Here is a 57671-nt window from a genome sequence, read left to right as displayed (position 1 = left end):
CTGACCGTCATATTTGCTTAATTCCACGTTCAGCACATGGTACGAACCCTGCGACTGCTCAAATGATGGGAATGCAAGTGGTGGTAGTTGCCACCGATGAATTTGGTAATGTGGATATTGCTGATTTGACTGCGAAAGCCGAACAGCATAGCGAAAACTTGGGTGCGTTGATGATTACTTATCCATCAACGCATGGCGTATTTGAAGAAGGCATTCGTGATATTTGCGATTTAATTCACAAACATGGCGGTCAGGTGTATATGGACGGTGCGAACATGAACGCTCAAGTTGCGATGATGCAACCTGCGGACGTGGGTGCGGACGTATTACACATGAATTTGCACAAGACCTTCTGTATTCCACACGGTGGCGGTGGTCCGGGCATGGGTCCTATCGGCATGAAGTCGCATCTAGCACCGTTTATCGCCAATCACGTGGTTGCCCCTGTGCCAAACGCTCAAGATGGCATGACAGCCGTATCGGCAGCTCCGTTTGGTTCGGCGAGTATTTTACCAATTTCTTGGATGTATATCACCATGATGGGTAAAGACGGCTTAAAACAAGCGACCGAAAGTGCCTTGTTAAACGCCAACTACATGGCAAGTCAGCTAAAAGATGATTATCCTGTACTTTATACAGGCAAAAATGGTCGTGTCGCCCACGAGTGTATCATTGATATTCGCCCATTAAAAGAAGAAACAGGCATTACCGAAGTGGATATTGCCAAACGCTTGATGGACTATGGCTTCCACGCCCCAACGATGTCTTTCCCTGTGGCAGGTACGTTGATGATTGAGCCGACGGAAAGCGAAAGCAAAGAAGAACTTGACCGCTTTATTTCGGCATTAAAACAAATCAAACGCGAGGCGATGAAAGTGAAAAATGGCGAATGGTCAGCCGATGATAATCCACTGGTAAATGCACCGCACACCGCTCAGGTGGTGCTTGGCGAGTGGAAACGTGGCTATAGCCGTGAAGTAGCCGCTTATCCGCTAGACTATCTCCGTGACAATAAATTTTGGCCAAGCGTCAGCCGTGTGGACGATGTGTACGGTGATAAGCACTTGATTTGTTCTTGCCCAAGCATTGATAATTATGAATAATTGTTAAATAATTTATTTAAAATAATGAAAGCCGTCTAAATATTAGGCGGTTTTTCATCATTTTTTCACATTTTAAGCCACGATAATTTTTTATAATTTATTCAACCTATTGATAAAATTAAAAAATTATGCCGTTTACTCTTGCCCACCCTGCGGTTGTGTTACCGTTACGTCATCGCCTATTGCATCAAGAAGCCCTAATTATCGGCTCAATGTCACCTGATTTTTTGTACTTTTTATATGGTCAAGCCAGCCAAAGTTTTGGGCATCGGTTTGACGGATTTTTTTTGGTAAATTTGCCGTTAAGTTTTGGGATATTTTGGCTATATCAAACTCAGATTGCCCCCTATTTTTGGCAATATTTACCAAAATTTTTGCGGTTAGATTATCAAAAAATTAAAACACAAACCGATGATAGTTTTTTGAAATTTATCATACGTTTTAGTATTTCTGCGATAGTTGGCATGATAACCCATGTTTTTTTAGATAGCTTTACACACAATACAGGTTGGTTGGTTGAGCGTTTTGATATTTTTCATCACGTTATTTTAACAAAACCCTTATTTAAATGGTTACAATATAGCGGTGGTGTGTTGGGGTTGGTCGTGATTTTTGGCTATTGGTTGGTTTTAACAAAAAAACTTCCTTTAAAAACAGAGTTTCATCGCAAAAATGCCATACAATATTGGATAAAGTTTTTTAGTAGTTTGTTTGGCGGTTTAATGCTTTGGCAAATGTTACAACCGATTGGCATTTTTAGTGTGGCAACGTGGGTTATTCGGATAATTGATATTGCTTTTTTATCGTTGGTAATGATTGGTTTAATGAATAATAAAAAACGGTATGATATTGCTAAATCAACTAAAATTTAGTAATTTGCCTAGTGTAACCGCTAGAATTTTGTTATAGTAGCAATATTTTAGCCAAATTTTGAGAAATTCACCAGACCAATTAATTCAATGAAACAATCGACCGCACTTAATATTTTAAAAACAGGCAAAAACGTCTTTTTAACAGGTTCAGCAGGAGCAGGCAAAACCTACACCATTAACCAATATTTGCATTATCTGCGTGCCAGAGATGTCGCCGTTGCCGTAACCGCCAGCACAGGCATCGCATCCACGCACATGAATGGCATGACCATTCATAGTTGGGCGGGGATTGGGATTTTGGACGAATTAACTTCCAAAGATTTGACCCGTATCAAACGCCGCACCCAGTTGGTTGACCGAATGCAACGCACGCAAGTGTTGGTGATTGATGAGATTTCTATGCTTCATTTAAAACAATTTGACATGATTAACCAAGTGTTGCAATTTGTCAAAGAAAACGAAAAACCATTCGGTGGCGTGCAGTTGTTGGTGGCAGGGGATTTTTTTCAGTTGCCACCTATCGGTAATCCGAACGAAACCAACCGAGATAAATTTGCCTTTATGTCCCAATCGTGGCTAGATGCAGATTTTCAAGTGTGCTATCTGACTGAGCAACACCGCCAAATCATTAGCGATAATCAAGCAACCCATATGGATAATAACCGTTATTTTGGCTTGGATTTGACCGATATTTTGAACCAAATTCGCCGTCAACAATTTACCGAAGCTACCATTCCTGCCTTGCAAGCCACCGAACAGCATACCTTGAGTCAAAGTCGCACACGGCTTTATACCCATAATATCAATGTGCAAAATATTAACGAACAAGAGTTGGCAAATTTAACCACACCGCCACAGCTGTATGTTGGTTGGGGTGAAGGTGATGAAAAATTATTGGAAAGTCTGAAAAAATCGGTACGTAACACACCTGAATTGACCCTAAAAGTCGGTGCAAAGGTGATGTTCATCAAAAATAATACCGATTTAAACGTGTCAAATGGCACAATGGGTACGATTGTGGATTTTCAACCGTTGATTTTGGAAAAAGATGACGAAGAAGAGATTAATCACGCTAATAAATCAACAGAAAATAACAACCAAAACAAACAGTTATTTCCAGTAGTACAACTTAATGACGGTCGGCGAGTGGTGGTAGATTATGACGTGTGGAAAGTCGAAGACGAAGATGGTGAAATTTTGTCGGCTTATTATCATATTCCGCTCACATTGGCATGGGCGATTACCATTCACAAAAGCCAAGGCATGACCTTAGACAGTGCCGAAGTGAACCTGAGCAAAACCTTTGAAAAAGGGCAGGGCTATGTGGCATTATCTCGGTTAAAACAGTTGTCAGGCTTGCAGTTGTTAGGAATAAATGAGCTTAGTTTGCAACTTGACCCATTGGCAAGAGGGGCGGACAAGCGATTTATTGAGCTGTCTGATGAATTGGAGCAAACTTTTTTGCTAATAGATGGTAAAAAATTGCAAGAATTACAACAAGCCTTTATCTTAAAAAGTCGTGGCACGCTCAATCCGCAAAAAATCCAAGCCTACGAAAAACGCATTGAAAAACAAGAACAAGCCCTAAAACGCAAAGCCCTATTAGCCAGTGAGAAAAATGCCAAAAACGATGACAGCTTAGGCGATACCTATTTACAAACCAAAGCGTTGTTAGAAGAAAGTCTAACCATTGCCGAAATTGCCGAGATGCGTAACTTGGCACAGTCAACCATCGTCAATCATATTGCCAAATTACAAACACAATTTAACAATTTACCGATTGACTATCTGCGTCCTGATGAACAGATGATTGAAAACGTGCAAAAAGCCTATGATACGGTAAAAATAAACGCCACGCCTGACGATAAAGACGAAGATGGTATGCTAAAAATCCGCCCTATTCATGAATTTTTGTCCGCAAAATATGGTTATAATGAAATTCGCTTGGCATTATTATTTGTGCAAAAATAAACTGTGTTTTGTGGGATAAACTGTTATAATACCGCAAAATTTGTAGTTTTAGATGAAAAATCTTATGGGTTGGGTTAGCCGTCTGTTTGGTGTAACCCAACAAAAATCAAGTGATACGTTAAATTTATTGACTGAATGACTGATTTTAAAATCAGAAAGCAATTAAAGAGAGTAATCATGGCAAAACCCAAAAAGACCCCTGAACAAGACAGCAAAAACACCCAAAGCATGGCTGGAGACGGGCTAAAAAAACCTGATTTGTCCGAGTCGGATATCCAAGCGAACACCGTCAGTATCAGCGAAGATGATAAAACTAACCACTTTGATGACGGCTCAAAACATTTTGACTTAATCAGCCCATTGGATAGCACTCGCATTAATGTGAAACGTTATAAACATACTGATTTGGCAGGGCATAGCTATGACTATGATGCGGTCGTGATAGGAGCAGGGCCTGCAGGCGAAGCTGCCGCCATGAAAATCGCTAAATCTGGACAAAAAGTCGCCGTTATTGACCCACGCAAACAAGTCGGCGGTAACTGTACTCACGTTGGTACTATCCCAAGTAAGGCATTGCGTCAATCGGTGTTTAACATTTTGAGTAATCGCCGTGACCCTGTGTTAAACAAAGGCGTGGATTATCATTTAATTCCGCTAAATAAAATCTTAACTAAAGCTCGTGATGTCGTGCGAGCTCAAGTGGATACCCATACCCGTTTTTATGAGCGTAACCGCATTGATTTGATTAACGGTTGGGCAAGTTTTAAAGATCGTCACACCATTGTGGTAGATATGCCTGACGGTGCACAGCAGGAAATCAGCTTTAATAAAGCCATTATCACGGTGGGTAGCCGTCCGTATCGCCCTGATTTCCTAGACTTTGAACACCCACGTGTGTTTGATTCTGACCAAATTTTGCAAATGGATTATGTCATTTCTCGCATTATTATTTATGGGGCGGGTGTGATTGGTTGCGAATACGCATCTATTTTTACAGGATTGGGCTATAAAGTAGATTTGATTAACACCCAAGGGCAATTATTAAGCTACCTTGATGATGAAATCTCGGATGCGTTGTCGCATGACTTCCGTCAATTTGGCGTGCTTATCCGTAATAATGAAGAAATTGAACGTTTGGAAACTTTTGACGATTGTGTCATTTTACATTTAAAATCAGGCAAGAAAATCAAATCCGATGCCTTGCTCTGGTGTAATGGTCGTTCGGGCAATACCGACAGCTTAAACCTTGCCAGTATTGGGCTAGAAGCCAACAAACGGGGGCAATTAAGCATCAATGAGTTTTACCAAACTAACATTGACAACATCTATGCCGCAGGCGATGTGATTGGCTGGCCGTCATTGGCATCGGCTGCTTATGACCAAGGGCGTTATGCTGCAGCCCACATGGTCGGCGATGAAAACGCCATGCCTGTGCGAAGTGTGCCGACAGGCATTTATACCATTCCTGAAATTTCTAGTATTGGTAAAAATGAAAAAGAACTCACCGAAGAAAAAATTCCATATGAAGTGGGGCAGGCATTTTTTAAACATTTGGCACGAGCCCAAATTGTCGGTGAGCGTAGTGGCGTGTTAAAAATCTTATTTCACCGTGAAACCCTACAAATTTTGGGTATTCATTGCTATGGTAACCAAGCATCAGAAATTATTCATATTGGTCAAGCGGTAATGTTACTTGGCGGTACGCTAGAATACTTTGTGAATACCACCTTTAACTACCCAACTATGGCAGAAGCCTACCGTGTGGCGGCGTTAAACGGTCTAAATCGGGTGTTCTAATTATGCTAACGGTTGATAATAATTACCAAAAATTATTACCAAAACTACAAAATGGTCTGGCACAATTAAACCTTAATCTGTCACAGCACCAACAAACGCAGTTACTTTACTATTTACAGCAACTGTTGTTTTGGAACAAAGCCTATAATCTGACAGCGATTAAACAGCCTGAGCCTGCCTTCATCAAGCATATCTTGGATAGTTTGAGCATTGTGCCACATTTGCCAACAGGTCGCCTGTTGGACATTGGTACAGGGGCAGGTTTGCCATCGGTGATTGTGGCGATTTGCCAGCCTGAACGCTCGGTAACGGCGTTGGACAGCAATGCTAAAAAAGTACGTTTTATTAAACAAATCATCAGTGAATTGGGCCTGAAAAATGTCAATCCTGTTGCCAGTCGCATTGAAGCACATAGCGACAGTTACGATGTAATTACCTCCAGAGCCTTTGCATCGCTGTGTGATTTTGTGGCATTGGGGGTAGAAAAATTAGCGACGAATGGCGAGTTTTTGGCGATGAAAGGCGTATTGCCAACTGATGAAATTGCCCAATTACAAAGCAATTGGCAAATCCAAGCCACCGAATTAAACGTACCATTTTTGGACGAAGAACGGCATTTAATCCGTTTGGTGAAGCTGTAAAATTTATAAAATATTTTTAAAAATAACCTTAAAAAAATATCAACGAGAAACAACATGGATATTTTAGCAATCGCAAATCAAAAAGGTGGTGTCGGCAAAACCACCACGGCGGTGAACCTTGCCAGTGCCTTAGCCAACAAACGCAAAAAAGTTTTGTTAATTGACCTTGATGCCCAAGGCAACGCCACAACCGCATCAGGACTGCATAAACGTGAGCTTGAGTACAGCATTGCGGACGTGTTACTTGACGATGTGCCGTTATTAGAGGCAGTTGTCAAATCTTCAGCAGGCTATGATGTGGTGGGGGCAAACGGTGATTTGTCAGGCATTGATTTGTCGTTGAGCCAAATTGACAATAATTTTGCGTTATTGGCAAATGCGATGCAACATTTGCAACAATTACCGCCAAAAAACGGCCGTCCACAAAAAAGCTATGATTTTGTGGTAATTGACTGTGCCCCAAGTCTAAGTTTACTAACGATTAATGCCATGTGTGCGACAAACGGTGTGATTATTCCGATGCAGTGCGAATATTTTGCCCTAGAGGGCTTGGCGGATTTATCGCAAACCATTGAACGCTTGACCGAGTTAAACCCAGAATTGCATATTCGTGGTGTGTTACGCACCATGTTTGACTCACGTAACACTCTTGCCAATGACGTCTCGCACGAGTTAAGCCGACATTTTGGCGATATTTTGTTTCATACCGTCATTCCCCGCAACGTGCGATTAGCAGAAGCCCCTGCCCACGGGATGTCGGTTATTGACTATGAAGCTGGCTCTACAGGGGCTTACGCTTATACCAAACTTGCTAATGAAGTTATCAAACAAAGCCAACAAAGGCAAAAACAACCCAAATAATATATTTATTGTTTGCCAATAATCTGTTAAAATAGTACGTTTAGAATTCGTTTTGCTTTTTATACAGGTACAATCAAATGGTAAAAAAACGTGGGCTAGCAACCAATCGTGGGCTTGATGCCTTGCTTGGTTCAATCAAAAAAGAAAAATTGATTGCAAATACGCTTGCCGATACTGCTGTGCCTGTTGAAAAAACAGCAGTTTTGCCAACAAAAACAGAAAGTGTGGTAACAACTGCTCCGACTGCAAAAAATACGCAACAAAAGTCTTTAAAAAAATCTGAAAATTCTGAAAGTCAAGCTAATTTAGCTTCTGCCAAAACGGCTAGTAGTACTAATACTCAAGCGGTAACGGCTAAAGCCAATGACAAAATCAATGAAAAAGTTCATGCAGATTTAGACGGTTTAAATCTGTTACACATTGATGTGGAACGCTTGCAACGTGGTAAATATCAACCCCGTATTGACCTAGGCGAAGAAGCCTTACAAGAGTTGGCAACGTCTATCAAACAACACGGCGTGATGCAACCGATTGTCATTCGTCCTTTAGCCCAATCCAACCAACAAATTACCCATGAAATTATTGCAGGAGAACGCCGTTGGCGTGCGGCCCAAATTGCAGGATTAAGTCAAATTCCTGCAATTTTGCGTCCGATGTCTGATGATTTGGCGATTGCGTTGGCGTTGATTGAAAATATTCAGCGTGAAGATTTGACTGTTATGGAACAGGCGGTCGCTTTGCAACGCTTTCACGATGAATTTGGTATGAGCCATGGTCAGATTGCCGATGTGGTGGGCAAAGCCAGAGCGACTGTGTCCAACTTGTTGCGGTTAAACCAACTGCATGATGATGTAAAACAAGCGTTAAACCAAGGCAATATTGACATGGGACACGCCAGAGCGTTGCTTTCACTGTCTGCACCACAACAGCCGTTGATTGCGAAACGTATTGTACAAGAACAATTAACGGTGCGTCAAACCGAAACCTTGGTAAAAGATATCCTTGACCCAAAACAGTTGGAAAAACCGAGCAAGGAAATTGATTACGACCGTTTGCGATTGAACCAACAACTATCCGAACAACTTGGTGCAGTAGTGAAAGTCAAAGGTTCATCGGCAGGTAAGGGTAGTATTGAAATTTTCTTTCACAGTGAAGATGAATTAAGAACCTTAGTTGAACAATTGCAAGGGCAACTAAACGAATAAATAGTATTTTGTAAATCTCGGTTTTCCGTTCGTACTGAGCTTGTCAAAGTATCGCAAAGCCATTTCGCTATGCTACGTCTTGCGAAATCGTGTTTCTCAAGTTCAACAGGCTCACTGCAAACGGTTTTTAAGTTTTGCAAATCTAATCAATAGTATTCGTTTTTTAAAAAATGTAAGTGAGAAAAAGCTATGTGGGAACTGGTGAAAGCAGGCGGTTGGCTGATGATGCCAATCGTGATGTGTTCAATTTTTATGCTAATTATTATGATTGAGCGTGGGATTAAACTGCGTTTTTCCGAAGTTGCCCCTAGTCAGTTGCGTGACCAATTAACTGCTCGGCTGTTAGAGCAAGGTACGATTAATCGTGAACAATTATTGAATGTCAAAGAAAACTCACCGCTTGGTGACATTTTAGCGACAGGTCTGCTATACCGTCACTATGGGCTTGAGTCCATGAGTATGCACATGGAAAACCGTGCCAGCGTACAAATTCACAAGCTAGAAAAAAATATCAATATGCTTGGTACGATTGGGGCGATTGCACCGCTATTGGGTTTGCTCGGTACAGTACTTGGGATTATTACGTCATTTTTGGCAATCACTGAAGGCTCAATGCAAGACCCTGCGATGCTTGCGGCGGGCGTTTCGCAAGCCTTGATTACCACTGCTGGTGGGATGTTTGTGGCAATTCCTGCGGTGATTGCCTATCGTTTTTACCAACGCCGTATTGTGGATATTAATGCCCATTTTGAGCGAGAAGCAGGGCTAATGGTACAAGATTTATTGGATAAACAATTAATTAGCCATGCTAATCAGACTATTAATCCAATGCTACAAAATCACCCGCATTTAACCGAAACCATTTAACTAAGATGCTTTAAACAGAATGATTTAAAACAAAAAAGGGCTTGCCATGCGTTTTCGTAAACCGACTGTTGAATCTGTTGATATTAACTTAACACCGATGATTGATTGTTTATTATTTCTTATCGTGTTTTTGTTGTTATCCACCACGTTTAACCATTTTAGCAAGCTCAATATCGTGTTGCCGCAAGCTGAAGGCGTGCCTATTACCAAAAAAGACCAGCGTATTGAAGTCGCCGTGCAAAAAGATGGCAGTTATTTGATTAACGGCATTGCGTTGGCAGGGACAGGTGAAGCTGAAATTACGTCCATGATACGTCAAGAAGCAGGTGATAATCGTAAACTTTTGTTTGTCATTTCTGCTGATGCGAATACCACACATCAATCGGTGGTAAAAATCATGGACATTGCAGGGAAAATGGGCTTTTTAAATCTGAATATCCGTACGGTTGTTCCTGCAGGGCAAGCCCCAGCTAATGCTATTCCGAAAAAATAATTTTTTTATCAATGTTTATGGATGATTTTATGAACAATATTTCATATCAATTTGTTTTGAAATATTGAGGTTTTTTTTAAAATCAATCTTTATCAAACTTGCCTAATCCATGTCAAATATACAAAAATCCGCTAAGCAATCGCAAAATTGGCAAACTTATAAGCGTTTGCTGAGCTATATCACGCCCTACTGGGGGGCAATTTTGCTGATGATATTGGGTTTTGTTATCAATGCAGGCACGGAAATGGCGACTGCCAAACTCATGGGGATTATCACCGATGCGTTGGCAGACAATAACCAAATTTACAAAAATTTATTGCCGTTTTTGGTGGTTGTGTTATTTGTGTTTCGTGGGTTGGGGTCGTTTTTGGGCAATTATTTTAGTGCGATTATTTCTCGCAATATGGTGTTTCAATTACGTTTAGAGACCTTTAATAAACTGTTAAATTTACCAAGCGAATATTATCTCAATCATTCGGCAGGTGAGGTGTCTGCCAAGCTGATTTTTGATGTGGAACAAGTCACATCGGCAGGCACGGATACCATTAAAACCTTGCTCCGAGAAGGGTTAACGGTGGTTGGTTTGTTTGGCTATTTGTTATATTTAAATTGGAAATTGACAGCGATTGTGTTTTTGATTTTACCGCCGATTGCGTGGTTAATCCGTACAGCGAGCAAGCGATTTCGCCAATTATCCAAAGATATCCAAGATAGTATGGGGGAGGTCAGCCATATTGCCAATGAAGTGATTGGCGGTTATCAAGTGGTAAAAAACTACGGCGGACAAGCAAGCGAGTTGGCACGTTTTGAGCAAGCATCCAAAAATAATTTGGTAAAAGGCTTAAAAATCGTGGTGGTGAACAGCATTAACACGCCGATGATACAGCTTCTCATGGCAATGGCGTTGGCGTTGGTGATTTGGATTGCGTTTCGCCCCAATGTCATGGACGGCGTGTCGGCAGGGGATTTTATTGCGTATTTGGTGGCAGCAGGTTTGTTAAACCGCCCTGTGAAAGCGTTAACTGATGTCAATCAAGGTTTGCAACGTGGCTTGGCGGCAGCTGATTCTATTTTTACGTTGTTGGATACTGATAATGAAAAAGACAACGGTAATATTGAACAAAAGTTGACAGGTAATATCCATTTTGATGATGTTTCGCTGATTTATCCTGACGGTAAAAAGGCGATTGACAAGGTGAATTTGCATATTCAAGCAGGCGAAACAGTGGCGTTGGTTGGGCGTTCAGGGGCAGGTAAAACCACGTTAGTGAATGCCTTGATGCGAGCGATAGAGCCGAGTAAAGGCAAGATTTACTTGGACGGTGTACCGATTGACACCTTGACATTGGCAAATTTACGCTCGCAAATTGCCAGTGTCAATCAGCAAGTGGTGCTTTTTAAAGCCACAATTGCCCAAAATATCGCCTATGGTGAGTTACAACACAAATCACGAGAACAGATTATCCACGTATCAAAATCCGCCTATGCCCATGAATTTATTGAAAAGTTAGCCAACGGCTACGACACACATATCGGTTCAGACGGCTTGCAGTTGTCAGGCGGTCAACGCCAACGCCTATCTATCGCACGAGCGTTGTTAAAAGATGCGCCGATTTTGATTTTGGACGAAGCCACCAGTGCGTTGGATAATGAGTCGGAATTTTTTATCCAAAAAGCCCTTGAAGCTGTAATGCAAGGGCGTACCACCATTGTCATTGCCCACCGTTTAACCACCATTCAAAATGCTGATAAAATCGTGGTAATGGACAACGGGGCAATCGTGGAAGTCGGTAACCACCCCACCTTGATGGCAAAGAATGGGCATTATGCCAGATTGTATGAACGTCAATTTAATGATTAATTTGTCAAAATTTTGATAAATTTTGTCAAACGTGTTATTCTAAAACTGCATATCAATACGCAAACAAATAATGTGTTTTTGCATAAGTAACTGATTATAATAATGCCAATGTTAACAAACAATATTTAAAAAATAACGTTAAAAATTTTGGAGTTCAACAAAATGGCAGTTACAACAAAAATTGCAAAAAATTCTGCTAAAATCACCGTCGTTGCCTTGTTCGCAAGTTTGAGTGTGGTCGGCTGTTCACGAGCCCCAACCCAACAAAACCAAGCCAATAACGATAATAATGTCAAAGCTAGTAGCTCGGCAAATGCCAGCCAAACCGCCAAGGCAAGCACCATCAATATCGCTCCGTCCAACCCGAATAACATCAAGCTGTTAAACGTCTCCTATGACGTGGCACGGGATTTTTATAAAGATTTTAATCCGCTATTTGTCAAAGAATATACCGCCAAAAATCAAGGCAAAACGATAGAAATTCAGCAATCGCACGGCGGTTCTAGCAAGCAAGCCCTAGCCGTTGCCAACGGCTTACAAGCCGATGTCGTTACTATGAACCAAGGCTCGGATGTAGAATTACTCGTTAAAAAAGGACTGGTGGCAAATGATTGGCGTTCCCAATTTCCCAATGATGCCGTACCATACACCAGTACAATCGTATTTTTGGTGCGAAAAGACAATCCAAAAGATATCAAAGATTGGCATGATTTGAGCAGAGACGGCGTGCAAATCGTACTTGCCAATCCAAAAACCACGGGCAACGGACGTTATGCGTTTTTAGGAGCGTATGGGTATGGCTTGCACACCTTTCACAAAGATGAAAACAAAACCAAAAACTTTGTTAAATCTGTGTTAAAAAACGTGCCTGTTTATGAAAATGGTGGACGATCAGCAACCACGACATTTTTACAACGTCAGATTGGCGATGTTTTGGTAACTTTTGAGAATGAAGCAAATTTGGCGGTAAAAAACTTCGGGCAAGGACAAGTGCAAATTGTGTATCCCAGCTATACTATCGCTGCAGGCAATCCAGTTGCCGTGGTAAATGCGGTAACCGATAAAAAAGGTACAACGGCTGCCGCCAAAGAATATTTGAATTATTTGTGGAGTGATACAGCTCAGCAATTATCTGCTGATTTGTATTTGCGTCCAAGTAATGAGGCGATTTTGGCGAAAAATGCTGATAAATTACCAAAACTTGACACTTTTCGTCCACGAGATGTATTTGGCGATTGGGATACGATTATGAACACCTACTTTAAAGATGGTGGGGTGTTTGATGAATTGGCGACACCTGCGAAGTAATTGACAATATTGATATTAAAAATAATACCCAACAATACGCTTTTTAAATTGTTGGGTGTTTTTATATGTTACGATTTATTTTATGGCTAATTTATTTCTCACCATACGTTTGTACCGATATTAGTTTGCCATTCTCAAAATATAAAGATTGAAAATCATCATAAATCCATTCTTCAGTTTTACCATTTGCTGTAACAACAGGTCATAACATTGTGCACTATCCCAAAAATCCCCCAAATTTTCTGATTTTCTGTTAAAATACGCCACGAATAACATTGATAACATTTTGAGAAAATTTATGGCACTCATTCATTTACGCAATTTACAATTAGCCTTTGGACTAGCACCGATTTTGGACGGTGTGGATTTTAACCTTGAACAAGGCGAAAGGGTCTGCCTTATCGGTAGAAATGGCGAAGGCAAATCTACCCTGTTAAAAGTCATTAACAGTCAAATCAAAGCCGATAGTGGCGATTTTAGCATGACAAACGGCTTAAAAATCGCTATGTTAGAACAAGATATCCCAGAAACCAACGGAAAGGTGAGCGATATCGTCATCGCAGGGGCAGGCGATTTGGCAAAATGGCTCAATGACTATCATCTAACAAGCGATAAATGTGCCAATGGCGATATGAACGCCTGTTCGCAAATGGCGGATTTACAGCATAAAATTGATGATGTCAATGGTTGGGAATTACAACGAGAAGTGCAAACTTTGTTGTCAATCATGGGCTTGGACGGTGGAGCAGATATCAGCGAGTTATCAGGCGGTCGCAAACGCCGTGTGCTTTTAGCAAGGGCATTGATTACCAAGCCTGATATATTGCTATTGGACGAGCCAACCAATCATTTGGACGTGGATAGCATTGAGTGGTTGGAGCATTTTTTGTTAAATTGGCAAGGCTTGACATTGCTATTTATTTCGCATGACCGCAGTTTTATTGACAAAATCGCCACTCGCATTGTGGAGCTTGACCGTGGGATTTTACGCAGTTATGACGTTACCCAAGGTGTGAAAGGTTACGCACGTTATCAAGAATTAAAAGAATTGCAACTACAATCCGAAGAAAAAGCCAATGCCAATTTTGACAAAAAACTTGCTGAAGAAGAAGTCTGGATACGACAAGGCATCAAGGCTCGTCGAACTCGTAACGAAGGGCGTGTACGAGCATTAAAAGCCTTGCGAGAAGAACGCAAAGCCCGCCGAGAGCAAGTCGGACAAGTCAATATCAGCATGAATGATAGCGAAACCAGTGGAAAATTGGTGTGTAATGTTAAAAACTTAAATTTGGGTTATGACGATAAAATTTTGGTAAAAAACTTTAATGCAACCATTCTGCGTGGCGACCGCATTGGCATTATTGGCAAAAATGGCGTAGGAAAATCCACTTTAATTCATGCAATTTTGGGCATTGAACAAGCCGATATCCAAAAAACAGGGTCGGTAAAACTCGGCACAAATCTAGAAATCGCCTTTTTAGACCAATTACGAGACCAGTTAGATTTGGAAGCGACCGTTGCCCAGAACGTTGCCGAAGGCTCGGATTATGTGGAAATTGGCGGACGTAAAAAACACGTTATTGGCTATTTGCAAGATTTTTTATTTGCCCCAGAACGTGCTAGAACGCCTGTCAAAGCCCTATCAGGTGGCGAGCGTAACCGAGTGTTATTAGCCAAACAATTATTAAAACCTGCCAATGTATTGGTATTGGACGAACCGACCAATGATTTGGATATGGCGACTTTGGAGCTGTTGGAAGAAGCGGTTGATAGTTTTAACGGTACGATTTTATTGATTAGCCACGATAGGCAATTTATGGACAATGTGGTTACATCAACGTGGGTGTTTGACACGGATAAAGACGGCAACGGCATTGTCAAAGAATATGTGGGTGGTTATCAAGATTATCTTGAACAAAAATCAAGAGAAATTGAACAAAATCCTGTTAAAACCAAAGTTGAAAAAGCCAAAGAGTCCAAAACTGAAACGCTAAAATCTGAAAATACATCTAATAGTTTTGTTAAGAAGAAATTAAGTTATAAAGAACAACGAGAGTTGGAAAGTTTGCCAAACGAGATTGCCGAATTGGAGCAAGAACAAGCCGAATTACAAGCAAAATTAGCGGACGGTTCTTGGTTTGTCAGCGACTTGACAGGGGCGACCCAAGCGACCGAACGGCTGAATGAGATTGACGAGATTTTAATGGAAAAACTAGAGCGGTGGGCAGAGTTGGAAAGTTAACATGACTGTGAAGAAGTTTTGTTTAAGCTTACTGAAGTTTTTAGCAGTGATTTTGTTGTTTTGGGCATTATGTTATTCTTGGAAAGGTTATATGTTAGGCATGGATGATAAAACCATTGTCAAGCGTTTACAGCCAATCACCTTGCACTTAGAAAAACAGCAAATTACTGTATATCGCAATCAAGATTGGTGCAGTTATTTTAAATATAAAAAGGGGCTATTTTCCAAAAATCCTGAAGATGAGCGTTGCAATGTTGCATTTTCACGAGAGCTTATCAAACCATTTCCAGCGACTGCACAGCAAGATTTTAATGATTTAAAACAAAAATTGTTATTAGCTGGCGTAAATATTCGGATGATTGAAGCTGAGTTTGATAATACTGGCTATCAGCCAAGATTAACCAAGGCAACTTTTCATGTGTCGCAGTTTTTTCATCGCTTATATTACATCTATGAGCCGAACCACCAAATTTCTGAAGGTGGTATAGAAGGCGAGATATGGGATACGCCAATTAACAAAAATTGGTATAGAGAAGATGAAGATTGGAATTAATTAACTTGGCTAACTGATAATGGTGATAATTTGGTAACAAACACCTGACAAAAAACTTGCCGAAAAACGTCAAATATGGTATAAATACAATGCTTTACTTTTTTTGTAAAAAAATAAAATTTTGATAAATTTTAGTTATACTATTTGTCAAAGAATATTTATTATCAAGGGCTCGTTTGGTAAATTAATTAAGGGTAAATTATGGCATTAATCGTACAAAAATACGGCGGAACGTCCATGGGGACAACCGACCGTATCAAAAACGTGGCACAGCGTGTCAAACGTTGGCATGAAAATGGGCACCAAGTCGTTGTGGTCGTATCGGCAATGAGTGGCGAAACCAACCGCTTAATCGGTTTAGCAAAGGACATCAGCCCCAACCCAGACCCACGAGAATACGATCAAATGGTGTCAACGGGTGAACAAGTGTCTATTGCTTTATTAGCCATGGCACTCAAAGAAATCGGCGTGAATGCTAAATCCATGACAGGCGGACAAGTCGCTATTCGTACGGATGACAGCCACACTAAAGCCCGCATTCAGCACATTGATGACAGTCAACTTCGCCAAGCCTTAGATGTAGGTATGGTGGTGATTGTCGCAGGATTTCAGGGCGTGGACGACAAAGGCGATATTAATACCTTGGGGCGTGGCGGTTCAGATACCACAGGCGTGGCGTTGGCGGCAGCATTAAATGCCGATGAATGCCAAATTTATACCGATGTGGACGGCGTTTATACCACCGACCCACGCGTTACGCCAAAAGCCAAAAAACTTGATAAAATCACTTTTGAAGAAATGCTTGAGATGGCAAGTCTTGGCTCAAAAGTTTTGCAAATTCGTTCCGTAGAATTTGCAGGTAAATATCAAGTACCATTGCGTGTACTGTCTAGTTTTGATGAAAATGTGGACGGTAAATTTGATGATAATTTTAAACAAAATGTCGGTACATTGATTACTACCGACAATGGAGATAGCATGGAACAACCTATTATTTCAGGCATTGCCTTTACACGTGATGAAGCCAAAATTACCATTCGTGATGTGCCAGACCGTCCGGGAATTGCATCAGCGATTTTAACACCGATTAGCGATGCTAACATCGAAGTAGATATGATTATCCAAAACTTATCTACCGAAGGTTTAACCGATTTTACCTTTACTGTAAACCGTGGCGATTATCAAAAAGCTTTAGACATTTTAAATCAACACGTGAATGAAATTGGCGGTAGCAAAGTTATTGGACAAGACAAAGTCGTGAAAGTCTCGCTCGTTGGCGTGGGGATGCGTTCACACGCAGGTGTTGCCAGCAAAATGTTCCAAGTTTTGGCAGAAAACCACATCAACATTGAAATGGTATCAACCAGCGAAATCAAAGTATCAGTTATCGTGCAAGAGCAACATCTTGAAAAAGCGGTAAAAGCACTACATACCGCTTTTGGGCTTGACCGTAAAGACGGCGAAAGTAAAGTCGCAGGATTATAATTGATAATTTTTAACAATTTGGTTAACAAATTTTGTCAAACAATCTTGTAAAAAAAGTAGTGAAATTTGGTTAATGCTGTTATAATATGGCATTAACCTTTTTTATATTGAACCCAACTTTTTTCAACAAAACTTTAACAAGATTATGGGGCAACAAGCCATAAGATTTTTTTACCTTCTGTCAAAAAGTAGTTGGTAAAATGGATAAAAGGACTTATAATAAAACCGTCATTTGGGCAAATGACGACTTTTCTTTTTATTAAAACCCCTTCAATCCAGCGAACAAAAACCCATTTTTGCTAACATACTTTTTTGGGCAATTAGTTTGCAAATTTTATGACCATTGTAACATAAGGAGTGTGAACATGTTAATTCTAACGCGTCGTGTCGGCGAAACCTTGATGATTGGTGATGAAGTCAGCGTAACTGTACTGGGTGTCAAAGGCAACCAAGTGCGATTGGGCGTCAATGCTCCCAAAGATATTGCGGTGCATCGTGAAGAGATTTACCAACGTATCTTGCATGAGCGTGGGCAAGAGTATACGCCAACGTTCGGTATGCCAAGCTACAGCCCAGAACACCGTGCTTTTGAGCAACAAAACTACCAAAATCATCAAAATCATGGCTATCGCAACAATCAAGGCTACCAAAATCATCATAATCATGGCTATCGTGGTTACAACCGTGAGCGTTTTGACCGCAACCAAGTCAACTATGACCGTAGTATGAACGAACATTTGCGTAGCAATGCCCAAATGAACCACTTGGAAAATCGTAATTTTCCACAGCCGAATATGGGGCAACCGAATTTAGGCGAAAATGTGGGTGAAAACAAAAATTTTAATCCGTCATTTGACCCATTTGAAGATGATTATTATAATCGTTAAGACAGGCGTTAAACATTAAAACCAAAGGAGATTTTAACGTGATTGATAAACTTGCTTTATCGGCATTGTTAACAAAAATTGATAATAAAACCATTGATTTTCAAGGCGTTTTACAGACTATTGCTCAATATTACGATTATCAGCCTGTTGCGTTTACCAATGGCTTAGCTCATAGTGATGCAGGTGAAAACGAAGGTAGTGCTAAAGTTTTTGCCTTTGCCAAAGCCAATCAGCTAAGCCAAGTGGATACGTTAAAACTATTTGCCGAACATTATGATGCGGTAAAAGCTACGCCACACGGTGATGACCACGCCAATATCCGTAATTTTATGTTTTATGGTTGGCAAGGTTTTTTAATGGCAAAAAATGCCTTAACTTTAAAAAAATAATTGGTTGATGATAAAAAAGCAGAAATTTAGATTTTCTGCTTTTTTTATGGCTATTTTACTTTGAGTTTGTGGGCTTTTTGGGATTGGCGTTTTTGCCGAAAAAAATCTTGCAATAATTTACGACTATTGTCGGCTAATAAGCCATGTTCTACTTGTAAGTCATGGTTATAAAAGGTCTTTTGGGCAAAATTTTGTTGACTAATCAGCATTCCTGCACGGGGTTCGGCAGTGGCGAATACCAAGCGAGATACTCTTGCATGAATAATCGCTCCCAAACACATGGTACACGGCTCAAGGGTCACGAACAACTCACAGCCGTGAGGTAGGCGATAATTGTTAAAGCGTTGGCAGGCGTGCCAAATGGCGACCATTTCGGCATGAGCGGTGGCGTTTTTGGTTAAAATCGGCTGATTGTAACCTGTTGCGATGATGTTGCCTTGATACACCAATACTGCACCGACAGGCACTTCGCCAAGCGTTGCACCGTATTTGGCACAGGCTAGGGCGATTTGCATAAAGCTTTTGTCCAATTCTGATTTGCACAAATCTAATTTTTCTGTTTTTTCAATCACAAAATTTTTGGTAATCATTGTGGCAACTGCCAATCAATTGGACTTTTGCCATACGACATCAAATAATCATTGGTTTTGGAAAATGGTTGTGTACCAAAAAAACCACCCCGATTTGCCCCCAAGGGTGAAGGGTGGGTTGCGGTCAAAATCAGATGTTTTTGCGGATTGATAAACCGCCCTTTTTTCTGAGCGTATGCCCCCCACAAAATAAATACGCAATGTTTGCAGTTTTCATTCACCGCATCAATCACCGCATCGGTAAACTGTTCCCAGCCGATACCTTGATGACTGCCTGCTTGTCCTGCTTCTACACTTAACATACTGTTAAGTAATAATACACCTTGCTTTGCCCAATGACTCAAATCACCGTGAGCAGACGGAGCAATGTTCAAATCAGTTGATAATTCTTTTAAGATATTTTGCAAACTTGGCGGTTTTGGTATCGTTTTTGGCACGCTAAAAGACAGTCCCATGGCTTGACCTGCCCCATGATAGGGGTCTTGCCCCAAAATTACCACTTTGACTTGTGATAATGGGGTTAAATCAAAGGCATTAAACATTAATTTGGCAGGTGGATAAATTTCTTTGTTTTGAGCATATTGATTTTTTAAAAATTGACGGATGTTTGCCATATTTTCAGACGTTAAGGTATCGGCTAGGGCGTTTTTCCAGTCATCAGGCATTCGCACATTTGCTAAGATGGCTTGTTGTTCTGCGGTAAGATTATTCATAATTTTCCAAAAGTTTGTCAACACAGGTTCTTAATTATTTTAGCAAATTTTTATGGGTTTGACCATTTACTAAATATCTGTTATTAAAGCCCGTTACCAAATCCCTGTATCTCGGCGTAGCCATGTGGCAATGGAAAAGCGTGTTTTGTGGGTAATGGCAACTTTGTGTAACAAATTGCTGTCAAACACGACCAACCGATTGGCTCTTGGTGTTAAAATTTGGGTCTTTTCGGTTTTATCCACCACATGAATGTGTCCGCCGTCCGCATCTGTCCAATTATCATTAAGATAAAACACTGCCGAAATTACTCGCTCATCTCGCCCTTTGGGATTGTCGGTATGCCAATCATAGCCAAAACCTGCGGTATAACAGGCATAATGGGCTTCGGCTCGCTGAATCCCTGCAAAAAACGTGTGGTTAAAAAATTCACCGAGTTTTTCAATACTGGTTAAATAATGTGTACCGATTGTACAGTTTTCATCAATCCAACGAATACTATCGCCACGAATATTGCTAAGGCGTTCGCCATTGGTTAGGTGGGCTTGTTGATAGTCAATCAGCCCGCTTTCGCTTTGTAATGCCAATAAATCTGCGGTGGCAAAACAATCATCAAGCACAAACACGCCTGTTTTTTCAAAATTTGACAAATAATGTTCATGAATTTTGATGTGCCAATCGGTATTAAACATGGCTTTTCTCCAATATTTTTAAAGCGTCTATGTATTTTATGATTATAACTTGACCAAAATTTACACAAAATTGTGCAAATTTTTCCAAAAAACGGCTGTAATATGCTAACATATTTGGTTAACCATTTACTAGCGATTTTGAGAAACTCATGAACTATCAACACGCCTACCACGCAGGTAATTTTGCCGATGTGGTCAAACACGTTTTATTGTTACAGTTATTAGCACAATTAAGCCAAAAACCCAAGCCTTTTTATACGCTAGATGCGTATGGTGGACGTGGTTTGTACTCGTTGGCAAGTGTAGAAACCAAAAAAACAGGCGAAGCCTTGGGTGGTGTAAACAAACTTTTGTCGGTAGATAATCAAAACGCCCCAGAAGCGGTGCAAACTTATCTCAATGATTTGGCATATGCTCGTAAGTTTTATGATAAATATGTGTACACAGGTTCGCCTTGGTTTATTGCTCGTCATATCCAAAAACAGCAAGAAGCGACAGGTATCAAAAACCGTGCCGACGCTTTTGAATTTAAAGCCGATGAGTACGATGCCTTAAATTATCAACTGCACCAATTGCCGATTGGTATTGCTCATCGCAATGCCTACGAAGGGATTTTGGCGGTTATTCCCCCTGCGGAAAAACGTGGGCTTATCTTGATTGACCCACCATTTGAACAGGAGTATAAAGACTTTTCGGCGTTGGTAGATTTGTTGCAAAAGGCTCATAAAAAATGGGCAACAGGGATTTTTGCCTTGTGGTATCCGATAAAAAATAGGGAAGCGGTGGCACTTTTTTACAAAAAAATGAAACGCACAGGTATCAAAAAACAGTTAATCTGTGAACTAAATATTTACCCAACCGATTTGCCAATGGGTTTAAATGGTACAGGAATGCTAATTATTAATCCGCCGTATCAGTTTGACAAACACGTTGATGAAATTTTGCAATATTTACAACCAATTTTGCAACACCCTGATAGCCCAGCGATGGCGGTTGACCAAAAAGTTAAAGTAGAATGGTTAGTCGGTGAATAATTTTTTAAAAAATAATTTAAAAAAATGGAATGAATATGATAAAACATGAAACAAAAAGTGAAAAACCGCTAGACGATAAACCAATAGACTATGACGCTGACACTGACGGCTTAACCATTGAAGTGATTGAAAGCGAACAAGTTGCCGATAAAAAAGTGCTAAAAAAAGGCGTGTATCTTATCCCAAACTCCTTTACATTGTTATCGTTGTTGGCGGGTTTTTATGCGATTATCAGCAGTTCGCAAGGGCATTTTATGACTGCTTGCGTGGCGATTTTTGTGTCGGCATTTTTGGACGGCATGGACGGTCGTGCTGCTCGGATGTTAAAAGCCCAAAGTGCGTTTGGTGAGCAGTTGGACAGTTTGGCGGATTGTATTGCGTTTGGTTTGACCCCTGCGGTATTGATTTATCATTATGCGTTACAACCGCTTGGGCGGATTGGAATTGCGTGTGCATTTGTGTATTCGGCGTGTGCAGCATTGCGGTTGGCACGGTTTAATGTGCAAATCGGTGTGGTGGATAAAAAATATTTTATTGGCGTGGCAAGTCCGTTGGCGGCGATTTTGATTGCCACTTTTGTCATGGTCAATATGGATTGGCAATCGGTGCTACCACGCACAGGCATGAGCTTTGGCTTGATGTCAGCGGTGTGGTCAGTGGTGGTGGGGCTGTTAATGGTGAGTAATGTCAAATATTATAGTTTTAAGGAATTTGACAAAAAACGGGTGCCATTTGTTGCTTTGATTGTGATAATTTTTGTGCTTGGCATTGTGCTTTACAACATTCCCGCAGGACTGCTCGCCATTGGTGTGATTTATGCCTTAAGCGGTATCGTGTCGGCAGTTTTGGAGAAAGTCAAGCCTAAGCCAACCATTCGTTAAAAAATAACCACTTTGGCAAATTTTTTTGCTAAAAATTGTGTTAAAATAACAAAGACTTAACCAATTAGTTTATTTATTCTAAATCTTTTTAACAAACCATAAAAAAGGACTAAACGATGACATTAACCAGTAAACCCACGTTAGAAACCGTGTTAAACCACCGCTCTATCCGAAAATTTACCAACCAACCGATTAGCGATGACCTGCTAAACACGTTGTACCGTGCAGGAATGGCGGGTTCAACATCAGGTTATTTGCAATCGGCGAGTATCATTCGGATAACGGATAAAGCCCTGCGTTATCAAATCCGCCGTGTCTGTGCCGAAGCCCAAGATGCCAAAGAAGGCGAAAAATATGGACATCCATATGTGGAATATAGTCCTGAATTTTTGGTGTTTTGCATGGACAGCAAGCGTCATCAAACCCTATTGCCCGATGCCCAAATTGACTGGACGGAAGTTGTTCTCGTCGGTGCGGTTGATGCGACCATTATTGCCCAAAACTTGCTGATTACCGCAGAAAGTTTAGGCTTAGGCGGGGTATATATCGGTAGTTTACGTAATGATATTGACAAAATTAGTGAATTGTTAAAATTACCGCAAGGCGTTGTGCCGTTGTTTGGCATGTGTTTGGGCTATCCTGACCAAGAACCTGCGATGCGTCCACGCTTGCCAAACTCCGTGATTGTGTCGGAAAATCAGTATCAATCTGCGAGCATTGAGCAGTTAGAAGCCTTTAATGAGACGGTAAAAGATTATTACCAAACCTTGCGAAATGGCAGTGATATGGACTGGATTTCGCAAATCAAAAATTATTTGGCAAAACCATCTCGCCCAGAAATTTTGCCATATTTAAACAAACAGGGCTTTGCCAAACGTTAATTTTAAACTTAACACGAATAAAAACAAAAAATCCGTTTAACAAAATTAACCTTAAACGGATTTTTTTACGAATACAAATTAATCAAAAATTTCATAGATTGCTTGAAATGGCAAAGTTACCACATCAAACGCTACCGCAAACGGCAATAATACCAAAGTTTTGCCCGCATCTTTACCAACGTCAGGATTGTTCACGGTCTGTGTGGTTTCGGTGTAAATGCTAGCAGGGTAATATTTGCTCAAGCGTTTCATGCTCGCTTGGTTGCTCACCGCAGGATAGACCATGCCTGCAAGGTTCATATCAAAGCAAAAACTTTGTACACCCATTTTTTCTTCGTTATAATTGGTACATTCATCTGCATCATGTTTTAAGAAAAGATTGCGGTCGTCTTTGGTGATATCTTCTTTTAAACGGCTGTATTTGATACTGATTGTGCCGACAAAGCGTCCGTCATTGTTTTTGGAAAAAAAGTCCAACGGTTTTGTGAGTTTGATAAACTCAGGATTTAAACGTCCGCTTAACAGGCTGACAAATTCGTCCGAACCGTCAGTTAACACGTAACTTTGTTTTAAGCCGACAATGACCACGCTATCGCTAGGCACACCATTGATAGCAGTCGCAGGTTTGCCAAAGGCAAGCACTTGGTCGTTGACGAGAGTTTGTTTAATAGTTTTGGTGTAGGTGGCGGGTTGGCGGTTATTTTCCAATAATTCATGAGTAGCACAGCCTGTTAACATAGTGGCGAGTAGGGCGGTGCAAAGAACGGCTTTAATGTCCATACAAATATCCTGCGATTTAAGTTAACCTTTGTTATTTTATTAAAAACTGGTGGCAATGTAAAATCATTTTTCATCGATTTTAACAAAGCTTAATGTTCACTACGGTGCCATTCATACAGCCCAATGATTGCGTTGACTTGATAAATCACGGTCTGTAGGGCAAAAATATAGTTTTGCGTCATCAAGTTGACAATCAGCCACACCGAATTGACCACAATCCACAGCCACCAGTTAAACGAATAACGCAAAATCATCGCGGTTTGGGCGGTGATTGACAGCACAAAAGCCACCACGTTAATCCAAAAAAAGTCAATTTTACCCAAAAACTTGCTACCGTCATCGGTAATCACGGCAAAACCCTGCGATGCTAACCAAGCATTTAGGGTAGGGAATAATGCCAAGCCAATCGCAATCACGATAAAGGTAAAAATCCACACCGCTTTGTTGGCGGATTTTGGTATCATATTACCGTCGCCATCGGTATTTTTTGTCCAATAAAACAAACCGTATAAGTGGGTAAAAAAGTTAAACATGGGTGCTAACATCAGTCCAACCGCTCCTGATGTGCCTTGAACCACGCTTTCGCCTGCGGTGGCTAACATTCCTAGTCCATTCCCTGCGATATTTCGGCGAAAACTAAGTGAAATCACGCATAACAGCCCCACCAAAGACACGCAAAGATAAAACCAATCTAGTGGTTTATGTTCGGTAGTTAACCAAAATACGCTAGTTAAGGCACATAGCCCAACACAGAACCAAATAATTGACCATTCCTTTGCCCAGTCGCCTGTGATTTTATCCAAGAGTTTAATTCTCATTTGCTAATCCTTTTGGTAACATGATGTGTTGCTGATAAATATTTTATAAAAAATAGTGAAATATAACAATCACTTAGCGGTATGGCAAGTAAAAAATGGTAAATAATTGGCTTGATAAATCGTAATCATAAAAAACCCACCTAAATTAATTAAGTGGGTTTCTAGCACGGCGAAATAAGCGTATATTAGTTCCATTCAAAGATATTAGTCGTATTTTTACCGTTTGGTGCATTTACAATTACTTTTACTTTGTCTGCTGATGCACAGCCAGAAACTTTCAATGAGTATTTAACAGCGTCCGTATTTTGGAAATAATTACCTTTGTCATTCACAATTGAAAGGTTAACCAATGCAGGAACAGTTAAATCACCACTTCTAAATTCGGCTTCACAGGTTAATTTGTTATCAGGAGTTTTATCTTCAGCTTCTACAGCAATGGTCGTGCCAGATGGCATGGAAACGGTTTGTAGATTATTGCCATACATATAAAAAGTGTTTAAGCCATTTGAAGTAGGGTTTAAGCCAACAAAAGTAGGCGTATCATCTGCAAAACCAAAAATAGATTGATGGCTTAATGTTGCACTTAATTCTTTATTACAAGTACCTGCAATCGTAGGCTCAGTGAAAAAGCTCACAAACTCTGCAAAATTAGCAGGTAAGGCAGCCATGAGTGAATCTGCTTTACAGGCTGTACCATCACTGGTGTTACGTTTATAGATAAACTCACCATTGGCTTTATCATATATGTTATTTTCATTATCATCACGGAATAAATCACCAATATTTTTTTCCAATTCATCTGTGCCTGCGGTGTACATATTGTCACCATTTTTATCTTTATACTTTTTATCCCCTTCAAGGTAAGCTAAAATAGTAACACGACCATTGGCAGGACGTGGGTTTTGTGAGGTAAAGGTTACGCTACATGAACCATTGGCATCAGTTTCACAGCTTGGGCTAATCATGCCACCTTCGGCAACAAAGTTTACTACGGTTTTTGCAGGAATAGTCGTACCGTTATGATTGGTAAAACGCATCGTGATGTTAGCAGTATCTGTCGTATTATTTAATAATACATTTTTATCAGCCGTCATAGTAATACCGCCTTGTTCAGCTCGGCTTTGCACAACAGAAATACCTTTTGCAGTCGTGCTGATATTTTTATTACTTGCCAAAGTAGCCTGTAATTCAACAGGTCCAGGCAATGCACCTGGATATAAATTAACAATTACCTTGCCTTGGTCATTACTAGCCAAAGTAATTTCTTCATTATTATCTGGTGTGCCAAAATGAAAATCAGCGGGGGTTTTAATACGATTGACTTTTACAGATTGGTTTTTAATTGGTTTACCATCAGCGTATACTGTAAATTCAACTCGCCCTGTGGTAGAAATACCTGTGGTTTTAGATGCCAAATTGATACTCTCAGTGGTTGTGTACATTAACGCATTAGGCTCTGCTTGTGCGACAGTCACTTTGATGCTCTTGGTATCGCTACCTGAAGCAATTTTGGCGGTAATAGTTTGTTCGCCTTCACACAAGTTACCATTTTTATCAACAGCATTATATGTGGTAGTTACATTACCTTGATTGGTTGACGTTGCTGGATTTGTCCCAAATGAGCCACAGGTTGCGTTAAAATCTACGCCGATATTATTTTGTACACTGGTACCATCAGTGGTTACTAAGGTAATATTGGTTGAGCCACCAGAAGCCAGATTGTTGTTAGCAACATTGAGGTTACTAATGATAATATTAGCAGATTGTAACGTATAATTTACGTTACTAGAAGTTGCAGTTAAACCATCTTTTTCTGCAGTAGCAGAAATGGTATAGGCACCTGTATCCGTAACATCAGTAGGCTTCAATGAGATTTTTGCAATCCCTTCGGCATTTGATAATACTGCACCATTTGATGTACCAAGTGTAACTCCACCTGCAGTAAATGTAACTAACGCACCTGAAACTGGGTTACCTGAAGCATCAGTTACCTTAATGGACGCAGTTACATTATTTGATGAAGTGACAGTAGATGTAATATTTCCATTTACATCTGTTAATGTAATGGCATTAACATTAACACTTGATGTCGTTTTACTAGTGCCATTTCCCGAATTTGAATCCGAATTACTATTGCTACTATTGTTACCATTGCTCTTAGCTGGCAACGTATCATTACCGCCACTACCACAACCTACCAACGCCAATGCACTGGCTAAGGCAGTTACTTGAAAAGATTTTACTAAAATTGTTGACATCGCCATGGGCATATTCCTTAAATATAAAAAAATGACCGATATATGGTTGTTGATTTTGTTGCACGATTGCAACCAACTTCCAAAAACCTGTATATTTTGTAAAGCTAACTTTAACCATTTTACAAGAATTTTTCAAGATTTTATACAGTTAATTTTTAAAAAGGGCAAAAAAAATGCTTAAACGGTCAAAAAAAGCCATTTTTATCGTATTTTTTCCCAAAAAACTCATTTTCAGTATAAAATATAGCCTAAAATTTTAAGATAAACTGTTGTACAAAATGCAAAAAAGCCAACAAAATCCGACACTTTTATTAAATTACCTTAACTTTGCCGATTTTTTTGAACAAGGATTACGGCCGACCATGCCTTTATTAGCCGATATTTGTTCGCTTTCTATCGGTCAAGTACGCTATGCGTTACCTTTTTTGTGCGATGCGGTGGCGTGTCAGTTACTTGCCCAAACCAAGCCCAATCAGCAAACAAGCGAGCAAACATTTCGCCTGCTTTTTAGCTATTTACAGCATGATATAGTAGTGGCGTGCGAAATTACGGACGGCTTAAACTTAAAAAAACTACAACAAAATCAAGCAAGTAGCCAAAAATTTTTATACCAACTATTTGATAATCAACAAAAGTTTAACTTAATCATGGGCGTACTGTTGCAAACAACCCAATTAGCGTTGTTAAAATTAGAAAAATTATTAGGTTTTATGGCGTTATTATCGGTAAAATTATTAAGTAATTTTTATCAATACTTATCAAAAAATAAAACAATACTTAGCCAAAATTTTATACTAGAAAAAGTTTTTTCCGAGTGGCTAGATTATCAAAATTTTGCGTTAAATACCGCTGAAAATCAGGTTTTTTGGCAAATTCTCAATTATTCACCCAAACTTGGCATCGCCCAAAGTCAAAAACGCGCTGAAAATTTGGCGAAGAGTGATATTTTACGACATTTGACGACTCAGATTGACTTATTGATTGCTCAACAACCGTTGGCAATTCTATCAAATCAAGCCAAATCAAGTACAAATTCAGTTAGTAACAGCCAACCAGTTTTGCAAACATCAGAAAATTCTAAGCCCCATAAGCCAACCAGCGATATTTTTGCCAAAATGCCTGCGAAAAAATCAACATGGATTGACTTGTTACAAAAATATTGGATTGCAACCAGTATTAGCTTGACTACAGTGATGATAGGTGGGATAGGGCAGTTGATGCCTGACAGTGACAAATCAAAAACCGAGCCCTCAGCTCAGCCAGTGGAAAAAGTTAAACCACGCTATCAAGACGTAGCGATTATCAAAATTGCCTCCACGCCACCAGCGACTGTACCTGCTAGTACGACCCAAACGACAAAAACTGACAGGGTGGTAAAAAATGATGCGGTTGATAAAAAAATTATTGATAAAAAACCAACTGACAAATCAACACCAAAACTGACTCAAAACACCGATAAATCTGACAAAAAATCGGAAAAAACGCTTAAAACCAACTCTGAGCCAAAATCTCAGCAAAAAACCCAACAAAAATCTGATAATACTAAAAAATCAGAAACTAACAAAAAGGTAGAAAAATCTAGCAAATCGGATAAAAAAGTAGTGAAAAAAGACGAGAAAAAATCATCATCAACCACCAAAAAATCTACTGAAACTGAAAAGACCAAAGAAGCCAAAAGCAAAACAACTGCCAAAAGTGAAACGGCTAAATCAAAGGAAAAATAATGACAACTTTACCAAAACATATCCGTCAATTGGTGGATAAAAAAAATTATGTGATTGCGATAAAAACCCACGCCCAAGAGCAAAATATCAGCATTGACGAAGCAAAACACGTGATTGATGCCTATGAAGCAAGCCAAACCGCTCAATGGATAAAAAGTGATGAGGCAAGCCATGAAGATATGCAAAAACCCACGCCAAATCAAGGCTTTGCTAATTTACAAACGGGTGTGGATAACCACCTGCAACAGCAAAATATCAAGCTACCGTTAATGCCGTATTGGGTCAAAAGGGTAACGATTATTTTGCTCGTGTTGGCGATTTTTGGTGGGTTGATTTATCAACAATTTAGGGGTTAAGTTGGCGAAATGATTGTAAAGAAAAGCGAAAGTTCATTGCACTTTTTTTACAATCAAGATTAAACTGACTTTTCTGCAGATTCTACCGTTTGGCGGATTAGTGTATTAATTGTCATTGGACCTACCCCACCAGGCACAGGTGTATAGGCTGAAGCAATCTCTTCAATACCTGATAGTTCAATATCGCCAACACCGCCGTTTTCAGTTGGGTGAAAACCTGCATCTACAACAATTGCACCTTTTTTAATCCAGTCTTTTTTGATAAGCTCAGGTTTGCCAACCGCACCTACCACGATATCTGCTTGTTTGATAATGTCAGCAAGATTTTGTGTTTTAGAATGACAAATGGTTACCGTACAGTTTGCGTTTAACAACATCATCGCCATAGGCTTACCCAAAATCGCACTACGCCCCACCACGACAGCGTGCTTACCTGACAGCTCAACGCCGTATTTTTCAAGTAAATACATAATGCCTTGCGGTGTACAAGAGCCATAAGCAGGCTCGCCCATCGCCATATTGCCAAAACCCAAACAAGTTACCCCGTCCACATCTTTTTTAATGTCAATTGTATCAAAACAAGCACGCTCATCAATTTGGCTTGGCACAGGGTGCTGAAGCAAGATACCATGAACATCAGGATTGTTGTTTAATTCAGCAATTTTTGCTAACAATTGTTCCGTCGTTGTTTCTTTTGGCATTTCAACTTTGATAGAATCCATGCCCACACGCTGACAGGCATTGCCTTTCATTTTCACATAAGTGGCAGAGGCAGGGTCATCTCCCACCAAAATTGTTGCCAAAATAGGCGTTTTACCCGTTTTTTGCTTTAACAAGGCAACACGTTGTCCTAGAGCCTGTTCCATCTCTTTTGCAAACGCTTTACCGTCAAGAATTTGTGCCATAAAAACTCCAACATTATCAAAAATATAAAGCATCTATTTTAACCGATTTTACCACTGCTTGAAAACATCAAATAGCATAAATCATAAAAACTAAAAAAATTATAAAAAAAGCTTGCATTAAGAAAAAAATCTGTTATCATAGCAAACCTAAATGAATGGCTGGGTGGCAGAGTGGTCATGCAGCGGACTGCAACTCCGTGTACGCCGGTTCGATTCCGACCTCAGCCTCCATTTTAAACATTGAAAATTAAATATTGCAAAAAAAAGTTAAAAAATAACTTGCAAAATAAAATAAAGTGATTATAATATCGCACATTCCAACGCACTGACTTTGTTTAAACTTATATAAGTTTAAATCTAAAAAGTTAAGCGACTACCTGCCCGGGTGGTGAAATTGGTAGACACAAGGGATTTAAAATCCCTCGCTCTAACGAGCGTGCCGGTTCAAGTCCGGCCCCGGGCACCACTTAATCGGATAAAAATTTTTGTCAAACCCTTGTTCATCAACAAGGGTTTTGTTGTTTTTATATTTTTTATTTTCACCCAATTGATACTGCTTTGATTTACAAATTCATAAAACAAATGTACACATCTAGTTTTCACAAAGTCAGTAAAAGTGTGCTATAATACGCCCTGACTTGGCATATTTTTGAACAAAAGTTTATTCTTAGCAATTTTTTTTAAAATTTACGCCTCACAATTTTATGACAACAAAAACCATAAATGGAGTATTTATGACAGCAACCATTATCTATACCCACACCGACGAAGCCCCAGCGCTAGCGACCAAATCATTGTTGCCGATTATTCAGGCATTTACAAAGTCATCGGATATTGAATTTAAAACCGCCGATATTTCTTTGGCAGGTCGTATTTTGGCGACTTTTCCAGAAAAATTAACGGACGCACAACGTGTGCCAGATGCGTTAGCTGAGCTTGGCGAGTTGGTAAAAAAACCTGAAGCGAATGTGATTAAATTGCCAAACATCAGTGCATCAATGCCACAGTTGCTATCGGCGATTAAAGAGCTTCAAGATGATGGTTTTGATGTCCCAAATTACCCAAGCGAGCCACAAACAGATGAAGAAAAAGATATCCAAGCTCGTTATGATCGTATCAAAGGTTCTGCGGTAAACCCTGTATTACGTGAAGGTAACTCTGACCGCCGTGCTCCAAAAGCGGTGAAAAATTTTGCCAAAAAATATCCGCATTCTATGGGTGCGTGGACTAGTGATAGTAAATCGCACGTGGCAACCATGAAGGGTGGTGATTTTTTTGCCAATGAACAATCGGTAACTGTGGATAAGCCAACCACCGTGTCATTTGTTTTAACCGATAAAAATGGCGAAAAGCATGAACTGCGTAAACCGCTAAAATTATTGGCAGGTGAAATTATTGATGCGACTTTTATGAGCAAAAAAGCGTTGGTAGCATTTTTGCAAAAAGAAGTCAAAGATGCCAAAGACAAAGGCGTATTGTTTAGCCTTCACATGAAAGCGACCATGATGAAAGTGTCTGACCCGATTATTTTTGGTCATGCAGTAAAAGTCGTGTTCGCCCCTGTGTTTGAAAAATATAGTAAAGAATTAGACGATGCTGGTATTAATGTAAATAATGGCTTTGGTGACTTATTAGCCAATCTTGATAAACTTGATCCTGCGGTCAAAGCTGATGTTAAAAAACTAATTGAACAAAGTTTTAACGATGCTCCAAGTATTGCGATGGTTGACAGTGATAAAGGTATTACCAATCTACATGTGCCAAGCGATGTGATTATCGATGCCTCAATTCCTGCGATGATTCGTAACTCTGGACAAATGTGGAATAAAGACGGCAAAGCCCAAGACACTAAAGCAGTCATTCCTGATAGCTCATATGCGGGCATTTATACCGCTGTGATTGATTTTTGTAAAAAACATGGTGCATTTGACCCAACCACGATGGGTAGTGTACCAAATGTCGGCCTAATGGCTCAAAAAGCTGAAGAATACGGCAGTCATGACAAAACTTTTGAAATCGTGATTGACGGTACGATGCAGTTAATTGACGAAAACGGCAATGTCTTGACGAGCCACAACGTGGAAGCAGGCGATATCTGGCGTGCGTGCCAAACTAAAGATGCCCCTGTGAAAGATTGGGTGCAATTGGCGGTAAATCGTGCAAGATTATCTGATACGCCGGCCGTTTTTTGGCTAGATAAAAACCGTGCCCATGACGCCGAAATTATCAAAAAAGTAGAAGTTTACCTAAAAGAGCTGGATACCAATGGCTTAGAAATCAAAATCTTAGCCCCTTCAGAGGCTTGTCAATTTAGCCTTGAGCGTATCAAAGACGGCAAAGATACTATTTCGGTAACTGGTAACGTGTTGCGTGATTTTAATACCGACTTGTTCCCAATTTTAGAGCTTGGTACATCGGCAAAAATGTTGTCAATCGTTCCGCTGATGAATGGTGGCGGTATGTTTGAAACAGGGGCAGGTGGTTCAGCACCAAAACATGTTCAGCAGTTTTTGGAAGAAGACCATTTGCGTTGGGATAGCTTAGGCGAGTTCTTAGCGTTGGCGGTTTCTTTGGAAGATTTGGCACAAAAAACGGGTAACAAAAAAGCTCAAGTATTAGCCAATGCGTTGGATAAAGCGACTGAAGAATTGTTGCTAAATGACAAATCGCCAAAACGTAAAGCAGGCGAGTTGGATAATCGTGGTAGCCATTACTACATCGCACGCTATTGGGCGGAAGCACTATCTGAGCAAGATAGCGATGCAGAGTTGAAAGCCCAATTTGCCCCTGTTGCCAAAGCCTTAAATGAAAAAGAAAGTGAAATTTTAGCACAGCTCAACGATGTACAAGGTAAAGCGGTGGATATTGGCGGTTACTATTCGCCAAATGAAAAACTGGCAAGCGAGGCCATGCGTCCAAGCAGAACCTTAAATGACATTATTGCCAGTGTATAATCAAATCACTAATAGATAATTTTATTTAAACTAAAAAAACACGTTTAACTTTAGGTTTAGGCGTGTTTTTTTCTTTTTGGGTTTACCAAGAAAAAATTTGCCTTTTTTGTTAATTTAAGCGAAAATATCAAGTTTATTTCTTGTTTTATGCTTGATGCGGAAAAATGACTATGACTAATCAAACACCAATTGCTTTACAACTTAACGACATTCATAAAAGCTATGGGCATTTAGAAGTGCTAAAAGGCGTGTCATTAACCGCTTATGACGGCGATGTGATTTCTATTTTGGGTTCGTCAGGCTCGGGCAAATCTACGTTATTACGTTGTATCAATTTGTTAGAAAATCCTTCGCAAGGGCAAATTTTTTTAAGCGGTGATGAATTAAAGTTAAAAAAAGGAAAATCAGGCGATTTGGTGGCAGTTGACCAAAAACAGTTAGAAAAATTTCGCTCTAAAGTTGGTTTTGTATTCCAAAATTTTAATTTATGGCCTCATAAAACCATCTTGGAAAATATCATTGAAGGCCCAACCCAAGTGCAAAAAATTCCTAAAGCCCAAGCCGTTAGCGAAGCGGAAGTCTTGCTAAAACGGGTTGGGTTGCTGGATAAAAAAGACGCTTATCCTGAAAATTTATCAGGCGGACAACGCCAACGCATTGCGATTGCTCGTGCGTTAGCAATGAAACCGCAGGTTTTGTTATTTGATGAGCCGACATCTGCACTTGACCCTGAACTGGTGAATGAAGTATTAGCAGTGATGAAGTCGCTTGCCGAAGAAGGTCGTACCATGTTAATCGTTACCCACGAAATGCGATTTGCAAGAGATGTGTCCAGTCAAGTGGTGTTTTTGCATCAAGGTAAAATTGAAGAAATGGGAACACCTGAACAAGTGTTTGGCAATCCAAAATCGCAACGTGTCAAAGATTTTATGGCAAGTCATCAAGGCTAACCTACTAAAAAATTTAAAAATTTTTTAAATTATATTTAATTAAAGGTTTATTATGCACAAGCAAGCGTTTTCTATCGTGATTGACACCCGTTGGTGTTTGGATGAATTACTCAAAGCGGGGCATATTGACCAACGTGATTATAATTTGGTGATTACCAGTAATCGCCCAAATCTGCACCCACTCCAAGTGATTGCGGGTTTTAATTTGACCGATAAAAAAACCGCTCAACCGCTCAATTTAGAACGACTAAATCGTTGGCTTGCCGAGCGTGCCAATATGGAATATCTTCGTATTGACCCGCTCAAAACCGATGTGCCGTCGGTTACGTCTATTATGTCGTTTGAATATGCCAAATCACAATTTATTTTGCCTGTGGCGGTGAGTGATAGCGAAGTGGTGATTGGCACTGACCAGCCGTTATTTTTTGATTGGCAGGATAATATTAGCCATATTATTCGCCCAAAAACTATTAAAACCGTGCTGTTAAGCCCTGACCAAATTAACCGTTATCGCCAAGAATTTTATCAAGTTACCAAAGCGATTGCAGGGGCAAACAGCGACCAACGCCGTGCTGAAGCGGATGTTACTAACGTGGAAGCCTTGCTCCAACTTGGCAATATGGAAAATCCTGATGCCAACGACCACCATATTGTTAAAGTGGTGGATTGGCTTTTGCAATATGCCTTTGACCAACGTGCCAGCGATATTCATCTTGAGCCACGCCGTGAGACAGGCAAAGTGCGTTTTCGTATTGATGGTGTGTTACATACCGTGTACGAAATGCCTGCAGGAATTATGACGGCGGTTGTGGCTCGGATAAAAATTTTGGGTCGGTTAAATGTTGCTGAAAAACGCAAACCCCAAGACGGACGACTTAAAACTCGCACGCCAAAAGGGTTAGAAACCGAGTTACGGCTATCTACCATGCCGACGGCTTTTGGGGAAAAATTAGTCATGCGAGTATTTGACCCTGATGTGTTGGTGCGAAGTTTTCAACAGTTAGGATTAACAGGGCGAGATTTACAAAAATGGCATGAAATGACGGCTCAGCCCAATGGTATTATTTTGGTAACAGGTCCAACGGGTTCGGGTAAAACTACCACCTTATACAGTACATTAAAACAGTTAGCCACTGAAGAAGTGAACGTATGTACCATTGAAGATCCGATTGAAATGGTCGAGCCGACGTTTAATCAAATGCAAGTACACAGTAATATTGAGTTAAGTTTTGCCGACGGTATCCGAGCGTTGATGCGTCAAGACCCTGATATTATCATGGTAGGAGAAATCCGTGATACCGAAACTGCCGAAATGGCAGTGCAAGCGTCTTTAACTGGGCATTTGGTATTGTCAACCTTGCATACCAATGATGCACCGAGTTCATTGACACGGTTGCATGATTTGGGTGTTGCACCGTTTTTGACATCGGCAACGATTTTGGGGGTTATGGCTCAGCGTTTGGTGAGAACGCTGTGTTCACATTGTAAAACTGAGCGACCGATTAGCGAGCTTGAAAAACAAACGTGGCACGAACTTACCACGCCTTGGAAAGCCCCTGCACCTGAAAGAATTACCCATGCGGTGGGCTGTGAGCATTGCCGACATACAGGCTACTTGGGACGTGTGGGTTTGTATGAAATTATGGTGCTAAATAATGAGCTAAAACGGCTGATTAGCGAAGGGGCGAATTTAAACACCTTAACCCAAAAAGCCTATCAAGACGGACTGCAACCGTTACGCTTGGCAGGTGCAAAGAAAATCGCTGAGGGTATCACCAGCTTTGAAGAAATCCTAAAAGTCGTACCATTGCATTAGACCTAAAAAAGCGTTATAATGTCATTTCTGGAGTATTCGCCAGTTTATGGTATTACCTGAGCTGATAATCTACTTTAGGGTCACATCCTAATCATTTGTTGTGTATGCCTGCATCCTTGCGATGTATCAGGAAACCTTAAGAATGATTGTGTGACCCACCTTTGAACATCACAGTTCATGGGTTCACATAGACAGCGGTACTCTGGTTTTTTTTGCTATATTTGTTAAGATATTTTTATTTATAAAATTATTAAAAATAATAAATTAAAATTTTCTCACGTTATCATGAGTAAATACCGACTCATTTTTATGGTAAATCTTACCTAAAGTTTGCTAAAATGTCGCAGTTTATTTTAACTTTTTAACAAATTGTGAGTTATACAACCCATGAAAACCCAACTTACCCTTCTAAGCCTGATGTTAACGGCGATTACTAGCCAAGCCTACGCCGATACGATACATTCTGTTGACAGGATGCCAACTGCCCAGTTGCCTGAAATCACCATTACCGCAACACGTACCAAAACCCCTATTAAAAATACCATTGCCCAAACGACCGTAATTAACGAAGAAGCGTTGCAACGTTATCAAGGGCAAAGTGTGTTAGATGTGTTACGTCAGCAGGGTGGTTTTTATGTTACTCAAAATGGCGGTGATGGCACAGCGAGTGGTATTCGTTTGCGTGGCTATACAGGCAATCAAGTGTTGGTGCTGGTGGATGGGGTTCGTTATAGCTCTGTTACGACAGGCAGTTCGGCGTTGTCGCTCATTCCTGCTGACCAAATTGACCGTATTGAAATTTTACACGGTGCATCAGGCTCTTCGCTGTATGGTGCGGATGCGATGGGTGGGGTCATTCAAATTTTTACTAAGGGTCAAAATGCCAATCAGTCTAACGTTGCGGTTACGCTCGGTGCAGGGACGGAAGAAAGCTACAAAGCCCAAGTAACAGGGCAATATGTCAACCAAGCGACTACTTTAAGTTTATCGGGTGGCTATGAAAAAACCGATGGTATTGACGCGACAAAACCGTATGCACAATTTAATGCTCATCATCCTGATAATGACGGTTTTGAGTCAAAAAATGCGAGCTTGGTTGCCAAACATCGCATTAATGAAGCGATAGAAGTTGGCTTGTCAGGGTTGTATGCCAAATCAACGACTGATTATGACAGCAGTGCTTATGATTTTATCAATAATGTGAGTTTGCCGTATGCCAATAGTTATAGCGACCAAAAAAATGGGGCAGTTTCGGGCTTTGTGAATTATAGCCAAGATAACTTTTCTGCTGAGTTAAAATATGGACAAAGTTTTGATAAATCAACCGCTTATGATGGTAATACCCAAACAGGTGGACAGTTTGATACGACTCAAGACCAAGCGACTTTACAATTAGGCTATCAATTACCGTTGGGTAAAATTATCGGTGGTTATGAGCATTTAAAACAAGAAATTGAAAGTACTGCTAACTATGCCCAAAAAGAGCGTACGATAAAAAGTATCTTTGCAGGCTATCAGTTAGCAACGGCTGATTATGATGCTCAGCTTGCAGTCAGAAATGATGATAATTCGCAGTTTGGCAATGAAACCACGTATAGCCTTGGTGGTGCGTATCGCATTGTGCCAAATGTAAGGGTGGGTGCCTCCTATGCGACAGTATTTGTCGTGCCGAGTTTTAACTTTTTATACTATCCATTTGGGGCAAATCCAAACCTAAAAGCAGAAACCAGTAAAAATACCGAAGTTTTTGTGGAATATGATAATGATTTGCAAAAAACGCGTTTAACCGCTTATCAATCGGATGTAACAGACAAAATTGTTAATGATGCGAATTTTATTCCACAAAATATTGATGAGGTGGATATTAAAGGGATATCTTTGGTGAGCGATTGGCAAATTAATAATATTTTGTTTGGTTTAAATTATGATTATGTGGATACCGAAGACAAAGCAGGGAAACAATTGGCGTATCAACCAACACATAAAGGCTTGGTCTATGTTGGCTATCAACAACCAGAGTTTGATATCCGTGCGGAAGTTCAGCATATTGGCGAACGTTTTACTAATGCAAGCAACACATCCACGCTTGATAGCTACACATTATTAAATATTTCTGGTAATTATTATTTAAATAAAAACTTAACCTTAAATGCTCGTTTAAATAACTTAACAAGCGAAGATTACGAAACGGTTTATGGCTACAACCAAAAAGGCATTAATGCCTTTGTATCAGCGACTTATCAGTGGTTCTAATATATTTGTAACAAGAAAAGCCTTTGAGATTTTCAAAGGCTTTTTTATGATTGATAAAAACTAATTACCGTGGTTCATCAATATTCACATCATCAACATCCACAGTTACCCAACCATTCTCCAGCCATTCACAAACGCTGTCTATGTCCACATTGGCTTTTTCAAGGTCGGTTAAGCCTAAACTTTCACCATTTGCCAAACGTACGAGTACCGCTTGGGCTTGGCTATCAATATCATCATCACACACACATTCACCATTGATAAATAATCGAATTTGCGTATCTTTTTGCGTATTTTGTTTGACAAAAATCATGCGACTGGCTAAATCTTGGCTAATTGTCGACCTTTGTGCCAACGCATCGCTAAGCTCGCCAATTGTCAACACCTCTTCAGCTAACATCAAATCATATTGGCGTTTGCTCACCGTTTCGGCAATCGCTTGACGAATAAGGGTATCGCCCGTATCAGAATTTAGTAAATTAATCAGCTGTTGTTTCATATCTTGGATAGACTCAGCGTGCAATTCCCCTGCAGGCGTGCGTGGTTGAGCGATTTTTAGCGGAATGGAAAGTTTGTCAAAATGGGTTGCTACATCGGTGATATTATCCAATAATTGTAAGGGATTTGGACGGCGACAACCAAAGGAAAAGGTCAAACAATCATCCACTGCCACACCATAATGCGATAGATTAGTCGGCACATACAGTACATCGCCCACGTTTAGTACCGCATCAAAAATCAGCTCGCCCATGTCGTCCATGATGCGAATGGGTTGACCTTGCTGAAACTTGGTATTTTCATCACAATAATCGCCCAGTTGCCAATGGCGTGAGCCGTAGCCTTGTGCCAAAAACACATCGTAATTGTCATAATGTTTGCCAACGCCACCACCTTCTGGGGCGTAGGAAACCATGATGTCATCGCGTTGCCATTGTGGAATAAAGTCAAAAGCGTGCCACAGCTTTGCCAATTCTGGCGACCATTGTTCCATGTTTTGCACCAAAACCGTCCAATGTTTGGGTAAATTGGTAAAATCCTGTTGGCTAAGCGGACTATTTTTTAGTAACCATTGCCCATTTTGTTGTGAAATTAGCCGAGCAGTTGCATCTTCGTCTTGTGCCAACGTCAAAATATCGTCAGGCTCAAACATCCCGACTAGGGCAGGTAAACCATTTTTGATTAGCAATGGTTTTTTTTGCCAATATTCGGTTAAAAATTGCTCAGGACTGATATCACATGGCAGGCAGTAGGGAATTTTTGACATCATAATTTCTCTTTTTTAACCGATTTATACACCAAAATTACCGTCTTGCACCACCAACAACACATCACCCAGACTGGATAATTTTAACAAATTGCCCGAGCGAAATACTTCCACATTTGCCCCTTTTTTGTCTTTATATTCCTTGTGGCGAGAGTAATTATTATGCTCAAGCTCAAACCGCACCACGTGTTGTAGCAGGACTTCTAACTCATCCAAAGTATAATCTTGCCATGCCACATCCACATAGGGAGCAAGTTTGCCTGTGACAAGACGTAATGTATCGGCGGTTTTAATCAGCTTGGTCGTCATGATTTTTCCTTGTTTTTGTTAAAAATTCGTAAAAAAATAGCTGTTTTAATGTAACAATATTTTGCTAAAAATTCAACCATTCATTTGTGTTTAATTGCCAAATATTGGCAGGCTCGCCTTGGCGTTTTTGCCGAAAAACTTGGCGGTCTTGGTAAAATACCAAATCTTGCTTATAACCGTGCTTTGGTGCAAAATTAGGTATGCCCAAAATCGGTAAAGGTTGGAACATTTTTGAATGTAACATTTGTTTTAAAAAAAGATTTGCTAAAAATACGTCTAAAATTTTGCGTTGATTGTCAATGTTTTGTGTTTGCCAAGCATCATCAACCAAAATTAGTAGGGTGTGAGCGGTAATATTTTTGCGTGGCCGAATTAATTTTTCCAATAATGCGTGACCGACTGCAAAAAACTGGGTGTTTTGCCAATGATTTTTTTTGGTAATGAATGCCGTTTCCCAGTCAAAATTTTGCAAATTTGTCAATAATTGTTGGTTATTACTGACAATTACGCCACCGTTTTCATCAAATAAAGTCAACGCATTGCGTAACGGCGTGCGAGTGTTGTCAATACCATGTTGCTCAATATCGCAGGCGTGCAAGCGGTTGAAACTGGCTTTGGTATTGGGAAAATTAAGCCAAATCAGTCCATTTAATAGGTCATGAAAATTATCACGTGTGGGAATATTGCCTGTGTCAGCGATAAAACTTTCATAAGCGGTGTGCAGTGGTAGGGCGTTTTGTGGCTCAAAAAAGAGTGGTAAATTTTGAAAATTACTAAAAGAATATTGCGTATTAAACCGTAATTTTTCTAAATTAAAATTTAATAATTCATAAACAAAATTAAATTTTGGATTTTCGCCAATATTTTCGTTAATTTTGACAAAAAAATTACTCGGAATTTTTAAATTTTGATACCAAAGTGCCCTAAAATCAATGGTTTGTAATAATTGATTTACGGTCAATAAAGGCGTTGTGATTGAATGTGTCATTTAAAATTTAGGATTTGTCGTAAAGAGTTGGGGTATTTTAACATGATTTTAATAAAATATGACTGTTTGGTATAAGTTTTTGCCAAAATGTTGCTTGAAAGCTACCTAAAAAAATGTTAATCTACCTACATCAGCAAAACCCAATGGTTTGATTTATTCGAATATTGGCGATATATAGATAATTAACAACTGTTAACAAACTCTGTGAGATTTTTAATTTTTTTTTAATGTGGAGAATAACTGTGAAACTACATCATATTGCATTGGCTTCTTTGGCAGTATTTGCAAGCTCAACCGCACTCGCGGTGCCAGCAGGTACTTGGACTGTGGGCGTGGGTGCGGCTTATGTTGACCCACAATCAGACGCAAGCGTTTTAAAAAATGGTGCAAGCGTTACTGTTGATGAAAACACCCAACCATCATTGACTTTTGAGTACTTCCCAGCGAACAATGTGGGTATTGAAGTATTAGCAGCATTACCATTTCAACATGACATCAATATCGGTGGTAACTATGCTGGTAAAACCCAACATTTACCGCCAACGGTCTCTTTAAACTATCACTTTGACGGTTTGCATAGCAAAGTAAAACCATTCGTAGGCGTTGGTGTGAACTACACAACTTTCTTTAAAGAGCGTCTTTATACGCCAAGCGTTGATTTAGAACTGGATGACAGTGTTGGTGCAGCAGGTCAAGTGGGTGTGGATTTTAAAATTAGCGACCGTGATGCGGTTCGTGTAAATGCTCGTTATATCAATATTGAAAGTGATGTGAAACTTAATGGTGCTGATGCAGGTACTGTAGAAATCAACCCATGGGTGTACGGTGTTTCCTATGTTAAAAGTTTCTAATGTTTAATTAGTTATTTTTAATGATAAAAAAGTCAGTAAGTTTTTTTGCTTACTGGCTTTTTTTTGCAAATGCCAAAATTTCCTTGTTAAAACTTAATAAAATTGGTGATTAACCAAATTTATTAACAAAAAAAGTCAGCTTGTGTGTTTAGTTATTTGGGATTTTATTGTAAACTATCCGATATTTTTTATTGTTAAGGAATTTTCATGTTACAATCAGTAAACGCTCGTTTTGGGGGTCCTTTGTCAGCTTTGACTTTGGCGGTATCTGGTATGTTGTTATCGGCTTGTAGCAGTACGCCAACCGCATCAACCCAGCGACCTAACACAACGTCGGTGGTTCAGCCAACTTATAACACCAAACCAACGGTAGCCACTGCCCAACAAAATGCAGCGTTATTGGACATGGACAGCCTTGATGAGTTAGAAGGCTTGTTAGAAGCGACAGACATGGCAATGGTGGAAAATAGTGCGTTGTTGGTGCAACAGTACGGTAATTTGTGGGATAGATTGCGTGCCAATTACAAAATGGGCAGTAGCTACTATGACCCACGCATTGAAGCCCAAAAAAGTTGGTTTATTTCTCGTCAAGATTATCTAAACCGCTTGACCGCTCGTGCAAGCCGTTATTTATATCATACTGTGCGTGAAGCAGAACGCCGTAATATTCCTGCAGAACTAGCGTTATTGCCTGTGATTGAAAGCTCTTATGACCCGAATGCGACCAGTAATGCGGCAGCAGCAGGACTTTGGCAATTTATCCCAAGTACAGGGCGGATTTATGGTTTAAATCAAACATCAACGTTTGATGGTCGCCGTGATGTGATTGAGTCAACGCGCGCGGCTTATGACTTTTTGACAAGTTTGTACAATCAATTTGGCAGTTGGGAGCTTGCGTTAGCAGCCTATAATGCAGGACCGGGACGTGTGAGTTCTGCCATTCGCTACAACCAATCGCAAGGTTTGCCGACCGATTATTGGTCATTGCGTTTGCCAACAGAAACGATGAACTATGTACCACGTTTTATGGCGGTGGCTCAGATTGTGAAAGACCCGTATTCGTATGGTGTCAGTTTGCCAGCGATTGCCAATCGTCAACACTTTCGTAGTGTGCCTGCCAATGTGGGTGTCACGTTATCAGAAATTAGCAGTTTAACAGGCACAAGCTATGATGAATTGCGTGCGTTAAATGGGGGTCTGCTAGCAGGCTCGGTGGATATGTCAGGTCCAAGCCGGGTGTTAATTCCCAATGATGTCAACACCAAAATTGACAATCAAATTACCCGTTTAACAGGTAATGGCTTTGCATCAAGCTATACGGCGAGTAACGGCTACGTCGCCCCAAATATCCCAAATCCAACGGTAACGACACCAAGTAGTGGGGATTCGTTAGCGGCAGCACAGCAAGCCTTTGCCAAAAAAGAAAACTTGCCAACTTCAAGTACCGACTTGGCAAATATGGCAAATAATATGGTGAAAAACCAAACGACAACTTATGTCGCACCGATTGCCACTACCAAAGAACCACCCATTTCAGCGAGCGAGCAACGCCAAGTCACCGCCGAAATGCAATCTGCCAATACTTTGCCAACCACATCGGTAACGGTTACGCCAAACAATACGATTGTACAAGAACCGCCATTGTCACAAGCAGAGCGTAATCAAATTGCTGAGCAAATTGAACAAACATCGCCACAAGTTTCTCAAGCGATTAACCCAATGGATGGTAATATTAAATTAGATGCCATTCAAACCCAACAATCGGTGCTAGAAGCCAAAGGTGAAAGCAAAAAACTGAGCTATAATGAACCAACCACGGCTAAATCCAATACGCCAAAAGCGACCGTCACCAAACCTGTCAAACCACGTCCGACAGGCACTCGTACCACTTATCAAGTGAAACGTGGTGACACCTTGTCAAATATCGCCAGCCGTATGGGGGTGAACTGGCGTGATATCGCAGAGTGGAATCAAATTGACCCGAATGCCCCATTATTGGCGGGTTCAACTCTGTATCTTTATAATGCCAAACCTGTTGCTGACAATGAAACGCAGAGTAAACCAATTCAAGCCAAACGTCAAGACAGCTATGTGGTACAATCAGGTGACACCTTGACAGGGATTGCTGATAAATTTAATTTAAGCGTGAATGATTTGGCAAAATACAATAATATTCCGACCAATTATCAAGTGAAAACCAAACAAACCTTGTGGTTAATTCCTGATAAAGTGGCAAAATCAACCACATCAACCACCCCGCAAAAATCAACCCCACCAACCAAAAAATACCAAGGGGCAACGGGTAAATATAAGGTACAATCAGGCGATACGCTAATTGGCATTGCTAATAAGTTAGGTGTGTCGGCGGATGATATTGCTGAGCTCAATGACTTTAACGCCACTTCAAAACTACAACGTGGACAAAGCATTACCGTGCCGGTTAGTCAAGCCAAAGCTACCTATGTCTTGACAGGTAAAACGGTGGATTACACGGTAAAACGTGGCGATAATTTAAATGCGATTGCGGATAAATTTGACATATCGGTAGGTGACCTTGCCAGTGCTAACGGTTTAAAAACTAATAGCGGACTACAAGCAGGGCAAAAACTCACTATTCCACAAGCAGGTAAAGCTACGAGCAAAAAAACTGCTACTAAAGCCGAAAAAGACGACAAAGCTGATAGCAAAGAAAGCAAAGCCGTGCGCAAATACAAAGGTGCTACCGAAAGCTATCAAGTCAAATCTGGCGATAGCTTAAACGGCTTGTCTGCACGTTATGGCATTTCGGCAACCGATTTGGCAGGGTTAAATAACTTAAAATCTAACGCATCATTACAACGTGGTCAAACCATTCAAGTGCCAAAACTTTTCACCACTTATAAAGTAAAATCAGGCGATAGTATGATTTCTTTGGCAAAACGCTATGGCGTTAGCACCAAAGAATTGGCGGGTATGAATGACATGACGAGTACCACGCAACTAAAAATCGGACAAGTGTTGACCGTGCCAAACCGATAATTGGTAAATAGTGACGAAAGACTTTTGGCATTTTGCAAAGGTCTTTTGCTCAAGTTTGGCTAATTTTATCAGGCTTTTATAGGATTGAATTTGCTCAGTTACTAGTCCAAACTCAACAATATGCCTGTGAAAGTTTTTAATCTGTTTATATAAATGATTACTACAAAAAGCACATTATTAACCCAAGAGTTAATCAATGAACTTGTTGATATATTAAAATCACATTCATTAAAATTAAATAATGACAATGGATTAGCCCAGCAGTTTGCTTATAATTTGTATGTCATGGCAGAAGTATTTTTGCCGTCCTGTCAAGGTGAGCGTTACTATAAAGATAATGCCAGAAGTCGTTTATTTTTGTTTTGGCTTGTCAATTTTATGGATGGTAGTACAGATGTGCCACGTTTTTTTGAGCAATTATTTGATTTGCCATTTTTAAAGATATATATCGCTCACATAATTATTGATTTTTGGGTGGATTGTGCATTAGTTGATGATTTGATGGAGGGTACCAAGAATTCATTAAAACCTATTTATGATACCGCCAATGAATATTTGATGAGGTTACGAGATGAGCATATTCATTTTGATGATGTGGTGATTGTGTCTCTTTTGAAGAATTAAATTAAAAAGCTAAGAAATATAAGGAAAACTATGGCAGGCAATACTATCGGACAAATGTTTACGCTTACCACAGCAGGCGAGTCGCATGGCGTAGGATTGATGGCAATCGTGGATGGTGTCCCACCAAATATTGAACTTTGTGAAGCAGATTTGCAAATTGATTTAGACCGCAGAAAACCCGGTACATCAAAATTTGCCACCCAACGCCGTGAAGATGACAAGGTTGAGATTATTTCAGGTGTCTTTGAAGGCAAAACCACAGGCACGCCGATTGGACTGTTAATCCGTAATACCAACCAAAAATCCAAAGACTACAGCGATATCAAAGATGTTTTTCGCCCCAATCATGCCGATTATACTTATACCATGAAATACGGCTTTCGGGACTATCGTGGTGGTGGACGCTCATCTGCTCGAGAAACAGCCATGCGAGTAGCAGGGGGTGCGATTGCCAAAAAACTGTTAAAAGACCATTTAGGCGTAAAAATTCGTGGTTTTGTAACGCAGATTGGCAGTGCGATTGCAAAAGACATTGACGAAACACAGATTGACTGGGATTTTGTCAATAATAATCCGTTTTTTTGTGCAGATAGCGATATCCTTCCAACCTTTGAAAAAACTATCGCCAAATGCCGAGAAAATGGCACCAGTGTCGGTGCAAAAATCACCATTTTAGCAACTGGTGTGCCTGTCGGCTTGGGTGAGCCTGTGTTTGACCGACTTGATGCTGACATCGCCCATGCCATGATGAGCATTAATGCCGTTAAAGGCGTGGAAATTGGTGACGGTTTTGCCGTAGCGGAACAATTTGGACATGAAAGCCGAGATGAACTCACACCAGACGGTTTTTTAGCCAATCATGCAGGTGGGATTTTGGGCGGAATTTCTAGCGGTCAGACCATTAAAGTCAGTATCGCTTTAAAACCCACCGCCAGCATTACCACCGCAGGGCAAAGTATTGATATTTATGGCAACCCAGTCAATATGCTCACCAAAGGGCGTCATGACCCTTGCGTTGGCGTGCGTGCAACGCCGATTGCCGAGGCAATGCTAGCGATTGTTTTGGCAGACCATTATTTGCGTCATCGTGGACAAAATGCCGATGTTGTGCCATCGTTGTCGCCGATTGCATAATGTTATTGTGGCGGTTTGACTGGTGGTTTCGTGATGAAATATTCGTATCAATACTGGCAAAATCAGCTGTTAGCAGAAATGGGCATTGATCGTTGGGCGTTGCAAACTGCAGAAGTGATTGAAATTGGTTTGGATGAATTGGCAGAAAGTTTGATGCCTTTTTTTCAAAATAATGAGCTTCAAAATAAACCATTTCAAAAACAAACACATCAAAATAATGAAATTCAAGCCAATTTGCCCAATACGATTAAAAATATTGCCAATGAAAATCGTTTTGAGCGTTTTGAACCGCTAGATAACGAACAGCGAAGTGGACAAACGGTAGAAAATAATCCGTCAGCGGTCATTGTTACCGCCAATGTGGTCAGTTCATTTGCGTTACAAATGGCGGTGTTTGAAGAGTGGGTGTTGATGGTGGATATGGCGGTGATAAGCCGACACGAACCACAGCATAAACTTTGGCAATCGTTGATAACTACCTTGGGATTAACGCCAAAAGATTTTTACTTTCCGTTGATTTCACAGGATTTTGATAATGAAATGTGTACGGATGTCATTGCGTTAGCGACTTTTGCAGGGACAGTGAACGCTATTTATCCAAACCCTGAGCGAAAGCCCAAATTGCTCAGTTTGACCGCATTGCCGTCATTATTTGCTAACACGTCCTTTGATGCCAATTATCATTTGGCAACGATGCTGAACGATTTTCAGCAAAAACGCAAATTTTGGCAGACCATTCAACAACGCACGTTTCAACGAACTGATGCAGAATGGTTGGATAAATTGGCAATGGTTTAGTTTTAATATTTTTAAATTTTTAATAAAATCAATAAGTTAGGAGTTTATAATGAGTGGATTAAATTTTGACAAACGGGTGCATAATTTTTGTGCAGGTCCTGCAACCATGCCGAAAGCGGTGTTAGAAAAAGCCCAAAATGAGCTGTTAAATTGGAAAAATGGCGGTTCGTCCGTCATGGAAATTAGCCACCGCAGTGCTGATTTTACGCAAATTGCCCAAAAATCTGAGCAAGATTTGCGAAAATTGATGAATATTCCTGACAATTATAAAGTGCTATTTTTGCAAGGCGGTGCAAGTTTACAATTTTCTACTATTCCGATGAATTTGTTGCACGGTACGGCGGATTATTTGGACACAGGGATTTGGTCAAAAAAAGCCATTAGCGAGGCCCAACGCTATGAGCAAGCAGGCTTGGGCAAAATTAATGTGGTCGCCAGTGCCAAAGACAGCAATTACACGAGTGTGCCAGATATCAGCAGTTGGCAACTGTCTGAAAATGCGGATTATTTTCACTATTGCCCCAACGAAACCATTCAAGGGCTTGCTATGTTTGATGTGCCAAACGTGACTGCTCCGATTGTTGCTGATATGTCATCGTGTATTTTGTCAACGCCAATTGATGTGTCAAAATTTGGGCTGATTTATGCAGGGGCTCAAAAAAATATTGGTCCAGCGGGTTTGACTTTGGTGATTGTGCGTGAAGACTTGTTGGGAAATGCCAATTTAATTTGCCCAAATACGCAAAATTACAAAAACCAAGCGGACAATGACAGTATGCTGAATACGCCTGCGACTTTTGCCTGGTATTTATCAGGTTTGGTATTTGAATGGCTATTAGAGCAGGGCGGTGTGGAAGCGATTTATCAACAAAATCTTGAAAAAGCTCGTCGCTTGTACGATTTTATTGACAATAGTGATTTTTATCACAATCCAGTCGCCAAAAACAACCGTTCAATCATGAATGTGCCGTTTACTTTGGCAGATAGCAATCTTGACAAACTATTTTTAGAACAGTCAGCACAAGTAGGATTATTGAACCTAAAAGGGCATAAATCGGTGGGTGGTATGCGTGCAAGTATTTATAATGCGATTGATTTAGCGGCGATTGATGATTTAATCGGATTTATGCAACACTTTGAGAATAAACGAGTTTAATTTTTGTAACAGTTGGTTTACAATAAAGTAAAGGGTATGTTTTGCCCTTTGCTGTTAATATTAAAATTGTTTTAAATCAAAGAACAAAGAAGTTTTCAATGTTGTTTTACAAAGTTTCTTGTCAGAGTTCAAGGCAAATAAATTGGGCAATATTAACAGGTTTTGATTTTTTAATGGTTTCATTAAAGGGAGAAAACTATGTTCACTCATATTTCATCATTTTGGGTAAAACCATTGACTGTTGTGACGTTGTTAGGGGTTAGCACGCTTGGCTTCAGTGCGTCAACTTATCGTGTTAAAGCAGGCGACACCTTGTCTAGCATCGCAAAACAATATGGTGTGAGTGTTCAAGAACTGCAAAATATCAATAATTTAAAATCAATCAATGATATTAAAATTGGCGATATCGTGTTGTTAAATGACAGTAGTGCGATTAGTTATACAGGACAAAAAACGACCTATACGATACAAGCAGGCGATACGATTAGTTCAATTGTCAAAAAATTTGACACTACCCCTGCGGTACTCGCAGAATTAAACCCAAGCTTGCAAAGTAACTATAACCAAATTGTGATTGGGCAAAAACTTATTGTCCCTGCCAAAACAGTGGTAAATACCACAACCACTACAAATAGCTCACCGAAAAAAGCCTATACAGGCAAAAATTTTGTCTATAAAGTCAAAAGTGGGGATACCTTTTTGGGCATTGCTAATCGTTTTAATATCAGTGCAAGCGACTTAGCGGAGCTAAATGACACCAATGTGATGACACGGGTACAAATAGGGCAAACCTTGCTGATTCCAGAAACGGCTGATAGTTTAAAAAAACTAGCGAATGAAAAAGCGACAACCACGACACAAACAACGACAACAACCGTAAAACCAAAAACCACAACCACCACCATTAAAACGGGCGGTAAAGTTGATGTGATTAATTATGAAGTGCAAAAGGGTGATAGCCTAGGTGGGTTATCACAGCGTTATAATGTCAAATTGTCAGCATTGGCAGAAATCAACGGTTTAAGTAACACGAGTCAATTAAAAATTGGACAAAAGTTGGTTATTCCTGTGATTAAATAAATCATGCGTAAAGCTAAAATGAAACAAAAAAAGTCCACACGTTGGGCTTTTTTTATGCGTTGTGATAAATTTTTTGTGTTAGAATAGCTGATTATTTGCAAAATTTTTGTCAAGGTTTTGTCATGCCACCTAATTTTTTTCACCCTTATTTTTATCAAAAAAATGCTAAAAAAATCTTGCTTGGGGTTATCGTTACTACAAGCGCACTAACCGCGATTGCTAATACGCAACCTAGCCCAACAACACAAGCTAAAAAACAAACAAAAGTTGATAATAAAGTTGCACAAGTCAGTCAACATAACCTTACTCAACATGCCTTATCACAAAAAAGACGACAACCGCAAATGCTGAAAAAAGGTATTCAAACCGTTACCGCCCTTGCTCATAACAGCACGCCAACTTTTGTCGGATTGCAACATTTGCCCTATGCCAATCCCAATGCTCCAAAAGGTGGCACGTTGTCACTGTCGGCTCAAGGCACGTTCAACAGCCTAAATCCTTGGTATGATAACGGTACACCTGTGACAGGTACGTCTTATCTGTACGATACTTTGATGACAGGCTCGTTGTCCGAAGCCTTTGTCATGTATCCACAGCTTGCCCAAAAAGTGACCTTTGACCCAGATGATAAAAGTTGGGTAATTTATCATGTCAATCCGCACGCCAAATTTTGGGACGGTTCACCTGTCACTGCCCACGACGTGAAAGCCAGTATCAATGCTATTTTAACCAAAGGCACGATGAGTATGCGAAGTTATTTGGCAGGAATAAAAGACATCCAAGTAGTTGATAATTATCAAGTTAAATTTATTTTTGACGGAGCAGATAATGCTGAATTATTGTTAACTGTTGGGCAAATGCCAATTTGGAAAAAACAAAGTATTGATGAAAATTTTGACAAAGTATCTTTAACACCATTAATCGGTAGTGGGGCATATAAAGTCGGACATATTGACGCAGGTCGCTCCATTAGCTATGTGCGAGACCCCAATTATTGGGGGACAAAGTCTGAAAGTGCCGTCATGGCAAATGTGGGTCGCTTTAATTTTGATACGATAAAATTTGTGTATTATCAAAGCCCTGAAGTGGCGTTTGAAGGCTTTAAAGCAGGGGAGTATCAGTTTCGTGCCGAAAATAAGGCTCGTACTTGGGTAACAGGTTATCATTTTCCTGCGGTCAAAAATGGCATGGTAAAAAAAGAAAGCATCGAAAATCACAATCCTATCCCCACGCAAGCCCTAGTGATGAACAATCGCCGAGCCTTGTTTTCCGATATCCGAGTGAGACAGGCGTTGACGTTGGCGTATGATTTTGCATGGCTAAATCGCACAATGTTTTACGGGCAATATCAGCGGTTGACTAGCTTTTTTTATGGCTCAGAATTGCAAGCGACAGGTACGCCAACCCCAAGCGAAATACAAGTGCTACAGCCGTTATTGGCAAAACTTGACCCAATCGCCCAGCACTTTGTGATGTTAGACTGGCAAAGTGAGCAATCGCCATTTTACCAACAACAATCAGACGGCTTTAACCGTGAACGTCTGTTGCAAGCCAGAGCATTGTTGTTACAGGCAGGGTTTTTTTATCAAAATGGCAAACTTTATCAAAAAAATGGTGAATTGGCGAGTTTTCAGATTTTGATAAATAATGACAGTCAAGCTCGGATTATTTTACCCTATGTGCGAAATTTACAGCGGTTGGGTTTTAGTGTGAGTATTCGTAATGCCGATTTACCGCAATATTTACAGCGAGTGCGAGAATTTGATTATGATATGATTGTGGATGTTTTTGCCCAAAGTCTATCGCCAGGAGCGGAGCAAAGCTATCTGTGGGGTTCCAAATCTGCCGATGAACAGGGCAATCAAAATACTGCAGGTATCAAAAATCCAGTGATTGACAGTGTGATTGAGCAACTTATCAAATCGCATAACCGTGATGACATTATGTTGTATACCAAGGTGCTTGACCGTTTGTTATTGGCACATTTTTATGTGATACCGACCTATGGCAAGTCGCAAGATACGGTAGCATATTGGCAACAGTTTGAGCATGGGGCGTTGCCGACCAATGCGGTGGGGATTGATTATTGGTGGGTAAATGCGGATAAAGAACAAGCGGTTAAGGCGTATTTGGGAAAATAAAAAAACAGTGAATATATCACTGCTTTTTATTTTGCAAAAGACAACAGATTTATTTTGCTGAATGCCCTTTTAATGCCACTTGATGACGGTCATTTTCCGCCAAATTTTGATAATATGTTTGCAAAATTGCCAATACTTCAGGACGGCTAAAATGCTCAGGAATGGGCTGATTTTCCGATAAGGCTTTGCGTAATTTTGTGCCAGACACTTTCACATGAAAACGCTCATCATGCGGACAAGTTTTGGTACTCGCCATGCTGTCGCACGCCGTGCAATAAAACGTCCAATCAATTTTTAACGGCTGAGTTATCAAGTCATCATCGCTTAACCTATCAAAGATTTTTTGAGCGTCAAATGCCCCATAATAATCGCCAACGCCTGCATGGTCTCGCCCAACAATCAAATGACTGCACCCATAATTTTGACGGAACAAGGCATGCAATAAGGCTTCTCGTGGACCAGCATACCGCATATCTAGCGGATAACCTGCCTGAACGACGGTGTCTTTTTTGAAATAATTATCAATCAGCGTGCCTATCGCTTCTTGACGTACCTCCGCAGGAATGTCGCCTTTTTTTAACGCCCCAAGCAAGCTGTGAATGAGAACGCCATCACAAATTTCTACCGCAATCTTCGCCAAATATTCGTGCGAGCGGTGCATCGGATTACGAGTTTGGAAAGCTGATACCGTTTTCCAACCTTTTTTGGCAAAAATTTCTCGAGTTTGGGTCGGCGTGAGATAAATGTCAGGGTATTTTTCTGGAAAATCGCCTTCGCTCAATACCATTACATCACCTGCCAAATTGACATCGCCTTGAGCCAATACCATGGCGACACCGGGGTGTTCGCTGTCGGTCGTGCCGAATACTGTTTTGCATTCAAATGCTTTGTCAATCGTATATTTTTCGCTCAATCTCAAAATACCACGGATTTCACCGTCCGCCACCAAAGCCACATCATCGCCGATGTTCAGCGTGTCGGCGGTCGTTTGGTCGGTGGATAGGGTAATCGGAATTGGGAAAAATACACCCTGCAATTCGCCTGTCGCCAAGTGCATATTGTCACACACGCTGTACCAGTCGGCATGGTTCATAAAGCCGTCTAGCGGTGTAAATCCGCCAATGCCAAGCATAATCAAATCGCCCGCTTCCCGAGAGCTGATGTTGATTTTTGGTAAAGTTTCGGCTCGCTGTTGGGCGTTGATTAGATCCTGCCCTGTCAAAAGTTTGGGTTTTAACACAGGACTGCCATGCGGTGGCACAAGTCCGTCTGTGGTTTGATAATTCATAAAACTTCCTTAAAATGTTAAAAAGTTAGCCTTGTAAATGAGCAAACATCGGTAAAATTTGACTACTTTTACCGTCGTAATAATGTCTAATTTTGTCAAAATGTTCAAAAAAATGGGGTTTAAAAACCGCATCATCAACCACAAATTCGCTAAAGCCAACACGTTGTAACAACGGCAAACTATCGGCAATCAAGCCACCTGTCGCTCGTAAAGTCAAATTTGGCGAAAAACGGCTGTCATGCTGTAATTGTTTGGCAAAGCTATAGCCACGCCCATCACGAAATCCTGCAAAATCTATCACAATCAGGGAGATATTGGTAAAAATTTGGCTTAAAAATGGTTTAATTTTGGCAAAATCCACTTCGCCTGATAACTGTAAACCAATTTTTTTATCGGTTATATTTTTTAGTGAAATTAAAAAATTCAGTAAATTTTTAACTAGGTTTTCGTCGTCAAACTCTAAGGTATTTGCTTTGACAATCACTTCATCAACATTGGTATCAATATCAGATGTTAAGGTTAAATTGTCTAATAAAAGAGTTTGGTTAAACTCAATGATTTCACTAGAAATATCCAAAATTTTTTCGGTATTAATAACTGGCATACACTCGCTCCTTAAATGGTTCAACGCCAATACGTTCTACAGTATCTGAAAACAGTTCATCAGGCATGCGTTGTTCCAAATAAACGTGTAAAATTCTATCCAAAGTTATCGCGACATCATCGGCAGACACTGCTTTTCCTAAGATTTTACCCAGTTTGGCATCTTCTTTTGATGAGCCACCGATTGAGATTTGATACCAATGTTCGCCCTTTTTATCCACGCCCAAAATGCCAATATCACCAACATGATGATGGGCACAGGCGTTCATACAGCCCGACATATTTAGGCGAATATCACCCAAATCATAGACAAAATCTAGGTCATCAAATTGCTGATTGATTTTATCCACGATGTTCAGCGTACTGGCATTAGCAAGCGAACAATAGTCAAATCCGGGACAAGCGATGATGTCGGTCAGCGTGCCGATATTGGCTCTTGCCAGGTCGTATTTTGCCAAAGTTTGCCAAACATCAAACAAATCAGATAGTTTAACATCACTTAACAATAAATTTTGATGATGCGTGGCTCGGATTTCGCTAAAACTGTAATTATCCGCCAATTCTGCGATAACTCGCATTTGCGTGGCAGTTACATCACCTGCAATTTTTAAAAATGGTTTTAACGAAATATTGACAATCCGATAACCGTTTTGTTTGTGATTTTTGGTATTATGCGTGTACCAGTTGGCAAAATCACGATTTTTGGCAAGCTGTTTTTGTAAATTTTCATCAATTTTTCTTAATTCATCTTGTGAAAATTCTTGGTAATTTGGTGTGGTAAAAAACGATTTGGCATAATTAATTTGTGCGTTTGTTAAAGTCAATTCGCCGTCTTTACTGCCTTTGATGTCAGCTGTGCCGTGCCAAGCATCATCAACCAATTTGGCAAATTCATCTTTGCCCATGCTGTCCACCAAGATTTTGATACGAGCCTTGTACTTGTTATCACGTCTGCCGTACAGGTTGTATACACGCAAAATCGCATCAAGATAACTTAACAAATGTTTGGGCTCTAAAAATTCGCAAATCACTTTACCTATCATTGGCGTTCTGCCCAATCCGCCACCGACCACCACTTCAAAGCCGATATCGCCCTTATCATTTTTGACAATATGCAAGCCGATGTCGTGGAGCATTGACGCACTGCGGTCTTCTTTTGAGCCGATGACAGCGATTTTAAATTTACGGGGTAAAAAGGTAAATTCTGGGTGAAAAGTTGACCACTGGCGAATGATTTCACAGTACGGACGTGGGTCGGCGATTTCTGCCGTGTTTACCCCTGCGTAAGGGTCGGTGGTCGTGTTGCGAATGCAGTTGCCAGAGGTTTGAATGGCGTGCATTTGCACTGTTGCCAACTCCGCCAAAATGTCAGGAACTTCTTCCAGTTTTACCCAGTTGAGCTGAATGTTGGTGCGAGTGGTAAAATGTCCGTAGCCCTTGTCAAATTTTTCGGTAATGTCGGCAAGTTTTCGCAACTGATAACTCGCCAACAAGCCGTAAGGAATGGCGATGCGGAGCATAGGGGCTTGGCGTTGAATGTATAAGCCATTCATTAACCGTAGTGGTAAAAACGCTTCTTCAGACAATTCGCCTGCCAAAAAACGTTGGGTTTGGTTGCGATATTGCTCAACCCTATCATTGACAAGTTGTTGGTCAATCGGATTATAGCGATACATAAAAATCCTTAAAAATCAATAAAATAATAATAAAAATGACGGGTATTTGCTTGCAAAAAACCTGTTTTGATTTTTTTTAGCTTGCAAAATTTTCCACTATAGTAGAACCATTTTGCCAAATTGATAAATTCTATCTATTCATAAGTATATCGGTTTTTTGCATTTTTATTCATAACCAAAAGCCATTAGCATAAGCAATACCCAAATTTCATTTCAGCTTTATGTTAAGAAGGAAAACCCATGAGTAATAAACTTAACCTAGACATCGCCCAAATCAACGCCGAATTACAAGGCAAAACCGCACAAGACATCATTGCTTGGGCGTTATCGGTTGCCAAAAATCCCCTTATTACCACCAATTTTCGTCCGTATGAGTCGGTAATTTTGCACCTGGTTAGCCAACAAAAATCGGATATTCCTGTGCTATTCGTGGATAGTGGTTACAACACGGAAGCGACTTATCGTTGTGCCTTTAAAATCATCAAAGACTTGAATTTAAAGGTTTTAACCTATTTGCCAAAACAGTCAAGTGCGTGGCGAAATGCCGAATTTAACGGTATTCCAAGCGTGGACAATCCTGCTCATGCCACTTTTACCGAGCAAGTCAAACTTGAGCCGTTCGCTCGCGCCCTGCAAGACATTCAGCCAGATTTGTGGATTAATGCTATTCGTAAAGACCAAACAGAATTTCGTCAATCGCTTGACATCGTGACTGTGAGTAAAGACGGTATTATCAAGGTTGCACCGCTGTTTCATTGGGCAGAAAATGACTTGGAAAAATATGTGCAAGCGAACAATTTGCCAAATGAACACGATTATTTTGACCCAACCAAAGTTGAAGAAAATCGTGAGTGTGGCTTGCATACCCAATTATAATTTTTTGTCAAATTTTGTTTGAAAGGAAATCGCATGAAAACTTTACCACTTTTTTTTAATCTACAAAATTGCCCTGTGTTGTTAGTCGGTGGTGGTGAAGTTGCCATGCGAAAAGCTGAGTTATTGGCACAAGCTGGGGCGGCCATAACTTTTGTTGCTCCAGCATTTGAACCGCAACTTTTGCAAAAATTTCAACAACATCATCAATTTATTCAAGATGATTATCAAGAAAAGTATTTACAAAATCAAAGACTTGTCATCGCTTGTACGGATAATCAAATTGTCAATGAACAAGTTTTTCATGACAGCGAACGCCAACATATTCCTGTAAATGTGGTGGATAATCCTGAACTCTGTCGTTTTATTTTTCCTGCGATTGTGGACAGAGAGCCGATTACCGTGGCGATTTCTAGCAATGGCACATCGCCTGTATTGGCTCGGTTGTTGCGTGCCAAATTGGAAAGTTTGTTACCGCAAAATTTGGGCAAATTGGCAGAATTGGCAGGCAAGTATCGTCAAACCGTCAAACAAAAATTACCGCACATCACGGCTCGCAGACAGTTGTGGGAAAAGGTGTTTGGTGGCGAAACTTTGACCGCACAAGCCAGTGATTTTGGCATAACCAGTGAAATTGCCGAACAAATTTTTGCCAATGATTTTGACAAGGCAGAACAGCAATTAGCCGACTTGATAGAGATGTTTGCTAACGATTATCAAGACAAAGGAGTAGAAAAAATCGGCAAAGTTTACATCGTTGGGGCAGGGGCGGGCGACCCAGATTTGCTGACGTTTAAAGCGTTACGCTATATGCAACAGGCGGATATTGTGTTTTATGATAACTTGGTTTCCGAGCCGATTTTGAACTTGTGTCGCCGAGATGCGAGCAAAATTTATGTTGGTAAAAAAGCCAGTAACCATGCGGTTGCTCAAGAAACAATCAATGATTTGTTGATGCAACACGCCAAATTTGGCAAACGTGTGCTACGCCTAAAAGGGGGTGACCCCCTGATTTTTGGGCGTGGTGGCGAAGAAGCCGAACGCCTTGCCGAGGCAGGGATAGACTATGAAATCGTGGCGGGCATCACGTCAGCGACCGCAGGGGCGAGCTGTGCAGGCATACCGCTCACGCACCGAGATTACGCCCAGTCGGTCAAGTTTGTAACCGCTTGTTTAAAAAAAGATACACCGAACGAAAATTATCAAGATTTGCTAGACGATACACAAACCGTGGTGTTTTATATGGGTTTAGGTAAGTTAGATATTTTAATAACTGGGTTAATTAAAGCTGGAAAATCTGCCGATACGCCGATAGCCATAGTGTCCAATGCAAGTTTGCCAAATCAACGAGTTTTGACAGGTACGCTACAAAATATTGTGGAAAAACAAGCAGTTGCTAGGCTACCTGCCCCTGCCTTGTTGATTATGGGAAATGTCGTAAAATTACGAGAAAGGTTGGGGAAATTAGATTAACTTATTTTTACCGCCACGCCAATCTACTAAATCATTGGTATGTTCAAATTTCGGAATGGGTTTAAAACCGCTTTCAATGGATGTTTTTATCAATTCCAAATCAAAATCAAAAGGACGTTCAATTTGTTTGGGTAAATTTTTTTCCAAAAATTGACTGGCGTATTTTTCCGTATTTATGCCTTGGGTTTGGGCGATTTGTTGAATGTAAATTTCAGTTTGTGGCGATAAGTCAATAATCATTTTTTTCTTTTTAAATC

Annotated in this window: 48 protein-coding genes, 2 tRNA genes, 1 other RNA gene and 1 pseudogene (1 of these 52 only partly in view); 38 read left to right on the top strand and 14 right to left on the bottom strand. The window is 40.3% G+C overall.

Annotation, left to right across the window (positions count from 1 at the left end; all coding sequences use genetic code 11):
• The 16 genes and pseudogenes from gcvP to A3G3_RS0106080 all read left to right on the top strand — a co-directional run.
• Nucleotides 1-1103, top strand: the 3' end of a protein-coding gene (gene gcvP, locus A3G3_RS0106170; RefSeq protein WP_019519670.1) for an aminomethyl-transferring glycine dehydrogenase. 1753 nt of this gene lie to the left of the window's left edge; only the last 1103 of its 2856 coding nucleotides appear in the window; its start codon lies off the left edge, out of view; it ends in the stop codon at nt 1101-1103.
• Nucleotides 1104-1231: 128 nt separating this feature from the next.
• Nucleotides 1232-1975, top strand: coding sequence for a DUF4184 family protein (locus tag A3G3_RS13995; protein WP_019519669.1), 744 nt, complete (start codon nt 1232-1234; stop codon nt 1973-1975).
• A gap of 87 nt (nt 1976-2062) precedes the next feature.
• The gene (locus A3G3_RS0106160; protein WP_019519668.1) at nt 2063-3946 is read left to right on the top strand and encodes a helix-turn-helix domain-containing protein; all 1884 of its coding nucleotides are present in this window, start codon (nt 2063-2065) and stop codon (nt 3944-3946) included.
• Between the two features lie 177 nt (nt 3947-4123).
• Nucleotides 4124-5743: a Si-specific NAD(P)(+) transhydrogenase gene (gene sthA, locus A3G3_RS0106150; RefSeq protein WP_019519667.1), complete on the top strand. Its 1620-nt coding sequence runs from the start codon at nt 4124-4126 to the stop codon at nt 5741-5743.
• Nucleotides 5744-5745: 2 nt separating this feature from the next.
• The gene (gene rsmG, locus A3G3_RS0106145) at nt 5746-6384 is read left to right on the top strand and encodes a 16S rRNA (guanine(527)-N(7))-methyltransferase RsmG (RefSeq protein WP_019519666.1); all 639 of its coding nucleotides are present in this window, start codon (nt 5746-5748) and stop codon (nt 6382-6384) included.
• Between the two features lie 54 nt (nt 6385-6438).
• Nucleotides 6439-7245: a ParA family protein gene (locus tag A3G3_RS0106140; RefSeq protein ID WP_019519665.1), complete on the top strand. Its 807-nt coding sequence runs from the start codon at nt 6439-6441 to the stop codon at nt 7243-7245.
• A gap of 77 nt (nt 7246-7322) precedes the next feature.
• Nucleotides 7323-8450 carry a ParB/RepB/Spo0J family partition protein gene (locus tag A3G3_RS0106135; RefSeq protein ID WP_019519664.1) on the top strand — a complete coding sequence of 376 codons (1128 nt, stop codon included), beginning with the start codon at nt 7323-7325 and terminating at the stop codon, nt 8448-8450.
• Between the two features lie 189 nt (nt 8451-8639).
• Nucleotides 8640-9317, top strand: coding sequence for a MotA/TolQ/ExbB proton channel family protein (locus A3G3_RS0106130; protein ID WP_019519663.1), 678 nt, complete (start codon nt 8640-8642; stop codon nt 9315-9317).
• A 46-nt stretch (nt 9318-9363) separates the two neighbouring features.
• Nucleotides 9364-9810 carry an ExbD/TolR family protein gene (locus tag A3G3_RS0106125; RefSeq protein WP_019519662.1) on the top strand — a complete coding sequence of 149 codons (447 nt, stop codon included), beginning with the start codon at nt 9364-9366 and terminating at the stop codon, nt 9808-9810.
• Nucleotides 9811-9919: 109 nt separating this feature from the next.
• Entirely contained in the window at nt 9920-11671 is a 1752-nt protein-coding gene (msbA, locus tag A3G3_RS0106120) for a lipid A export permease/ATP-binding protein MsbA (RefSeq protein ID WP_019519661.1), read from the top strand.
• Nucleotides 11672-11833: 162 nt separating this feature from the next.
• Entirely contained in the window at nt 11834-12979 is a 1146-nt protein-coding gene (locus A3G3_RS0106115) for a sulfate ABC transporter substrate-binding protein (RefSeq protein WP_019519660.1), read from the top strand.
• A 298-nt stretch (nt 12980-13277) separates the two neighbouring features.
• Entirely contained in the window at nt 13278-15221 is a 1944-nt protein-coding gene (locus A3G3_RS0106105; RefSeq protein WP_019519658.1) for an ATP-binding cassette domain-containing protein, read from the top strand.
• 91 nt (nt 15222-15312) lie between these two features.
• Nucleotides 15313-15774 (top strand): hypothetical protein, encoded by a 462-nt coding sequence (locus A3G3_RS0106100; RefSeq protein WP_156802114.1) that lies wholly within the window; start codon nt 15313-15315, stop codon nt 15772-15774.
• Nucleotides 15775-15975: 201 nt separating this feature from the next.
• Complete coding sequence (locus A3G3_RS0106095) at nt 15976-17259, top strand: aspartate kinase (RefSeq protein WP_019519656.1); 1284 nt, start codon at nt 15976-15978, stop codon at nt 17257-17259.
• Nucleotides 17260-17624: 365 nt separating this feature from the next.
• Nucleotides 17625-17831: pseudogene (gene csrA, locus A3G3_RS14920) on the top strand (carbon storage regulator CsrA); the annotation flags it as partial.
• A 353-nt stretch (nt 17832-18184) separates the two neighbouring features.
• Nucleotides 18185-18535, top strand: coding sequence for a HopJ type III effector protein (locus tag A3G3_RS0106080; protein ID WP_019519653.1), 351 nt, complete (start codon nt 18185-18187; stop codon nt 18533-18535).
• 50 nt (nt 18536-18585) lie between these two features.
• Here the strand turns inward: A3G3_RS0106080 and A3G3_RS0106075 are convergent, their stop codons facing one another.
• The 3 genes from A3G3_RS0106075 to A3G3_RS0106065 form a co-directional block, all read right to left on the bottom strand.
• Nucleotides 18586-19125 (bottom strand): nucleoside deaminase, encoded by a 540-nt coding sequence (locus A3G3_RS0106075; RefSeq protein ID WP_019519652.1) that lies wholly within the window; start codon nt 19123-19125, stop codon nt 18586-18588.
• Complete coding sequence (gene ung, locus A3G3_RS0106070) at nt 19122-19838, bottom strand: uracil-DNA glycosylase (RefSeq protein ID WP_019519651.1); 717 nt, start codon at nt 19836-19838, stop codon at nt 19122-19124. Before ung ends, A3G3_RS0106075 begins: the two co-directional genes overlap by 4 nt.
• A 93-nt stretch (nt 19839-19931) precedes the next feature.
• Nucleotides 19932-20528 (bottom strand): 2OG-Fe(II) oxygenase, encoded by a 597-nt coding sequence (locus A3G3_RS0106065; protein WP_019519650.1) that lies wholly within the window; start codon nt 20526-20528, stop codon nt 19932-19934.
• A gap of 149 nt (nt 20529-20677) precedes the next feature.
• Between A3G3_RS0106065 and A3G3_RS0106060 the strand changes: the two genes are divergently transcribed.
• From A3G3_RS0106060 to nfsA, 3 genes are all read left to right on the top strand, one after another.
• Nucleotides 20678-21562 (top strand): 23S rRNA (adenine(2030)-N(6))-methyltransferase RlmJ, encoded by an 885-nt coding sequence (locus A3G3_RS0106060; protein WP_019519649.1) that lies wholly within the window; start codon nt 20678-20680, stop codon nt 21560-21562.
• A gap of 35 nt (nt 21563-21597) precedes the next feature.
• Nucleotides 21598-22443 (top strand): CDP-diacylglycerol--serine O-phosphatidyltransferase, encoded by an 846-nt coding sequence (gene pssA, locus A3G3_RS0106055; protein ID WP_019519648.1) that lies wholly within the window; start codon nt 21598-21600, stop codon nt 22441-22443.
• A gap of 116 nt (nt 22444-22559) precedes the next feature.
• Entirely contained in the window at nt 22560-23324 is a 765-nt protein-coding gene (gene nfsA, locus A3G3_RS0106050; RefSeq protein WP_019519647.1) for an oxygen-insensitive NADPH nitroreductase, read from the top strand.
• Between the two features lie 78 nt (nt 23325-23402).
• Here the strand turns inward: nfsA and A3G3_RS0106045 are convergent, their stop codons facing one another.
• The 3 genes from A3G3_RS0106045 to A3G3_RS0106035 all read right to left on the bottom strand — a co-directional run bounded on the left by A3G3_RS0106045 (nt 23403) and on the right by A3G3_RS0106035 (nt 27186).
• Nucleotides 23403-24104, bottom strand: a complete 702-nt coding sequence (locus A3G3_RS0106045; protein WP_019519646.1) for a YidX family protein — start codon at nt 24102-24104, stop codon at nt 23403-23405.
• Between the two features lie 89 nt (nt 24105-24193).
• Nucleotides 24194-24922 (bottom strand): nicotinamide riboside transporter PnuC, encoded by a 729-nt coding sequence (gene pnuC / locus A3G3_RS0106040; RefSeq protein ID WP_026212883.1) that lies wholly within the window; start codon nt 24920-24922, stop codon nt 24194-24196.
• Nucleotides 24923-25107: 185 nt separating this feature from the next.
• Nucleotides 25108-27186, bottom strand: coding sequence for an Ig-like domain-containing protein (locus A3G3_RS0106035; RefSeq protein WP_019519644.1), 2079 nt, complete (start codon nt 27184-27186; stop codon nt 25108-25110).
• A gap of 356 nt (nt 27187-27542) precedes the next feature.
• On the opposite strand from A3G3_RS0106035, the gene A3G3_RS0106025 reads away from it, so the two are divergent.
• Nucleotides 27543-28904, top strand: a complete 1362-nt coding sequence (locus A3G3_RS0106025) for a hypothetical protein (protein ID WP_156802113.1) — start codon at nt 27543-27545, stop codon at nt 28902-28904.
• Complete coding sequence (locus A3G3_RS0106020; protein ID WP_019519642.1) at nt 28904-29260, top strand: hypothetical protein; 357 nt, start codon at nt 28904-28906, stop codon at nt 29258-29260. Before A3G3_RS0106025 ends, A3G3_RS0106020 begins: the two co-directional genes overlap by 1 nt.
• Before the next feature lie 59 nt (nt 29261-29319).
• On the opposite strand, the gene folD is transcribed toward A3G3_RS0106020, so the two are convergent.
• Nucleotides 29320-30165: a bifunctional methylenetetrahydrofolate dehydrogenase/methenyltetrahydrofolate cyclohydrolase FolD gene (gene folD / locus A3G3_RS0106015; protein ID WP_019519641.1), complete on the bottom strand. Its 846-nt coding sequence runs from the start codon at nt 30163-30165 to the stop codon at nt 29320-29322.
• 157 nt (nt 30166-30322) lie between these two features.
• Between folD and A3G3_RS0106010 the strand changes: the two genes are divergently transcribed.
• The 7 genes from A3G3_RS0106010 (at nt 30323) to A3G3_RS0105985 (ending at nt 38138) form a co-directional block, all read left to right on the top strand.
• Nucleotides 30323-30396 (top strand) — tRNA-Cys (locus tag A3G3_RS0106010).
• 148 nt (nt 30397-30544) lie between these two features.
• Nucleotides 30545-30631, top strand: a tRNA-Leu gene (locus A3G3_RS0106005).
• Between the two features lie 268 nt (nt 30632-30899).
• Nucleotides 30900-33119, top strand: coding sequence for an NADP-dependent isocitrate dehydrogenase (locus A3G3_RS0106000; protein WP_019519640.1), 2220 nt, complete (start codon nt 30900-30902; stop codon nt 33117-33119).
• 170 nt (nt 33120-33289) lie between these two features.
• On the top strand, nt 33290-34069 hold the full coding sequence (locus A3G3_RS0105995) for an ABC transporter ATP-binding protein (protein ID WP_019519639.1): 780 nt from the start codon (nt 33290-33292) through the stop codon (nt 34067-34069).
• 52 nt (nt 34070-34121) lie between these two features.
• The gene (locus tag A3G3_RS0105990; protein ID WP_019519638.1) at nt 34122-35885 is read left to right on the top strand and encodes a GspE/PulE family protein; all 1764 of its coding nucleotides are present in this window, start codon (nt 34122-34124) and stop codon (nt 35883-35885) included.
• Nucleotides 35886-35906: 21 nt separating this feature from the next.
• Nucleotides 35907-36098, top strand: a non-coding RNA gene (gene ssrS / locus A3G3_RS14255) — 6S RNA.
• Nucleotides 36099-36272: 174 nt separating this feature from the next.
• Nucleotides 36273-38138, top strand: a complete 1866-nt coding sequence (locus A3G3_RS0105985) for a TonB-dependent receptor domain-containing protein (RefSeq protein ID WP_040631347.1) — start codon at nt 36273-36275, stop codon at nt 38136-38138.
• 64 nt (nt 38139-38202) lie between these two features.
• On the opposite strand, the gene A3G3_RS0105980 is transcribed toward A3G3_RS0105985, so the two are convergent.
• From A3G3_RS0105980 to A3G3_RS0105970, 3 genes are all read right to left on the bottom strand, one after another.
• Nucleotides 38203-39402, bottom strand: a complete 1200-nt coding sequence (locus tag A3G3_RS0105980) for a cupin domain-containing protein (protein ID WP_026212880.1) — start codon at nt 39400-39402, stop codon at nt 38203-38205.
• 24 nt (nt 39403-39426) lie between these two features.
• Entirely contained in the window at nt 39427-39711 is a 285-nt protein-coding gene (locus A3G3_RS0105975) for a hypothetical protein (protein WP_019519635.1), read from the bottom strand.
• Between the two features lie 64 nt (nt 39712-39775).
• Nucleotides 39776-40699: a DUF3025 domain-containing protein gene (locus A3G3_RS0105970; RefSeq protein WP_019519634.1), complete on the bottom strand. Its 924-nt coding sequence runs from the start codon at nt 40697-40699 to the stop codon at nt 39776-39778.
• A gap of 242 nt (nt 40700-40941) precedes the next feature.
• Between A3G3_RS0105970 and A3G3_RS0105965 the strand changes: the two genes are divergently transcribed.
• From A3G3_RS0105965 to A3G3_RS0105930, 8 genes are all read left to right on the top strand, one after another.
• Nucleotides 40942-41550 carry an OmpW/AlkL family protein gene (locus A3G3_RS0105965; RefSeq protein WP_019519633.1) on the top strand — a complete coding sequence of 203 codons (609 nt, stop codon included), beginning with the start codon at nt 40942-40944 and terminating at the stop codon, nt 41548-41550.
• 207 nt (nt 41551-41757) lie between these two features.
• A complete protein-coding gene (locus tag A3G3_RS0105960; RefSeq protein ID WP_019519632.1) occupies nt 41758-44568 on the top strand; it encodes a lytic transglycosylase in 2811 nt (936 codons plus the stop codon).
• Nucleotides 44569-44721: 153 nt separating this feature from the next.
• Nucleotides 44722-45192 carry a hypothetical protein gene (locus A3G3_RS0105955; RefSeq protein ID WP_019519631.1) on the top strand — a complete coding sequence of 157 codons (471 nt, stop codon included), beginning with the start codon at nt 44722-44724 and terminating at the stop codon, nt 45190-45192.
• A 30-nt stretch (nt 45193-45222) separates the two neighbouring features.
• Nucleotides 45223-46326, top strand: a complete 1104-nt coding sequence (gene aroC, locus A3G3_RS0105950) for a chorismate synthase (RefSeq protein ID WP_019519630.1) — start codon at nt 45223-45225, stop codon at nt 46324-46326.
• A gap of 33 nt (nt 46327-46359) precedes the next feature.
• The gene (locus tag A3G3_RS0105945; protein ID WP_019519629.1) at nt 46360-47124 is read left to right on the top strand and encodes a hypothetical protein; all 765 of its coding nucleotides are present in this window, start codon (nt 46360-46362) and stop codon (nt 47122-47124) included.
• Nucleotides 47125-47173: 49 nt separating this feature from the next.
• Nucleotides 47174-48280, top strand: coding sequence for a 3-phosphoserine/phosphohydroxythreonine transaminase (gene serC, locus A3G3_RS0105940; protein WP_019519628.1), 1107 nt, complete (start codon nt 47174-47176; stop codon nt 48278-48280).
• A gap of 198 nt (nt 48281-48478) precedes the next feature.
• Nucleotides 48479-49360, top strand: coding sequence for a LysM peptidoglycan-binding domain-containing protein (locus A3G3_RS0105935; RefSeq protein WP_019519627.1), 882 nt, complete (start codon nt 48479-48481; stop codon nt 49358-49360).
• A gap of 122 nt (nt 49361-49482) precedes the next feature.
• Nucleotides 49483-51501 carry an extracellular solute-binding protein gene (locus A3G3_RS0105930; protein ID WP_228702714.1) on the top strand — a complete coding sequence of 673 codons (2019 nt, stop codon included), beginning with the start codon at nt 49483-49485 and terminating at the stop codon, nt 51499-51501.
• 49 nt (nt 51502-51550) lie between these two features.
• Here the strand turns inward: A3G3_RS0105930 and sat are convergent, their stop codons facing one another.
• Genes sat through A3G3_RS0105915 form a run of 3 tightly spaced genes read right to left on the bottom strand, consistent with a single transcriptional unit; the run spans nt 51551 to nt 55068 of the window.
• Complete coding sequence (gene sat / locus A3G3_RS0105925; RefSeq protein WP_019519625.1) at nt 51551-52789, bottom strand: sulfate adenylyltransferase; 1239 nt, start codon at nt 52787-52789, stop codon at nt 51551-51553.
• Between the two features lie 25 nt (nt 52790-52814).
• Nucleotides 52815-53393 (bottom strand): DUF934 domain-containing protein, encoded by a 579-nt coding sequence (locus A3G3_RS13990; RefSeq protein WP_019519624.1) that lies wholly within the window; start codon nt 53391-53393, stop codon nt 52815-52817.
• Nucleotides 53380-55068 carry a nitrite/sulfite reductase gene (locus A3G3_RS0105915; RefSeq protein ID WP_019519623.1) on the bottom strand — a complete coding sequence of 563 codons (1689 nt, stop codon included), beginning with the start codon at nt 55066-55068 and terminating at the stop codon, nt 53380-53382. Before A3G3_RS0105915 ends, A3G3_RS13990 begins: the two co-directional genes overlap by 14 nt.
• A gap of 240 nt (nt 55069-55308) precedes the next feature.
• On the opposite strand from A3G3_RS0105915, the gene A3G3_RS0105910 reads away from it, so the two are divergent.
• Both A3G3_RS0105910 and cysG read left to right on the top strand, forming a co-directional pair.
• On the top strand, nt 55309-55944 hold the full coding sequence (locus tag A3G3_RS0105910; protein WP_019519622.1) for a phosphoadenosine phosphosulfate reductase domain-containing protein: 636 nt from the start codon (nt 55309-55311) through the stop codon (nt 55942-55944).
• A gap of 33 nt (nt 55945-55977) precedes the next feature.
• Complete coding sequence (gene cysG / locus A3G3_RS0105905) at nt 55978-57414, top strand: siroheme synthase CysG (RefSeq protein WP_019519621.1); 1437 nt, start codon at nt 55978-55980, stop codon at nt 57412-57414.
• Here the strand turns inward: cysG and A3G3_RS0105900 are convergent.
• Nucleotides 57406-57654 carry a hypothetical protein gene (locus tag A3G3_RS0105900; protein ID WP_019519620.1) on the bottom strand — a complete coding sequence of 83 codons (249 nt, stop codon included), beginning with the start codon at nt 57652-57654 and terminating at the stop codon, nt 57406-57408. The genes cysG and A3G3_RS0105900 overlap by 9 nt on opposite strands.
• Nucleotides 57655-57671 lie beyond the last annotated feature (17 nt).

The sequence above is a fragment of the Moraxella boevrei DSM 14165 genome (assembly GCF_000379845.1).
Classification (GTDB): domain Bacteria; phylum Pseudomonadota; class Gammaproteobacteria; order Pseudomonadales; family Moraxellaceae; genus Faucicola; species Faucicola boevrei.
The sequence above is the reverse complement of the archived record's forward strand: the minus strand, read 5'-3'. Positions and strand labels throughout refer to the sequence as shown.

What these genes read in the sequence shown, in the direction of transcription:
- A3G3_RS0106025 (WP_156802113.1), top strand. Translation starts at nt 27,543, where the DNA reads ATGCCTTTATTAGCCGATATTTGTTCGCTTTCTATCGGTCAAGTACGC.
- aroC (WP_019519630.1), top strand. Translation starts at nt 45,223, where the DNA reads ATGGCAGGCAATACTATCGGACAAATGTTTACGCTTACCACAGCAGGC.
- A3G3_RS0105930 (WP_228702714.1), top strand. Translation starts at nt 49,483, where the DNA reads ATGCCACCTAATTTTTTTCACCCTTATTTTTATCAAAAAAATGCTAAA.
- pssA (WP_019519648.1), top strand. Translation starts at nt 21,598, where the DNA reads ATGATAAAACATGAAACAAAAAGTGAAAAACCGCTAGACGATAAACCA.
- A3G3_RS0106000 (WP_019519640.1), top strand. Translation starts at nt 30,900, where the DNA reads ATGACAGCAACCATTATCTATACCCACACCGACGAAGCCCCAGCGCTA.
- A3G3_RS0106095 (WP_019519656.1), top strand. Translation starts at nt 15,976, where the DNA reads ATGGCATTAATCGTACAAAAATACGGCGGAACGTCCATGGGGACAACC.
- A3G3_RS13990 (WP_019519624.1), bottom strand. Translation starts at nt 53,393, where the DNA reads ATGCCAGTTATTAATACCGAAAAAATTTTGGATATTTCTAGTGAAATC.
- A3G3_RS0106105 (WP_019519658.1), top strand. Translation starts at nt 13,278, where the DNA reads ATGGCACTCATTCATTTACGCAATTTACAATTAGCCTTTGGACTAGCA.
- A3G3_RS0105985 (WP_040631347.1), top strand. Translation starts at nt 36,273, where the DNA reads ATGAAAACCCAACTTACCCTTCTAAGCCTGATGTTAACGGCGATTACT.
- A3G3_RS0105900 (WP_019519620.1), bottom strand. Translation starts at nt 57,654, where the DNA reads ATGATTATTGACTTATCGCCACAAACTGAAATTTACATTCAACAAATC.
- pnuC (WP_026212883.1), bottom strand. Translation starts at nt 24,922, where the DNA reads ATGAGAATTAAACTCTTGGATAAAATCACAGGCGACTGGGCAAAGGAA.
- A3G3_RS0106020 (WP_019519642.1), top strand. Translation starts at nt 28,904, where the DNA reads ATGACAACTTTACCAAAACATATCCGTCAATTGGTGGATAAAAAAAAT.
- A3G3_RS0105960 (WP_019519632.1), top strand. Translation starts at nt 41,758, where the DNA reads ATGTTACAATCAGTAAACGCTCGTTTTGGGGGTCCTTTGTCAGCTTTG.
- A3G3_RS0105915 (WP_019519623.1), bottom strand. Translation starts at nt 55,068, where the DNA reads ATGTATCGCTATAATCCGATTGACCAACAACTTGTCAATGATAGGGTT.
- A3G3_RS0105980 (WP_026212880.1), bottom strand. Translation starts at nt 39,402, where the DNA reads ATGTCAAAAATTCCCTACTGCCTGCCATGTGATATCAGTCCTGAGCAA.
- cysG (WP_019519621.1), top strand. Translation starts at nt 55,978, where the DNA reads ATGAAAACTTTACCACTTTTTTTTAATCTACAAAATTGCCCTGTGTTG.
- folD (WP_019519641.1), bottom strand. Translation starts at nt 30,165, where the DNA reads ATGGCACAAATTCTTGACGGTAAAGCGTTTGCAAAAGAGATGGAACAG.
- A3G3_RS0105910 (WP_019519622.1), top strand. Translation starts at nt 55,309, where the DNA reads ATGAGTAATAAACTTAACCTAGACATCGCCCAAATCAACGCCGAATTA.
- rsmG (WP_019519666.1), top strand. Translation starts at nt 5,746, where the DNA reads ATGCTAACGGTTGATAATAATTACCAAAAATTATTACCAAAACTACAA.
- A3G3_RS0106035 (WP_019519644.1), bottom strand. Translation starts at nt 27,186, where the DNA reads ATGGCGATGTCAACAATTTTAGTAAAATCTTTTCAAGTAACTGCCTTA.
- ung (WP_019519651.1), bottom strand. Translation starts at nt 19,838, where the DNA reads ATGAATAATCTTACCGCAGAACAACAAGCCATCTTAGCAAATGTGCGA.
- sat (WP_019519625.1), bottom strand. Translation starts at nt 52,789, where the DNA reads ATGAATTATCAAACCACAGACGGACTTGTGCCACCGCATGGCAGTCCT.
- A3G3_RS0105995 (WP_019519639.1), top strand. Translation starts at nt 33,290, where the DNA reads ATGACTAATCAAACACCAATTGCTTTACAACTTAACGACATTCATAAA.
- A3G3_RS0106115 (WP_019519660.1), top strand. Translation starts at nt 11,834, where the DNA reads ATGGCAGTTACAACAAAAATTGCAAAAAATTCTGCTAAAATCACCGTC.
- A3G3_RS0106100 (WP_156802114.1), top strand. Translation starts at nt 15,313, where the DNA reads ATGTTAGGCATGGATGATAAAACCATTGTCAAGCGTTTACAGCCAATC.
- A3G3_RS0105975 (WP_019519635.1), bottom strand. Translation starts at nt 39,711, where the DNA reads ATGACGACCAAGCTGATTAAAACCGCCGATACATTACGTCTTGTCACA.
- A3G3_RS0106130 (WP_019519663.1), top strand. Translation starts at nt 8,640, where the DNA reads ATGTGGGAACTGGTGAAAGCAGGCGGTTGGCTGATGATGCCAATCGTG.
- A3G3_RS0106060 (WP_019519649.1), top strand. Translation starts at nt 20,678, where the DNA reads ATGAACTATCAACACGCCTACCACGCAGGTAATTTTGCCGATGTGGTC.
- sthA (WP_019519667.1), top strand. Translation starts at nt 4,124, where the DNA reads ATGGCAAAACCCAAAAAGACCCCTGAACAAGACAGCAAAAACACCCAA.
- A3G3_RS0105970 (WP_019519634.1), bottom strand. Translation starts at nt 40,699, where the DNA reads ATGACACATTCAATCACAACGCCTTTATTGACCGTAAATCAATTATTA.
- A3G3_RS0106140 (WP_019519665.1), top strand. Translation starts at nt 6,439, where the DNA reads ATGGATATTTTAGCAATCGCAAATCAAAAAGGTGGTGTCGGCAAAACC.
- A3G3_RS0105955 (WP_019519631.1), top strand. Translation starts at nt 44,722, where the DNA reads ATGATTACTACAAAAAGCACATTATTAACCCAAGAGTTAATCAATGAA.
- A3G3_RS0106075 (WP_019519652.1), bottom strand. Translation starts at nt 19,125, where the DNA reads ATGATTACCAAAAATTTTGTGATTGAAAAAACAGAAAAATTAGATTTG.
- A3G3_RS0106135 (WP_019519664.1), top strand. Translation starts at nt 7,323, where the DNA reads ATGGTAAAAAAACGTGGGCTAGCAACCAATCGTGGGCTTGATGCCTTG.
- A3G3_RS0106045 (WP_019519646.1), bottom strand. Translation starts at nt 24,104, where the DNA reads ATGGACATTAAAGCCGTTCTTTGCACCGCCCTACTCGCCACTATGTTA.
- serC (WP_019519628.1), top strand. Translation starts at nt 47,174, where the DNA reads ATGAGTGGATTAAATTTTGACAAACGGGTGCATAATTTTTGTGCAGGT.
- A3G3_RS0106160 (WP_019519668.1), top strand. Translation starts at nt 2,063, where the DNA reads ATGAAACAATCGACCGCACTTAATATTTTAAAAACAGGCAAAAACGTC.
- nfsA (WP_019519647.1), top strand. Translation starts at nt 22,560, where the DNA reads ATGACATTAACCAGTAAACCCACGTTAGAAACCGTGTTAAACCACCGC.
- A3G3_RS13995 (WP_019519669.1), top strand. Translation starts at nt 1,232, where the DNA reads ATGCCGTTTACTCTTGCCCACCCTGCGGTTGTGTTACCGTTACGTCAT.
- A3G3_RS0106065 (WP_019519650.1), bottom strand. Translation starts at nt 20,528, where the DNA reads ATGTTTAATACCGATTGGCACATCAAAATTCATGAACATTATTTGTCA.
- A3G3_RS0105990 (WP_019519638.1), top strand. Translation starts at nt 34,122, where the DNA reads ATGCACAAGCAAGCGTTTTCTATCGTGATTGACACCCGTTGGTGTTTG.
- A3G3_RS0105945 (WP_019519629.1), top strand. Translation starts at nt 46,360, where the DNA reads ATGAAATATTCGTATCAATACTGGCAAAATCAGCTGTTAGCAGAAATG.
- A3G3_RS0106125 (WP_019519662.1), top strand. Translation starts at nt 9,364, where the DNA reads ATGCGTTTTCGTAAACCGACTGTTGAATCTGTTGATATTAACTTAACA.
- A3G3_RS0105935 (WP_019519627.1), top strand. Translation starts at nt 48,479, where the DNA reads ATGTTCACTCATATTTCATCATTTTGGGTAAAACCATTGACTGTTGTG.
- msbA (WP_019519661.1), top strand. Translation starts at nt 9,920, where the DNA reads ATGTCAAATATACAAAAATCCGCTAAGCAATCGCAAAATTGGCAAACT.